This window comes from Pseudomonas anatoliensis (assembly GCF_017976235.1).
Classification (GTDB): domain Bacteria; phylum Pseudomonadota; class Gammaproteobacteria; order Pseudomonadales; family Pseudomonadaceae; genus Aquipseudomonas; species Aquipseudomonas anatoliensis.
The window spans coordinates 173015-230409 of sequence record NZ_JACVHC010000007.1; the positions used below are offsets into that span (position 1 = coordinate 173015).

Annotated in this window: 48 protein-coding genes and 9 tRNA genes (2 of these 57 running past the window's edge); 45 read left to right on the top strand and 12 right to left on the bottom strand. The window is 59.2% G+C overall.

Annotation, left to right across the window (positions count from 1 at the left end; translation table 11 throughout):
- A protein-coding gene (locus tag ICA16_RS22315) for a PAAR domain-containing protein (protein ID WP_150594673.1) crosses the window boundary here: on the bottom strand, positions 1-473 show its 5' portion. It extends 22 nt beyond the left edge of the window; only the first 473 of its 495 coding nucleotides appear in the window; it begins with the start codon at positions 471-473; its stop codon lies beyond the left edge, outside the window.
- Between the two features lie 209 nt (positions 474-682).
- Here ICA16_RS22315 and ICA16_RS22320 point away from each other — a divergent pair, with 209 nt between their 5' ends.
- Positions 683-2209, top strand: a complete 1527-nt coding sequence (locus ICA16_RS22320) for a nucleobase:cation symporter-2 family protein (RefSeq protein WP_150601424.1) — start codon at positions 683-685, stop codon at positions 2207-2209.
- Positions 2210-2414: 205 nt separating this feature from the next.
- Here ICA16_RS22320 and ICA16_RS22325 read toward each other — a convergent pair.
- Positions 2415-2490: transfer RNA gene (locus ICA16_RS22325), tRNA-Asn, on the bottom strand.
- Between the two features lie 219 nt (positions 2491-2709).
- Between ICA16_RS22325 and ICA16_RS22330 the strand changes: the two genes are divergently transcribed.
- Entirely contained in the window at positions 2710-2940 is a 231-nt protein-coding gene (locus ICA16_RS22330) for a hypothetical protein (protein WP_042558588.1), read from the top strand.
- Here the strand turns inward: ICA16_RS22330 and ICA16_RS22335 are convergent.
- Complete coding sequence (locus ICA16_RS22335; protein ID WP_210701600.1) at positions 2937-3137, bottom strand: hypothetical protein; 201 nt, start codon at positions 3135-3137, stop codon at positions 2937-2939. The two genes, ICA16_RS22330 and ICA16_RS22335, sit on opposite strands and share 4 nt — an antisense overlap.
- Before the next feature lie 223 nt (positions 3138-3360).
- The gene (locus tag ICA16_RS22340; protein ID WP_150594675.1) at positions 3361-4557 is read right to left on the bottom strand and encodes an amino acid aminotransferase; all 1197 of its coding nucleotides are present in this window, start codon (positions 4555-4557) and stop codon (positions 3361-3363) included.
- 336 nt (positions 4558-4893) lie between these two features.
- Between ICA16_RS22340 and uvrB the strand changes: the two genes are divergently transcribed.
- The 13 genes from uvrB (at position 4894) to ICA16_RS22405 (ending at position 16656) form a co-directional block, all read left to right on the top strand.
- A complete protein-coding gene (uvrB, locus tag ICA16_RS22345; protein ID WP_210555589.1) occupies positions 4894-6909 on the top strand; it encodes an excinuclease ABC subunit UvrB in 2016 nt (671 codons plus the stop codon).
- A gap of 152 nt (positions 6910-7061) precedes the next feature.
- The gene (gltX, locus tag ICA16_RS22350; RefSeq protein ID WP_210701601.1) at positions 7062-8543 is read left to right on the top strand and encodes a glutamate--tRNA ligase; all 1482 of its coding nucleotides are present in this window, start codon (positions 7062-7064) and stop codon (positions 8541-8543) included.
- 247 nt (positions 8544-8790) lie between these two features.
- Positions 8791-8866: transfer RNA gene (locus tag ICA16_RS22355), tRNA-Ala, on the top strand.
- A 79-nt stretch (positions 8867-8945) separates the two neighbouring features.
- A tRNA-Glu gene (locus ICA16_RS22360) sits at positions 8946-9021 on the top strand.
- Between the two features lie 53 nt (positions 9022-9074).
- Positions 9075-9150: transfer RNA gene (locus ICA16_RS22365), tRNA-Ala, on the top strand.
- An 81-nt stretch (positions 9151-9231) separates the two neighbouring features.
- Positions 9232-9307: transfer RNA gene (locus ICA16_RS22370), tRNA-Glu, on the top strand.
- 182 nt (positions 9308-9489) lie between these two features.
- A complete protein-coding gene (locus ICA16_RS22375) occupies positions 9490-10029 on the top strand; it encodes a TetR/AcrR family transcriptional regulator (RefSeq protein ID WP_210701602.1) in 540 nt (179 codons plus the stop codon).
- A 30-nt stretch (positions 10030-10059) separates the two neighbouring features.
- Positions 10060-10893 (top strand): alpha/beta fold hydrolase, encoded by an 834-nt coding sequence (locus ICA16_RS22380; RefSeq protein WP_210701603.1) that lies wholly within the window; start codon positions 10060-10062, stop codon positions 10891-10893.
- Positions 10894-10940: 47 nt separating this feature from the next.
- Positions 10941-11384: an acyl-CoA thioesterase gene (locus tag ICA16_RS22385; protein WP_210555590.1), complete on the top strand. Its 444-nt coding sequence runs from the start codon at positions 10941-10943 to the stop codon at positions 11382-11384.
- Positions 11385-11544: 160 nt separating this feature from the next.
- The gene (locus ICA16_RS22390) at positions 11545-12504 is read left to right on the top strand and encodes a tRNA dihydrouridine synthase (RefSeq protein ID WP_210555591.1); all 960 of its coding nucleotides are present in this window, start codon (positions 11545-11547) and stop codon (positions 12502-12504) included.
- 121 nt (positions 12505-12625) lie between these two features.
- Positions 12626-13072, top strand: coding sequence for an Hsp20 family protein (locus ICA16_RS22395; protein WP_210701604.1), 447 nt, complete (start codon positions 12626-12628; stop codon positions 13070-13072).
- Positions 13073-13258: 186 nt separating this feature from the next.
- Positions 13259-13954, top strand: coding sequence for a DUF1266 domain-containing protein (locus tag ICA16_RS22400; protein WP_042558598.1), 696 nt, complete (start codon positions 13259-13261; stop codon positions 13952-13954).
- The gene (locus ICA16_RS22405; protein WP_210701605.1) at positions 13951-16656 is read left to right on the top strand and encodes a J domain-containing protein; all 2706 of its coding nucleotides are present in this window, start codon (positions 13951-13953) and stop codon (positions 16654-16656) included. The genes ICA16_RS22400 and ICA16_RS22405 overlap by 4 nt, the downstream gene beginning before the upstream one ends.
- On the opposite strand, the gene ICA16_RS22410 is transcribed toward ICA16_RS22405, so the two are convergent.
- The 3 genes from ICA16_RS22410 to ICA16_RS22420 form a co-directional block, all read right to left on the bottom strand.
- Positions 16653-18344 carry a molecular chaperone HscC gene (locus ICA16_RS22410; RefSeq protein WP_210701606.1) on the bottom strand — a complete coding sequence of 564 codons (1692 nt, stop codon included), beginning with the start codon at positions 18342-18344 and terminating at the stop codon, positions 16653-16655. The two genes, ICA16_RS22405 and ICA16_RS22410, sit on opposite strands and share 4 nt — an antisense overlap.
- Positions 18345-18430: 86 nt before the next feature.
- Positions 18431-21709, bottom strand: coding sequence for a sensor domain-containing protein (locus ICA16_RS22415; protein WP_210701607.1), 3279 nt, complete (start codon positions 21707-21709; stop codon positions 18431-18433).
- A gap of 69 nt (positions 21710-21778) precedes the next feature.
- Entirely contained in the window at positions 21779-22669 is an 891-nt protein-coding gene (locus ICA16_RS22420; protein WP_210701608.1) for a LysR family transcriptional regulator, read from the bottom strand.
- Positions 22670-22817: 148 nt separating this feature from the next.
- On the opposite strand from ICA16_RS22420, the gene leuC reads away from it, so the two are divergent.
- The 23 genes from leuC to ICA16_RS22535 all read left to right on the top strand — a co-directional run bounded on the left by leuC (position 22818) and on the right by ICA16_RS22535 (position 47945).
- Positions 22818-24236, top strand: coding sequence for a 3-isopropylmalate dehydratase large subunit (gene leuC / locus ICA16_RS22425; protein WP_210701610.1), 1419 nt, complete (start codon positions 22818-22820; stop codon positions 24234-24236).
- 11 nt (positions 24237-24247) lie between these two features.
- Positions 24248-24892, top strand: coding sequence for a 3-isopropylmalate dehydratase small subunit (leuD, locus tag ICA16_RS22430; RefSeq protein WP_150594686.1), 645 nt, complete (start codon positions 24248-24250; stop codon positions 24890-24892).
- 112 nt (positions 24893-25004) lie between these two features.
- Positions 25005-25772 (top strand): class I SAM-dependent methyltransferase, encoded by a 768-nt coding sequence (locus ICA16_RS22435; RefSeq protein ID WP_210701611.1) that lies wholly within the window; start codon positions 25005-25007, stop codon positions 25770-25772.
- 54 nt (positions 25773-25826) lie between these two features.
- Positions 25827-26909, top strand: coding sequence for a 3-isopropylmalate dehydrogenase (gene leuB / locus ICA16_RS22440; RefSeq protein ID WP_150616663.1), 1083 nt, complete (start codon positions 25827-25829; stop codon positions 26907-26909).
- 66 nt (positions 26910-26975) lie between these two features.
- Positions 26976-28088 carry an aspartate-semialdehyde dehydrogenase gene (gene asd, locus ICA16_RS22445; protein WP_150601435.1) on the top strand — a complete coding sequence of 371 codons (1113 nt, stop codon included), beginning with the start codon at positions 26976-26978 and terminating at the stop codon, positions 28086-28088.
- Between the two features lie 276 nt (positions 28089-28364).
- Positions 28365-29375, top strand: coding sequence for an aspartate-semialdehyde dehydrogenase (locus ICA16_RS22450; protein ID WP_150601436.1), 1011 nt, complete (start codon positions 28365-28367; stop codon positions 29373-29375).
- Between the two features lie 209 nt (positions 29376-29584).
- A complete protein-coding gene (locus ICA16_RS22455; RefSeq protein ID WP_210701612.1) occupies positions 29585-32236 on the top strand; it encodes a motility hub landmark protein FimV in 2652 nt (883 codons plus the stop codon).
- Positions 32237-32463: 227 nt separating this feature from the next.
- Positions 32464-33288: a tRNA pseudouridine(38-40) synthase TruA gene (truA, locus tag ICA16_RS22460; RefSeq protein ID WP_150601525.1), complete on the top strand. Its 825-nt coding sequence runs from the start codon at positions 32464-32466 to the stop codon at positions 33286-33288.
- Between the two features lie 65 nt (positions 33289-33353).
- Positions 33354-33974 (top strand): phosphoribosylanthranilate isomerase, encoded by a 621-nt coding sequence (locus ICA16_RS22465; protein ID WP_042558611.1) that lies wholly within the window; start codon positions 33354-33356, stop codon positions 33972-33974.
- A 200-nt stretch (positions 33975-34174) separates the two neighbouring features.
- Positions 34175-35095, top strand: coding sequence for an acetyl-CoA carboxylase, carboxyltransferase subunit beta (gene accD, locus ICA16_RS22470; RefSeq protein ID WP_042558612.1), 921 nt, complete (start codon positions 34175-34177; stop codon positions 35093-35095).
- Entirely contained in the window at positions 35092-36399 is a 1308-nt protein-coding gene (folC, locus tag ICA16_RS22475; protein ID WP_210555598.1) for a bifunctional tetrahydrofolate synthase/dihydrofolate synthase, read from the top strand. Before accD ends, folC begins: the two co-directional genes overlap by 4 nt.
- Positions 36383-37033: an SPOR domain-containing protein gene (locus ICA16_RS22480; RefSeq protein WP_150616660.1), complete on the top strand. Its 651-nt coding sequence runs from the start codon at positions 36383-36385 to the stop codon at positions 37031-37033. Before folC ends, ICA16_RS22480 begins: the two co-directional genes overlap by 17 nt.
- A 98-nt stretch (positions 37034-37131) precedes the next feature.
- Positions 37132-37692 carry a CvpA family protein gene (locus ICA16_RS22485; protein ID WP_042558615.1) on the top strand — a complete coding sequence of 187 codons (561 nt, stop codon included), beginning with the start codon at positions 37132-37134 and terminating at the stop codon, positions 37690-37692.
- Positions 37693-37733: 41 nt separating this feature from the next.
- A complete protein-coding gene (purF, locus tag ICA16_RS22490; protein WP_150616659.1) occupies positions 37734-39239 on the top strand; it encodes an amidophosphoribosyltransferase in 1506 nt (501 codons plus the stop codon).
- 80 nt (positions 39240-39319) lie between these two features.
- Entirely contained in the window at positions 39320-40531 is a 1212-nt protein-coding gene (locus ICA16_RS22495; RefSeq protein ID WP_042558617.1) for an O-succinylhomoserine sulfhydrylase, read from the top strand.
- On the top strand, positions 40528-41304 hold the full coding sequence (locus ICA16_RS22500) for an SDR family oxidoreductase (protein ID WP_150616657.1): 777 nt from the start codon (positions 40528-40530) through the stop codon (positions 41302-41304). Before ICA16_RS22495 ends, ICA16_RS22500 begins: the two co-directional genes overlap by 4 nt.
- Before the next feature lie 168 nt (positions 41305-41472).
- A tRNA-Val gene (locus tag ICA16_RS22505) sits at positions 41473-41548 on the top strand.
- A 55-nt stretch (positions 41549-41603) separates the two neighbouring features.
- Positions 41604-41680 (top strand) — tRNA-Asp (locus tag ICA16_RS22510).
- Positions 41681-41774: 94 nt separating this feature from the next.
- Positions 41775-41851 (top strand) — tRNA-Asp (locus tag ICA16_RS22515).
- A 519-nt stretch (positions 41852-42370) separates the two neighbouring features.
- Positions 42371-45202 (top strand): xanthine dehydrogenase family protein molybdopterin-binding subunit, encoded by a 2832-nt coding sequence (locus ICA16_RS22520; RefSeq protein WP_210701613.1) that lies wholly within the window; start codon positions 42371-42373, stop codon positions 45200-45202.
- The gene (locus tag ICA16_RS22525; RefSeq protein ID WP_042558620.1) at positions 45195-45734 is read left to right on the top strand and encodes a (2Fe-2S)-binding protein; all 540 of its coding nucleotides are present in this window, start codon (positions 45195-45197) and stop codon (positions 45732-45734) included. The genes ICA16_RS22520 and ICA16_RS22525 overlap by 8 nt, the downstream gene beginning before the upstream one ends.
- Before the next feature lie 2 nt (positions 45735-45736).
- Positions 45737-46972, top strand: coding sequence for a c-type cytochrome (locus tag ICA16_RS22530; RefSeq protein WP_210555600.1), 1236 nt, complete (start codon positions 45737-45739; stop codon positions 46970-46972).
- A gap of 1 nt (position 46973) precedes the next feature.
- Positions 46974-47945, top strand: a complete 972-nt coding sequence (locus ICA16_RS22535; RefSeq protein WP_210701614.1) for an XdhC family protein — start codon at positions 46974-46976, stop codon at positions 47943-47945.
- A 201-nt stretch (positions 47946-48146) separates the two neighbouring features.
- On the opposite strand, the gene ICA16_RS22540 is transcribed toward ICA16_RS22535, so the two are convergent.
- The gene (locus ICA16_RS22540) at positions 48147-49430 is read right to left on the bottom strand and encodes an NAD(P)/FAD-dependent oxidoreductase (RefSeq protein ID WP_210701615.1); all 1284 of its coding nucleotides are present in this window, start codon (positions 49428-49430) and stop codon (positions 48147-48149) included.
- Positions 49431-49613: 183 nt separating this feature from the next.
- Here ICA16_RS22540 and ICA16_RS22545 point away from each other — a divergent pair.
- Positions 49614-49690, top strand: a tRNA-Val gene (locus tag ICA16_RS22545).
- A gap of 521 nt (positions 49691-50211) precedes the next feature.
- A complete protein-coding gene (locus ICA16_RS22550; protein WP_210701616.1) occupies positions 50212-50667 on the top strand; it encodes a DUF2214 family protein in 456 nt (151 codons plus the stop codon).
- A gap of 222 nt (positions 50668-50889) precedes the next feature.
- Here the strand turns inward: ICA16_RS22550 and csrA are convergent, their stop codons facing one another.
- Complete coding sequence (gene csrA / locus ICA16_RS22555) at positions 50890-51084, bottom strand: carbon storage regulator CsrA (protein ID WP_003179932.1); 195 nt, start codon at positions 51082-51084, stop codon at positions 50890-50892.
- A 250-nt stretch (positions 51085-51334) separates the two neighbouring features.
- Between csrA and ICA16_RS22560 the strand changes: the two genes are divergently transcribed.
- Both ICA16_RS22560 and ICA16_RS22565 read left to right on the top strand, forming a co-directional pair.
- Positions 51335-51703: an SPOR domain-containing protein gene (locus ICA16_RS22560; protein WP_150601448.1), complete on the top strand. Its 369-nt coding sequence runs from the start codon at positions 51335-51337 to the stop codon at positions 51701-51703.
- Positions 51704-51789: 86 nt separating this feature from the next.
- Positions 51790-52701, top strand: a complete 912-nt coding sequence (locus ICA16_RS22565; protein ID WP_210701617.1) for a siderophore-interacting protein — start codon at positions 51790-51792, stop codon at positions 52699-52701.
- A gap of 51 nt (positions 52702-52752) precedes the next feature.
- Here ICA16_RS22565 and ICA16_RS22570 read toward each other — a convergent pair whose 3' ends face one another.
- The 3 genes from ICA16_RS22570 to ICA16_RS22580 all read right to left on the bottom strand — a co-directional run bounded on the left by ICA16_RS22570 (position 52753) and on the right by ICA16_RS22580 (position 55003).
- Positions 52753-53442: an endonuclease gene (locus tag ICA16_RS22570; RefSeq protein WP_150616650.1), complete on the bottom strand. Its 690-nt coding sequence runs from the start codon at positions 53440-53442 to the stop codon at positions 52753-52755.
- A gap of 4 nt (positions 53443-53446) precedes the next feature.
- Positions 53447-53716 (bottom strand): DUF1654 domain-containing protein, encoded by a 270-nt coding sequence (locus ICA16_RS22575; protein WP_412071374.1) that lies wholly within the window; start codon positions 53714-53716, stop codon positions 53447-53449.
- A gap of 198 nt (positions 53717-53914) precedes the next feature.
- Entirely contained in the window at positions 53915-55003 is a 1089-nt protein-coding gene (locus ICA16_RS22580) for an asparaginase (RefSeq protein WP_210701618.1), read from the bottom strand.
- A 348-nt stretch (positions 55004-55351) separates the two neighbouring features.
- Between ICA16_RS22580 and ICA16_RS22585 the strand changes: the two genes are divergently transcribed.
- The 3 genes from ICA16_RS22585 to ICA16_RS22595 form a co-directional block, all read left to right on the top strand.
- Positions 55352-55798 carry a hypothetical protein gene (locus ICA16_RS22585; RefSeq protein ID WP_150616647.1) on the top strand — a complete coding sequence of 149 codons (447 nt, stop codon included), beginning with the start codon at positions 55352-55354 and terminating at the stop codon, positions 55796-55798.
- 201 nt (positions 55799-55999) lie between these two features.
- Positions 56000-56956 (top strand): sugar ABC transporter substrate-binding protein, encoded by a 957-nt coding sequence (locus ICA16_RS22590; RefSeq protein ID WP_210701620.1) that lies wholly within the window; start codon positions 56000-56002, stop codon positions 56954-56956.
- A 55-nt stretch (positions 56957-57011) separates the two neighbouring features.
- Positions 57012-57395, top strand: the start of a protein-coding gene (locus ICA16_RS22595; RefSeq protein ID WP_210701622.1) for a sugar ABC transporter ATP-binding protein. The gene runs 1170 nt beyond the window's last position; only the first 384 of its 1554 coding nucleotides appear in the window; the start codon lies at positions 57012-57014; the stop codon falls past the right edge of the window.

The following is a 57395-nucleotide window of genomic DNA, read 5'->3' on the forward strand; positions in this document are numbered from 1 at the left end:
AGATGCAACAGTTCGGTTGCCCTGGTGGAAACGCGTTGGGTCAGCCCCCGTTCATTGGTGACTCCGCGGAAAATCTTGCCTGAGGCGGTGGTGATTTTATAAGCGAAGTCCGGCACAGGCTCGCCGTCGGCGTCCGACAGGGTGAATTGCTCGTCGAAGCCGAGGTTGATCGGGGGGACTGGGCTGACCGCTGCGCCACCGCCACTTTGGCCAATGATGACTGTGCCGGAGCCGCCGACAATGACATCGCCGTGAGTGCCAAGGCTGCCTTGCGTAGCGGCATTTTTTCCGTTGATGAAGACCGTTGCCGAAATATTGCCACTGATTGTGCTGCCGCAAGAGGCAGGATCTCCGAGGCGCGCGGCTGGCAATCCATCGAAAAAAACGTCGGGCGAGCCGGCAGCGATTTTCTGTGCGGCATGCCCTGGGCAGTTTGTGGCGTCTGTAGCGCGTGCGGCTGGTTTTCCACTCATGCTGAATTCCTTATCTGATCCCGGAAAGGGTTTCCGTTAATCCCTACGGCATGCCGCCGATCCTGCCACGCGCCGAGGTTGAGCTCAATAGCTCTTCGCGGTACCGGTTTCGGACAACTCGAGATGATTTTTTGTATACAAAGCGATAGACACTTGTCGCGACTTTTGAATACAGTGTGCGCATAACAAAAACCAGGGAACCCCCCACCATGAAAACGCCCCATGTTTCACACCAACGGCCCGAGGACGAAAACCTCGGGGTCGGCGCGAATATGGCTTACGGCCTGCAACATGTTCTGACCATGTATGGCGGTATCGTCGCGGTGCCACTGATCATCGGTCAGGCGGCCGGGCTGTCGCCCGCAGACATTGGTTTGTTGATTGCTGCTTCATTGTTTGCGGGGGGGCTGGCGACACTGCTGCAAACCCTGGGTCTACCGTTTTTCGGCTGTCAGTTGCCGCTGGTACAGGGTGTGTCGTTCTCCGGCGTTGCGACCATGGTCGCGATCGTCAGCAGTGGCGGGGAGGGTGGCTTCCAGTCGGTGCTTGGCGCGGTGATTGCGGCGTCACTGATCGGCTTGCTGATCACCCCGGTGTTCTCGCGCATTACCAAGTTCTTCCCGCCGCTGGTGACCGGCATTGTGATCACCACCATCGGCCTCACGCTGATGCCGGTGGCCGCGCGCTGGGCCATGGGCGGCAATAGCCACGCGCCGGACTTCGGCAGCATGCAAAACATTGGCCTGGCGGCGGTCACGCTGGTACTGGTTTTGCTGCTGAGCAAGGTCGGCAGCTCGACCATCTCGCGCTTGTCGATCCTGTTGGCCATGGTGATCGGCACGGTGCTGGCGGTGTTCCTCGGTATGGCGGACTTCTCCAGTGTCACCACCGGCCCGATGTTCGGCTTCCCGACGCCGTTCCATTTCGGCATGCCGACCTTCCACTTCGCAGCGATCCTGTCGATGTGCATCGTGGTCATGGTGACGCTTGTGGAAACCTCGGCGGACATTCTTGCGGTCGGTGAAATCATCGGCACCAAGGTCGACTCCAAGCGTCTGGGCAATGGTCTGCGCGCGGACATGCTGTCGAGCATGTTTGCGCCGATCTTCGGCTCGTTTACCCAAAGTGCCTTCGCCCAGAACGTCGGGCTGGTGGCGGTGACCGGGATCAAGAGTCGTTTCGTGGTCGCCACCGGTGGTCTGTTTCTGGTGGTCCTCGGCCTGCTGCCATTCATGGGCCGAGTGATCGCGGCAGTGCCGACTTCGGTACTCGGCGGCGCAGGTATTGTGTTGTTTGGCACCGTCGCCGCGAGTGGTATCCGTACGTTGTCGAAGGTTGATTACCGCAACAACGTCAATCTGATCATCGTCGCGACCTCAATTGGTTTCGGCATGATCCCGATTGCTGCGCCGAGCTTCTACGATCAATTCCCGAGCTGGTTCGCGACCATTTTCCACTCGGGCATCAGCTCGTCGGCGATCATGGCGATCCTGCTCAACCTGGCGTTCAACCACTTCACAACCGGTAACTCTGACCAGCAGTCGGTGTTTGCGGTAGCGGAGGAGCGAACTCTGCGCTATCGCGATCTGGCGGCGCTGCGTGAGGGTGACTACTTCTGCGACGGCAAACTGCATGACTGCGATGGCAAGGAAGTGCCGGTGATCGAAGTGGATGCAGATCACGACCATGGTCACGGTGCCCCGAAGGTGCAGGTGAAGAGCAGCGAACATGTTTGATCGCTGATCGAATAAAAAGGCCGATCTGTTGGAAGACAGATCGGCCTTTTCGTTTTCGTGGAGATCAAAAGATCGCAGCCTTCGGCAGCTCCTGCAGGGGGAATGCATTTCAAACTGTAGGAGCTGCCGAAGGCTGCGATCTTTTGATCTTTTCGAGCGCCCACAAAAAAGCCCCTGAACCTTTCGATTCAGGGGCTTTGCTATTTGGCTCCACAACCTGGACTCGAACCAGGGACCCAGTGATTAACAGTCACTTGCTCTACCAACTGAGCTATTGCGGAATTGGTGCGTATGTTACTGATTCAAAAAGAGAAGTCAAGCGTCAGTTGTTGAATTGTGCAATTCGTCAGGACGGACGGTGGTTTATCGGCGATTGGCGGTTACCAGAATCGCCTCAGGGGTCTACCATGGCCGCCCGGAAGTGGTCACACGCGCTACCGGCCATTCGCCGAAAAGGTACGCGCCATGAATCACACATCACTGCACATCGAGGTGCTCGCATGACCACCGCTCAAATCAGCCTGCCAAAAGGCGTCGGCCCGCACGCCGAAAAACTCTTCGATGCAATCACCCAGGCCAGCACCGCTGAAGAATTGAACCGCGCTGGCGGCAAGGCCGAGGGTTTTGTCCTCGGCCTGGAAACTGCCAAGGCCATCAAAAGCCAGATCGCCGAATCGCTGTACGTTGTCTATGACGATGCCGCCAGCCAGCGTGCGAGCGAACTGGCTTAACTGCCGAAGGTGATGGTGCCCATCATCAGCTTGGCGTAAGCCGCGGTGGTCGCCAGTTGCACCAGCCACAAGACCAGACCGCCGAGAAACACCCCGGCCGCCACTTGCAGCACCAGGCTTTTTTCGCGTTTGGCCGGGGCGCGGGGGATGAAGTCATCCAGATCGTCACGGTCGGCGCGCAGGTTGTCGTTTTTCATGGGTTTCTCGCAGAATTCTGAGGTGTTCACAAACCCTGTAGGAGTGAGCCTGCTCGCGATAGCGGTGTGTCAAGCAATGAAGCTGCAACTGACAAAGCGCTATCGCGAGCAGGCTCACTCCTGCAGTTTGGATTTGTGTGCAGTTTAGAGGGTGTGAACCCTTTTCCGGCACAAATAAAAACGGGAAGCCCGAAGGCTTCCCGTTTTTCATCACAATGCGAAATCAGATGACCTGAACAATCGCATCCGTTACAGCCTTGATGTTGCTCTGGTTCAGCGCAGCCACGCAGATGCGGCCGGTGTCCAGGGCGTAGATGCCGAACTCGTTGCGCAGGCGATGAACCTGTTCAGTGGTCAGGCCGGAGTAGGAGAACATGCCACGCTGACGGCCGACGAAGCTGAAGTCGCGCTGCGGTGCTTTTTCTGCCAGCAGGCTGACCATTTGCTCGCGCATGCCGCGAATACGCAAGCGCATTTCCGCCAATTCCGCTTCCCACTGCGCGCGCAGTTCCGGGCTGTTCAACACGGCGGCGACGATGCTTGCACCGTGGGTCGGCGGGTTGGAGTAGTTGGTGCGGATCACGCGTTTGACTTGCGACAGCACGCGTGCGCTTTCTTCTTTCGACTCGCTGATGATCGACAGGGCGCCAACGCGCTCGCCGTACAGCGAGAACGACTTGGAGAACGAGCTCGAAACGAAGAAGGTCAGGCCCGATTCTGCGAACAGGCGCACAGCCGCGGCGTCTTCGTCGATGCCGTCACCGAAGCCCTGGTAAGCCATGTCGAGGAACGGCACGTGACCTTTGGCCTTGACCACTTCCAGCACGTTGTTCCAGTCCGCCGGGGTCAGGTCGACACCGGTCGGGTTGTGGCAGCAGGCGTGCAGGATAACGATCGAGCCGTTCGGCAGGGCGTTGAGGTCTTCGAGCATGCCGGCACGGTTCACATCGTGGGTGGCAGCATCGTAGTAACGGTAGTTCTGCACCGGGAAACCAGCGGTTTCGAACAGCGCGCGGTGGTTTTCCCAGCTCGGGTCGCTGATCGCCACAACAGCGTTGGGCAGCAGTTGCTTGAGGAAGTCGGCACCGATTTTCAGTGCGCCGGTCCCGCCGACGGCCTGAGTGGTGATGACGCGACCGGCGCTGATCAGCGGCGAGTCGTTACCGAACAGCAGCTTTTGCACGGCCTGGTCGTAGGCAGCGATGCCATCGATCGGCAGGTAACCGCGCGAAGCGTGTTGAGCGACGCGAATCGTTTCGGCTTCGATAACGGCGCGCAGAAGTGGAATTCGCCCCTCTTCGTTGCAGTAAACACCTACGCCCAGGTTGACCTTGGTGGTCCGGGTATCGGCGTTGAATGCTTCGTTGAGGCCCAGGATTGGATCGCGGGGTGCCATTTCGACAGCGGAGAACAGGCTCATTTTTGCGGCGGCTCTGAATGGGGAGTGGAGGGACGTGTCGCGCTCCAGCCGGATGCACTAGAGCGGTGCACAAACGGGGAGCTAGTATAGAGGCCATCACCGAGCAATGGCGACAGGCGATTCGGCTTTTAGAGTAAGTTTTTCCGATTATTTCTTGACCGTTAGTCGATTGAGCGTGTCAGAGTTTTTACCGGATGTAGGACGTTTGCCTTGAAAGCCAAGGCAATCGCCACCACATTCAGCACAATCCAGCTTTTTCTTGCGCGACATCGGTCGTTTGCGGTCGTCCCCGTGGTGTTCCGCTTTGCTCGGAACCCCGCGATCCCAGAGGTGTGTATGTCCGAATTCCAGCTAGTCACCCGCTTTGAGCCCGCCGGCGATCAGCCGGAAGCCATCCGCCAGTTGGTTGAGGGCATCGAGGCCGGGTTGGCGCACCAGACGCTGCTCGGTGTGACCGGCTCGGGCAAGACCTTCAGCATCGCCAATGTCATCGCGCAAATTCAGCGCCCGACCCTGGTGCTGGCGCCGAACAAGACCCTGGCCGCGCAGTTGTACGGTGAGTTCAAGGCGTTTTTCCCGAACAACTCGGTCGAGTATTTTGTTTCCTACTACGACTATTACCAGCCCGAAGCGTATGTGCCGTCGTCCGACACCTTCATCGAGAAGGATGCGTCGATCAACGACCACATTGAACAGATGCGCCTTTCCGCGACTAAAGCGCTGCTGGAGCGCAAGGACTCGATCATCGTTACCACGGTGTCGTGCATCTATGGTCTGGGTAGCCCGGAAACCTATTTGAAGATGGTGTTGCACGTCGATCGCGGCGACAAGCTCGATCAGCGTGCGCTGCTGCGGCGTTTGGCTGACCTGCAATACACCCGCAATGATATGGACTTTGCTCGCGCGACCTTTCGCGTACGCGGTGATGTGATCGACATCTACCCGGCGGAATCGGATCTTGAGGCGATCCGCATCGAATTGTTCGATGACGAGGTCGAGAGTATTTCCGCGTTCGATCCGCTGACCGGCGAAGTCATCCGCAAGATGCCGCGCTTCACGTTTTACCCGAAAAGCCACTACGTGACGCCGCGCGAAACCCTGCTTGGCGCCATCGAGGGCATCAAGGTCGAGTTGCAGGAGCGTCTCGAATACCTGCGCAGCAACAACAAACTGGTGGAAGCCCAGCGTCTGGAGCAGCGCACTCGTTTCGATCTGGAGATGATTCTTGAGCTGGGCTACTGCAACGGCATCGAAAACTACTCGCGCTATCTCTCGGGTCGCGACTCCGGTCAGGCGCCGCCGACCTTGTTCGACTACCTGCCGGCCGACGCCTTGCTGGTGATCGACGAATCCCACGTCAGCGTGCCGCAGGTCGGCGCGATGTATAAAGGTGACCGCTCGCGTAAGGAAACCTTGGTTGAATACGGTTTTCGTCTGCCATCGGCACTGGACAACCGGCCAATGCGTTTCGACGAATTCGAAGGCATCAGCCCGCAAACGATTTTCGTCTCGGCCACGCCGGGCAATTACGAGGCGGAACACGCCGGTCGCGTTGTCGAGCAACTGGTGCGTCCGACCGGCTTGGTGGATCCGCAAATCGAAATCCGTCCGGCGTTGACTCAGGTTGATGATCTGCTCTCGGAAATCACCAAGCGTGTGGCGCTGGAGGAGCGGGTGTTGGTCACCACGCTGACCAAGCGCATGTCGGAGGATTTGACCGATTACCTCGCCGATCACGGCGTTCGCGTGCGTTATCTGCACTCGGATATCGACACCGTCGAGCGGGTTGAAATCATCCGTGACCTGCGCCTGGGCACTTTTGATGTGCTGGTCGGGATCAACCTGTTGCGTGAAGGCCTGGACATGCCGGAAGTGTCGCTGGTAGCGATCCTCGATGCGGACAAGGAAGGCTTCCTGCGCTCCGAGCGCTCGCTGATTCAGACCATCGGCCGTGCGGCGCGTAATCTCAATGGCCGGGCAATTCTCTACGCCGACCGCATTACCGGTTCGATGGAGCGCGCGATTGGCGAAACCGAACGCCGTCGCGACAAGCAGATCGCTTTCAACCTGGCCAATGGCATCACGCCTAAAGGCGTATTCAAGGACGTTGCCGACATCATGGAAGGCGCCACGGTGCCTGGCTCGCGCAGCAAGAAGCGCAAGGGCATGGCCAAGGCCGCCGAAGAAAGCGCCAAGTACGAGGCCGAATTGCGCTCGCCAAGCGAGATCACCAAGCGAATTCGGGCGCTGGAAGAGAAGATGTATCAGCTTGCCCGGGACCTGGAGTTTGAAGCGGCGGCGCAGATGCGTGATGAAATTGCCAAGCTGCGCGAGCGTCTTCTGGCTGTTTGATTGTGCGGTGAATTATCCGGCCTCATCGCGGCCAGCGGGCCTGACAGACACAAACCTGGCTTAAATACCGTGCCCGCTGGAGCGGGGCGGGTGTCGCCTGTTACCATTCGCCGCTTATTGATCTTTGCTTTTCATTCTTTTCGAGACATGCCATGACCACCGTCCGCACTCGCATCGCGCCATCGCCTACCGGCGATCCCCATGTAGGTACCGCTTACATCGCATTGTTCAACTACTGCTTTGCCAAGCAGCATGGCGGTGAGTTCATCCTGCGGATCGAAGACACCGATCAGTTGCGTTCGACGCGCGAGTCCGAACAGCAGATCTTCGACGCCCTGCGCTGGCTCGGCATCGAGTGGAGCGAAGGCCCGGACGTCGGCGGCCCGCACGGCCCGTATCGTCAGAGCGAGCGTGGCGATATCTACCAGAAATATTGCCAGCAACTGGTTGAGCTGGGTCACGCTTTCCCGTGCTTCTGCACGGCAGAGGAGCTGGACCAGATGCGCGCCGAGCAACAGGCGCGTGGCGAAACTCCACGTTACGACGGCCGCGCGCTGCTGCTGTCCAAAGAAGAAGTTGCCGCACGTCTGGCCGCTGGCGAGCCCCACGTGATCCGCATGAAAGTGCCGAGCGAAGGCGTCTGCGTGGTCCCGGACATGCTGCGTGGTGATGTCGAGATCCCGTGGGACCGCATGGACATGCAAGTGCTGATGAAGACCGACGGCCTGCCGACGTATTTCCTCGCCAACGTGGTCGACGATCACTTGATGGGCATCACCCACGTACTGCGCGGCGAAGAATGGCTGCCGTCGGCGCCGAAACTGATCCTGCTTTACGAGTACTTCGGCTGGGAACAACCGGAGCTGTGCTACATGCCGCTGCTGCGTAATCCGGACAAGAGCAAGCTGTCCAAGCGCAAGAACCCGACCTCGGTGACTTTCTACGAGCGCATGGGCTTCATGCCGGAAGCGATGCTCAACTACCTGGGCCGCATGGGCTGGTCGATGCCAGACGAGCGCGAGAAGTTCTCGCTGCAGGAAATGGTCGACAACTTCGACCTCAAGCGTGTGTCCCTCGGCGGGCCGATCTTCGACATCGAGAAACTGTCGTGGCTCAACGGCCAGTGGCTGCGTGATCTGCCGGTGGAAGAGTTCGCCAGCCGCTTGCAGACCTGGGCGCTGAACCCGGAATACATGATGAAGATCGCTCCGCACGTGCAGGGCCGTGTTGAAACCTTCAGCCAGGTCGCACCGTTGGCCGGGTTCTTCTTCGCCGGTGGCGTTAATCCGGATGCCAAGCTGTTTGAATCGAAAAAGCTCTCGGGCGATCAGGTTCGCCAGTTGATGCAGTTGATTCTGTGGAAGCTGGAAAGCCTGCGTCAGTGGGAGAAGGACAGCATCACTGCGACGATTCAGGCCGTGGTTGAGTCGCTGGAGCTGAAACTGCGTGATGCGATGCCGTTGATGTTCGCGGCAATCACCGGGCAGGCGAGTTCGGTGTCGGTGCTCGATGCGATGGAAATCCTCGGGCCGGACCTGACCCGCTTCCGTCTGCGTCAGGCGATCGACCTGCTGGGCGGCGTTTCGAAGAAAGAAAACAAAGAGTGGGAAAAACTGCTGGACGCCATCGCCTGATCCCCTGTAGGGGCTGCGGCACAATGCGATCTTTTGACGTTGGTTTGTAAAAACAGAATCAAAAGATCGCGGCCTTCGGCAGCTCCTACAGTCTGCGTAGGTTGTAAACCTCCCGAATTTACGGGGGGAGGGCGGTAAGTGATTGTTATGTCGGCAAAAAACTTTGAAATATTTTAAAAATAAGTTTGACAGCCCTCCGAAGCGCCATTAAGATTCGCCCCGTCCTCAGCGATGACATCAACGATGAGGGGCTTTAGCTCAGCTGGGAGAGCGCCTGCATGGCATGCAGGAGGTCAGCGGTTCGATCCCGCTAAGCTCCACCAATTTACACTTCAAGGTCTGGCCACACCGGCCTTGAAGCGATCAACACTCAGCGTTGATCAGTTGTATAGAAGGGTTTGCGTCCCCTTCGTCTAGTGGCCTAGGACACCGCCCTTTCACGGCGGTAACAGGGGTTCGAGTCCCCTAGGGGACGCCAGTTTTACAGAAGTGATGTTGCAAAATGTCACTCCGCCGCGAGGCGAAAAATCCGGGGCTTTAGCTCAGCTGGGAGAGCGCCTGCATGGCATGCAGGAGGTCAGCGGTTCGATCCCGCTAAGCTCCACCAATTTTACAAGTTCAAGGTCTGGCCACACCGGCCTTGAATCGATCAGATCTCAGCACTGATCAGTTGTATAGAAGGGTTTGTGTCCCCTTCGTCTAGTGGCCTAGGACACCGCCCTTTCACGGCGGTAACAGGGGTTCGAGTCCCCTAGGGGACGCCACGATTACCCGCTCTGCGGGATTTTATAAGGGTCATTCAATTATTGAATGGCCCTTTTGTTTGTCTGGCGTTTGGCCAACTCTCCTTTTTCCTTACACTGTGCTTCAGACCAGCGGTCATATCCTTGACTTGCAGAATATTATTATGCGAATAATATTCTAGTCGTAATATTCGGAGGCAACGATGAACGATAAAAAAGCTCAAACCCGCGAACGCATCCTCAAGGCTGCCAGCGCCGCACTGATCCAGCGCGGCCCGGCAGACCCAAGCGTGGGCGAAGTGATGGGCGCAGCCGGCCTGACCGTCGGTGGCTTCTATGCGCACTTCGAAAGCAAGGACGCGATGATGCTCGAAGCGTTCAAGCAGTTGCTGGGTCGGCGGCGCGACCTGATTGCCGACATGGACACCGAATTGACTGGCGAAGAGCGCCGCGCGCTGGTCGCTGCGTTCTACCTGTCGCGCAAGCACCGCGATTCCAGCGAATCGGCCTGTCCGATTCCTGCCTCCATTGGCGAATTGGGCCGTTTGCCGGAGTCGTTCCGCATCGCGCTGAACGAACACTTGGAATTGATGGTTGCGCAGTTGGCGTCCAGCCCTGAGGACACCGACAAAGCTTTGGCCGACGTGGCCTTGATGGTGGGTGGTCTGGCACTCGCAAGAGCGCTCGGCCCCGGAGACTTATCCGATCGATTGCTGCGCGCTGCCAAGTCGGCGGTGCGTTGACCTGAAGGCAGCACGCCTGAGGAGAGAGCGATGAACACGTTGAAGTGGGTTCGTGGCGTTAATGGCACCTTGGGCTGGATTGCACCGCAACGGGTGGCGAGCAAAATGCGCCTGGCGTTCATGACGCCGCGCGCGCTGCCGCTGCGCGATTGGGAGTTGCCGCTGCTGGCCAATTCCGAACGGATCACTTTGCGCTTCGGCCTCTCCGCACTACGTTGGGGGCACGGTCCGACCGTGTTGCTGATGCACGGTTGGGAGGGGCGACCCACTCAATTTGCTGCACTGATCACCGCGCTGGTCGACGCTGGTTATACGGTAGTTGCGCTCGACGGCCCGGCCCACGGTCGGTCGCCGGGGCGTGAGGCCAATGTTGTGTTGTTTGCCCGCGCCATGCTTGAAGCTGCAGCCGAACTGCCACCCTTGCAAGCTGTTATCGGTCACTCCATGGGCGGCGCCAGTGCGATGCTTGCCGTGCAATTGGGCCTGCGTACCGAAACCCTCGTCAGCATCGCCGCCCCCGCTCGCATTCTTGGCGTGCTGCGCGGTTTTGCCCGCTACGTGGGAATGCCGCCCAGAGCGCGTTCCGCCTTCATTCGCCAGGTTGAGCAAGATGTCGGCATGCGTGCCGCCACCCTCGACGTCGCGCACTATCAACTGGATATGCCCGGGCTGATCGTGCATGCCGAGGATGACAATTTTGTCTCGGTCAAGGAATCGCAATTGATCCACGAATCCTGGTTCGACAGCCGCTTGTTGCGCCTCGAAAACGGTGGTCATCAACGCGTGCTGGCCGACCCTCGGGTGATTGATGGTGTGTTATCACTGCTGACCGGCCGCAGCCTTCAGGCGCGCCAATCGGCGTGAGCATCCGTTACACTGCCCCGGTTGAATAATCTGACCGGGAGTGGGGCATGGGCTGGGATCGGGCGACGCCGTTTACCATTGATCTGCAAGTGGGCGCCGAGGACATCGACGGGCTGGGGCACGCCAACAACGCGGTGTACGTGACCTGGCTCGAACGCTGCGCCTGGCGCCACTCGCAGCGTCTGGGGCTGGATCTGGTCGAGTACCGGCGGCTGGATCGCGCGATGGCCGTGGTGCGCCACGAGATCGATTACCTGGCGGCGGCCTATGAAGGCGACGAGCTGCAATTGGCGACCTGGATCGTCGATTGGGATCAACGCCTGAAAATGACCCGGCATTTCCAGCTGATCCGCCCAAGCGACCAGACCACGCTGCTGCGCGCCCAGACCACATTCGTCTGCATCGAGCTGTCCACCGGCAAGCCCAAGCGCATGCCGGCGGAGTTCATCGAAGGCTATGGCCCGGCGATCCAAACCCCAGAATCAGCGTAAATCCCTGTAGGAGCTGCCGAAGGCTGCGATCTTTTGATGTTGGTTTTTAAAGACAGCATCAAAAGATCGCGGCCTTCGGCAGCTCCTACAGGTGGTCGTGGGTTTAACCTGCGCAATCCAGTAAACTGCCGCACGTTTTTCCTCAAGTAGTGTTTTCCCCATGCAAATTGCTCTGGCGCCCATGGAGGGGTTGGTCGACGACATCCTTCGCGACGTGCTGACCCGTGTTGGCGGCATCGACTGGTGCGTGACCGAATTTATTCGCGTCAATGACCAGTTGCTCACCCCAGCCTACTTTCACAAGTTCGGCCCGGAACTGCTCAACGGTGCCCGCACCGCGTCCGGTGTGCCGTTGCGTGTTCAGCTGTTGGGTTCTGACCCGGTGTGTCTGGCGGAAAACGCTGCGTTGGCTTGCGAACTCGGCTCCGAAGTGATCGACCTCAACTTCGGCTGCCCGGCCAAAACAGTCAATAAATCCCGTGGCGGTGCGGTGCTGCTTAAAGAGCCCGAGTTGCTCAATCAGATCGTCGAGCACGTGCGTCGCGCCGTACCTGCGCACATTCCCGTCACGGCCAAGATGCGTCTGGGCTTCGACAGCCCGGATGGCTCGCTGGTCTGTGCCACGGCGCTGGCCGAAGGCGGTGCCGAGCACATCGTGGTTCACGCCCGGACCAAAATGGACGGTTACAAACCGCCCGCGCACTGGGAATGGATCCCGCGCGTACAGGAAGTGGTCAAGGTGCCGGTGTTCGCCAACGGTGATATCTGGAGCGTCGAGGACTGGCGTCGTTGCCGCGAAATCAGCGGCGTGGAAGACATCATGCTCGGTCGTGGTCTGGTTTCGCGCCCGGACCTGGCCAGGCAAATCGCCGCTGCACGCGCCGGTGAAGAAGTGGTCGAGATGACCTGGGCCGAGCTGCTGCCTCTGATCCAGGATTTCTGGCTGCAAGCCAAAGCGCAGATGACCGCGCGTCAATCGCCGGGCCGTTTGAAGCAGTGGCTGGCCATGTTGACGCGCAATTACCCTGAAGCGACCGAGCTGTTTACCGTGCTGCGCCGTGAGACGGAACCGGATCACGTCTCGCGTTTGTTGGGTTTGCCAGTCGCCGAAGTGGCCTGAAAAAAATCTGCAAATACTCTCTTGAAATCAAATCAGCGGTCCCTATCTAAGCGTTACGCGATGCCGAATTCGGGTCGCGGAGATAAAAAACCTTGCTGATTGTTTTCAGGAGATTTGAACCATGAGTACTGCATTTTCCCTCGCGCCACTGTTCCGTTCCTCGGTGGGTTTCGACCGCTTCAACGACCTGTTCGAAACGGCCCTGCGCAACGAGCCAGGCAGCAGCTATCCACCCTACAACGTGGAAAAACACGGTGACGATCAATACCGCATCGTCGTAGCCGCGGCCGGTTTCCAGGAAGAAGACCTGGAGCTGCAAGTCGAGAAGGGCGTGTTGACCATCAGTGGCGGCAAGCGTGATGCCAACGAAGGCGTGACGTTCCTGCATCAGGGCATTGCCCAGCGTGCTTTCAAGCTGTCCTTCCGTCTGGCCGATCACATCGAGATCAAGGCTGCCGATCTGAGCAACGGTCTGCTGAGCATCGACCTGTTGCGGGTGATCCCGGAAGAAGCGAAGGCCAAACGCATCCCGATCAACGGGACGCAAAAACCGGTTCTGCAGCACTGATTCACGCGCAGACACACAAGCGTCTGAACAAGCGTTGAGCCGCTGAACGAAGGTCCCGATACGTCGGGGCCTTTTTTGTGCGCGCTGCAAAAGTGTTCGCAACGTTTGCCGCTATTACCACGGCTCTTTACAATCTGCGCAGTTTTGCCGACCCCATTTCTCGGCGGTCGGCCTGGAGCCTTTTTCATGGATGAGATTCAACAGCGTTGGCTGTGCGCCCTGTCTGCACCGATGGCGGCGCTCAATCCTGGAGCCGGGTACGACGATCCGGCTTTCTGCGACGACAACTACATCGATCTTAAAGACAGCTGGGGCATCGACAACCGGCAGCAGTTGTTCGACATGATCGAGCGTATGGCCGATGACGGCCATGCCACGCACCTCGAAGCGGCTTATCGGGCGTGGCAGCGTTGTCTGCCGGGTGAGTGGCAGGCATTGCTTGAGCGCCTCGAACCGCGAGAGCGCATCCTGCATGAGTTTGCCAGTCGCACGTTTGGCAGTTGCGGGCCGGGTGGGATCTTGTCCTGGGACTACGGGCGGATGGGGTTTCTCTTGCGTTGCGCCGTGCGCAACCAGTGGATCGATCTGGTAGAAAGCAATTGGTTGCATGGTCGTCTGGCCGTCAGAGCGCAATACCATTACGGCAGCTGGATGGCTTACTTCAATGGCTTCCTTGTCGGCCGTTCCTTCTGGTGTTGCTTAAGTAAAAGTGACGATGAGCTGGCGTTTGAACTGGATCGACAAGGGCAGAGTTCGCATAACCTGCTGATTGCCCGTGGGCTCGACCGGAACATCCCGCAGTTCCTCGCGGACTTGCCTTGGCAGATGGCGCTTGATCTGTCGCAACGTCCCGAATCGCTCAAGGAGTTCGACTGGTCATGAGTTGCTGGATCCGCTTGGGCATCGAGCCCACCACCGACGAAACCCTCATTCGCAACGCCTACCGCACACGCCTGCCGGAACATCACCCGGAGACCGATCCCGAAGGTTTTCAGGCGCTGCGCATGGCCTACGAAAAAGCGCTGCGTCTGGCGCGCGAAGGCGATGAAGAAGAACCCGAAGAATTCGAGGAATACGCAGAGACGGAACAGACAATCATCGAGGTGCCGCAGGCCTTCGTGGATTTCTGCGAGTTGCTTGACGATCCTCTACGGCGCTTCGACTTTGCAGCGTGGCAGGCGTTTATCCGAGGGCTGGATCAACTGCCGCTCGAGTCTCTCGATGACCTCAGTTGGGGCTTGTACCATCGGCTGGCTGATGCCGGGCCGCTGTCCTATCGTTGCGCGAACCTGTTGGCCGAGCGCATGGCCTGGGACCAGCAGTTGCTGGATCTGTCGTTCGACGACGCAGAGCGTGTCGAAGCATTTCTGCAACGGATCAAGGCGGGTGATCCGTTCGATACGGATCTGATGAGCGCCTGGTCAGAAGCCGCACAGACCGAATCTTTGTGGTACGCGCGCAGTCTGGATTTCATCTTCGCCCAGCGTCCGCTCGATGAGTTCGCCGACTTTGCCAGTCGGCACACCTGCCTGCCGTTGCCGAACGATGAAATGTACCTCAAGCGGCTTGTGACGCAGTTCACTCAGGCGGGCATGGGTGGTGCAGGGTGGCTGCAGTGTTGCGAAGAGCAGCAGGGCAAACATCCTGAGGATGTCGATTGGCTCTACCTGCTCGCCTGTCAAAGCACTCTACTGGGCCTGGACGATCAGGCGTGGCCGTGCTGGATCCGGCTCTGGCAGGAGCATCGTCATCCGAAGGCTGAAAGCCACTTGATGGCAATGTGCGCAGAACGTCAGCCAGACTTTCTGCCGCTGCTGATTCAGGCATTTGATCGAGCGCAGGTGTTCAGTGACTGGTCCCGCGAGCTCGACCATGTCAGTCAGCAATATGGCAGCCCTTCACAAAGACCGGAAACCCTGGCGCGATGGCTGGGGATTGGCGGCCTCGAACTTCAGGGCCTGGCCAAGGCCTTCGTCGACTGGCGCATGGCCGACGATGAACTGCCGTTGCTGGCACTGTTGCTTGGCAACCATGACGACCCAAGGTTGCAGCGCCTCTATCGACATGCCTGGGCACTGCATCGCGGTGACGTGCCGCTGTTACAGCAAATGCTCGACGAACCGTTTTCGGTGGATGCCCTTGATGCGTTGGTGCTGAGCGGATTCAAGCAACAGGCCGAGCAACATGTGCGTTGGTTGACGCAAGCACCGATCCCGTTGGCGATGAGTGCCTACACCGATGCGAACGCGGTTTTGCCACAACTGCCCGAAGCCCTGAAAGAAGGTTTTGCGCACAGCCTCTGCCGACTCTGGTTACGCAGATTGCGTCCTTACAGTCGCACCGCGCTTGAGCGCATTGCCGAAGATTTCAAACTGAACGATGCGCGCGCCACCCTCGATTTGTCAGAGCTGGCGCTGCTGCTGCAACTGAGTCAGGGCGATGTAGAGTTGCCGTCGCCGGGGGCGGCTGAGGCGCTGTGGCAATGGCACGCTCAAACGCTGTTTCTGTTGGTGTTGCTGGGGCAAGCCGAGCGTTGGTTGCCATTGATCGACGTGCGACTGCTGGAGCAACTGCCTTACAACCCGGCCCATCCGCTCAGCCGGTTGCAGCCGTTGTTGCAGCGCTTGTTGCGTGAACAGGGTAACTGTGAGGGCTTGCTTGGCCTGCTGCAAACGGCGGACCCGGTGCATGCGCTGCTGGCCCGGCAAATGTGCGGTGTGCAGGAAGCGCTCGCCAGCCTGCGACTGTTGAGCAACGACCGCCTGTTCGAATGCATGCGCAGCGATTTGAGTGCATTTGACGACGATCTGCTGGGGCGGATGCTGTTGACGGCCGTGCTCTATCACTGCGGATTGTTCGACGCCAAACAGCGGCGCTTCCTGCTCGACAGAATGACCGAAGTCGTCAATCCCCAGGATTGGTTCGACGGTTTCCGCCACAGTCTGATCAAAGGCGAGCCAACGCGCCCACCACGCGAGGCTCTGGAAGACGAGGGCGTTAACGACATCGATGGGTTTTACCTGGCGCTCGACGTGCTCAAGGACCTGGTGCTTTACGGCAATGCCGGCGTGCCGCGCCAGAAAACCCTGGTGCGCCTGCAACGCGCCAAGGACGATACGCAGAACGGGCTCGGTTTACGGTTTGCCTTCAGCGCATTGCTGTCGTGGTCGGAGCGCTTGTTGTTGGCCAAGGCCGACACACGTCCAGTTGCCGCCACGGCGTTCTGGCGTCTGGGCACACGGCTGGGGCGTGAGGCATTTATCGGGCAAGTGATCGGTATCGTGTTGCTGACGCCGCTGCTGGCATTGTTCAGCGGCTCAATGACTTCGGCCTTCGTTGTGTTGGCCGTGGCGCTGCTGCTGTTGCTCAGCGCCATGCTGCGGCGCCTGCACGACATGGGCCGAGGCGTCGCGACCTTTCTGGTGCTCGCGGGGCTGACACCGGTTTTGCCGTTTCTGCCGCTGGTGCTGTTCGGTTTTCCTGGCGAGAAGCTGCCCAATCGCTACGGCGTGCCACCGGAGAGTTTCCGTGAGGATCCTTTGTCCGGTGGGTTGCAGGCAGCGTTGCGCCGGCTCATTGGCTAGAGGTGCAACTCATCCAGCGCGCTGTTGAGCTGTGAGCGGTGGCTGGCGATCTCTGACGATTGCTGGCCGCCGAGCACGGTGGTGAAGCTGTGCAGCCATTCGGCAATGCGCTCGCGTTCCGTCCCCAGGCTCTGCATCCATGCGCGCTCCAGACGTGCCAGCAGCGTGCGGTTGGGTAATGCATCGCGCGGGTGAACCTTGAGCGCGGCGAGCCGCTCATGACTGTTTTGTCGGGCTTGTTCATCAAGTCCGGTGGGGCTGCGGTCGATGCTGTGACTGTACCGTGCACCTGTTTCCAGCAGGGTGACGTCAACTTCGAGCAAGCCATTGATGTCGTAGCTGAAACGCACATCCAGTTGCTGGATGTGCTCGGTGGGCATCAGCGTGACATCGAAAGCGTCGATAAGAATGTTGTCGCGTACCCATGGACGTTCGCCCTGATACACCGCAATGCGGATTTTTTCCTGCCGCGGATGCGTCGTGTAATAGCGCTCCACCCGGGACGTTGGAATGATGGTGTTGCGCTCGATGATGGGCGAGAAGGCGCCTTCGATCCCCTTGCCGCGCATGGTCTCGATACCCAATGTGTAAGGGCAGACGTCCGTCAGGATCAGCTCTTCCACCGCACCGTCGCGCGCCTTGCACGCCGCTTGCGTCGCCGCGCCGAGCGCGACAATGGTGTCGGGATCCAGATGACGATAAGGCAGGCGCCCGAACAGCGTGGCGACCATCTGCTGCACCGCCGGCATTCGCGTGGCACCGCCCACTAATACCAGGCTGTCGAGATCACGCGGCTTGAGCCGGGCATCGCGCAGGGCTTGTTCGATCGGTGCGCGCAAACGGCCGAGCAGTGGCTCCCAGATCTTCACCGCAGCGGCTTCATCCAGCGACCATTCAAATGTCTTGTCGGCGTGGCGCCAGCTCAAAAGCTGCGTGCCTTCACCGAGTTTGCACTTGAGCTGCTCCAGCGCATCACCCAGGCTGGCCATGCCTTGCGCATCGACCATTGACGGGGTCAATTGCCAGGCCTTGAGGCAGGCCTGCAACAGCGCGGCGGTGAAGTCTTCGCCGCCGAGGAAGTTGTCGCCGGTGGACGCATGCACTTCGATCAGCGGCAGCGCATATTCCAGCACCGTGACATCGAAGGTGCCGCCGCCCAGATCGAAAATCAGCGTGCGTTCGAACTTCTGCTCATGCAGCCCATAGGCCATGGCGGCAGCGGTCGGCTCGTTGATCAGGCGCGTCACGGACAAACCAGCCAGCTCGGCGGCAAACAGCGTGCGTTTGCGTTGTTCGTCACTGAAATACGCCGGTACGGAAATCACTGCCTCGGATACCGGGTGGCCGAGAAAGGCTTCGGCGTCCTGCTTGAGTGAGCCGAGCACCAGTGCCGACAATTCTTCGGGGCTGAATTGACGACTGCCGAGTTCAATCTGCTTGTCGCTGCCCATGAAACGCTTGAAAGCAGCGGCGCTGCGTTCCGGGTGCGTAGTCAGTCGGGCGCGCGCGGCTTTGCCGACCAGAATCGTGTCGTCTTCATCGAGGCTGACCACCGATGGAGTCAGCACGTCGCCGAGGGCGTTGGGAATCAACCGGGCCTGACCGTCCTGCCAGACGGCGATAAGACTGTTGGTGGTGCCAAGGTCGATGCCCAGCAGGGCCGGGCGGGGGAGGGTTGCATCCTGCATGATTGATCTCGAAACGGCGCAAAAAACGCGACCCTACAGGTTGCCGCCAACACTGGCAATTGTTGGCCTGGTGCAAGCTGAGCGCGTTATGCCAGCAGCTTTTTCAAGCCCTCCAGCGGCAATGGCCGACTGTGCAGATAACCCTGATACAAATGGCAACCCAGGCCCTGCAAAAACGCAAGCTGCTCCGGGGTTTCCACGCCTTCGGCAATCACTTCGAGTTCCAGGCTGCGAGCCATCGCGACGATGGCGCGGATGATCTCTGCGTTGTTCGGGTCAGTGGTCGCATCGCGGATGAACGACTGGTCGATTTTCAACGTATCAACCGGCAAGCGCTTGAGGTAAGTCAGCGATGAATAACCGGTACCAAAGTCGTCCATGGCGAAACTCACACCGAGCTTTTTCAGGCGGCGCATCTTGCTGATGGTGTCCTCCAGGTTCTGGATGACGATGCCTTCGGTGATCTCCAGTTTCAGCAGCGAGCACGGCAGGCCGTGGCTGACCATGCTGTGTTCGATACGCTCGACGAAGTCGTTCTGGCGGAACTGTCGCGGACTGATGTTGACGCACAAGCTGAAATTGAGCGGGTCGACCAGTTTCAGGGCGATCAATTGTTTGAACGCCGCACAGGCTTCATCGAGTATCCATGTGCCGACTTCCAGAATCAGACCGCTGTCTTCCAGAACCTTGATGAACTCGGTCGGTGACTGTGCGCCGAGTTTCGGGTGGTTCCAGCGCACCAAGGCTTCGGCGCCGATGATGCGGTTGTCCTGCGCGTCGATTTGCGGCTGGAAATGCACCCTGAATTCGCCGCGCGACAGCGCCAGGCGCAAGTCGGTCTCCATGCGCAGGCGTTCGCTGGCCGCTTTCTGCATGGTGTTGTGATACATCTGCGTGGTGTTGCGCCCGGAATCCTTGGCTCGGTACAGGGCAATGTCGGCACGCTTGAGCAGGTCGGTCGGGGTCGAGCCGTGATCCGGAATCAGCGCCACGCCAATGCTCGGTGTCACTTGCAGGCGCTGGCCGTCGAGGAACATCGGCTCCGACAGCAGTTCACGCAGGGTGTCGGCCAGTTCGCGTACCTGCAAGCTGACTTCATTGCGCGTGCCCTCCAGGCCGCTGAGCAACACCACGAATTCATCGCCGCCCAGGCGCGCCACCGTATCCTCCATGCGCACGCTGGCTTCGAGCCGCGCCGTGATGATCTTCAGCACCGTGTCACCGACCGGATGGCCGAGTGAATCATTGATGTGCTTGAAGTGATCGAGATCGAGAAACAGCAAGGCGCCGCGCAGGTTGTGGCGTTTGAGCAGGGCGATCTGCTGGCTCAGCCGATCCATCAACAACGCACGGTTGGGCAGGTTGGTCAGCGGATCGTGGTAAGCCAAATGACGGATTTGCGCTTCAGCGTTTTTCAACAGACTGACGTCTCGTGCGGTCAGCAGCAGGCAAGCCGTTTCATTCAGGGTGATCGGCTCCACCGAGACTTCCACCGTGAGGATTTCCCCGCGCTTGTTGCGCCCGAGCATTTCCTGGTGGTGCACGCGGCCCTTGATCTGCAGTTCGGCGAGCAGGGCCGAACGCTGTTTTTCCTCGGCCCAGATACCGACCTGATGCACGGTTTTGCCCACCACTTCATCGGCGCGATAGCCGGTGAGGCGACAGAAACCGTCGTTGACCTCCAGATAGCGGCCGGTGTCGCGCTCGGTGATGGTGATGGCGTCGGGGCTGGAGTGAAACGCCTTGGCGAACTTCTCTTCGCTGGCCTTGAGCGCGGCTTCCGAGCGTTGCTGCTGGGTGATGTCGCGCAATGTGGTGACGATGCACGGTTGATCGCCGACGCTGATCTGCCGACTGGAAATCACGCAGGTCAACGACTGGCCGTCCTTGTGCTGGACGATGATCGCGACGTTGCTCAGGCCTTGTTCGCGGATCACCCGTTCGATGCGTTGCAGACTTTTCGCCGACGCGTCCCACAGGCCGATGTCTTCGGCGGTGCGGCCGATTACGTCGGCGGCGCTCCAGCCAAAGGTCTGGGTGAAACTGTTGTTGATTTCGATGAACTCGCCGCTGTCCTGACGGGTGACGCAGATCGGGTCGGGGCTGACCTGGAACAGCGTGGCGAATTTCTCTTCCGAGGCCACCAGACGTTGTTCGCGTTCGACCTGATCGGTGATGTCGAGCAAAGTGCCGGCCATGCGCAACGGCGCGCCATTGTCGTCGCGATAGAGGCGGGCGCGACTTTCCAGATAACGTGAGCTGCCGTCCGGCAATTGCACGCGATACGTCAGTTGGTAATTGCCCGCAGGGCCTTCGCGCAGACTGCGATAGGCGTCGCGCATGCTGTCGCGCTCCTCGCCGGGCACACCTTCGAAAAACTCATCGAAGGATTCATGGAAGGGTTTCGGGTCGAGTCCGTGCAATTGCGCGGCGCGCGCCGAGCCATAGAGCATGCCGCTGGGAATGTGCCAGTCCCAGGTGCCGAGCTGGGCTGAGTCCAGTGCCAGGTCGAGGCGTTCCTGACTGTCTTTCAAGGCGTGTTCCGCAGCTTTGCGCTCGGTGGTGTCGAGGAACGTGCTCAGCAGATAAGGCTGGCCTTCAAGTTCGACCTTTTGCGCGCTGAGGATGCCGTCATGGATCTGCCCGTTGCTGGCGCGAAACTGCACTTCCATGCTGATCAATTCGCCCTTGGCCTTGGTCTTCTTGACCAGTTCGCCGCGCTGCTCAGGGTTTACCCACAAGCCCAGTTCCAGGGTGGTGCGGCCAATCGCGCTTTGCACCGGCCAGCCGAACAGGCTTTCGAAATACTGGTTGGCTTCGCTGATCAGGCCGTCTTCCTGGCGGGTCAGCAGGACCATGTTCGGGCACAGATGAAACAGCGTGGCGAAACGTTTCTCCGAACTGCTCAGGGCTTGTTCGCGTTGCCGCTGGTGGGTGATTTCGCGAATCACCCCGATCATTCGGGGGCGGCCGTTTTTGTCTGGCAGCAGGCTGCCGTTGATCTCCAGCCAATGCAGGCTGCCGTCGGGCCAGCGGATGCGGTGATGCATCGCCTGTTCCAGCGGGGCGCCGGCAATCACCGCGTGGAAGGCACGGACGGTTTTCGCCCGGTCTTCGGGCGGCAGCAAGTCGAGGTATTCGAGATCTGCCGGCAGCGGCTGGCGCGGATCGAAGCCGAACAATGCCTGCGTGCCCCGTGACCAACTGATCTGACCGCGCTCGATGTCCCAATACCAGGCGCCGAGCCGTGCGCCGTTGAGCGCTGCGAGCAATTGCGGCGCGCTCTCCCAGCTCTGCTCGGAATGTCGCGGGTCAATCGCTTGAATGCGCGGCATCGGCGGAATTCGGTCAACAGATTTCGGCATCGTTAACAGGCCTTGAGCGGGTGGTGGCATTTAGGCACAGAGACAGCGGCACTATAGGATTAGCACAAGTTAGCCCTGAGTCCCTGGCAGATCGATTTGTGCATCCAGCAAGGTCATAAACGCTCTTGCTGCATTCGATAGCGTCCGTTCGGTGTGCACGATATAGCCTAGCTGGCGACTGAGCTGTATGCCCGGCAATGCGATGCTTGCCACCTGTTCATCAAGCATGGTGCGCGGAAGTACGCTCCACGCCAGGCCGATGGAGACCATCATCTTGATGGTTTCCAGATAGTTGGTGCTCATCGCGATGTTCGGCGTCAGCCCTTGGGCCTCGAACAAACGTTGGACAATATGGTGTGTGAATGTGTTGCCGCCGGGGAAAACCGCCGGATGGCCGGCAATGTCCGCCAGACTGACGGCGCCGTTGCTGATCAGCGAATGCTCCGGGGCGACCACGAAATCCAGCGGGTCATCCCACACCGGCGTGGCTTTGACCAGCGTGTGCGGCTCGGGGGCAAGGGTGATGACCGCCAGTTCTGCACGGCCGTGGAGTATTTCTTCGTAGGCCACTTCCGAATCGAGAAACTGAATATCCAGCGCGACCTGGGGGTAGCAGCGGGTGAACTCCCTTAATAGCGGCGGCAAGCGGTGCAGGCCAATGTGGTGACTGGTGGCCAATGTGAGACGGCCGCTGACTTCGCCGGTCAGGTTGGTTAGTGCGCGGCGGGTGTCGTCCAGCACATTGAGAATCTGATAAGCGCGCGGCAGCAGGGCGCGGCCGGCCTCGGTCAGGCCGACTTCGCGCCCCAGTCGATCGAACAGGCGCACCTTGAGTTGCTGCTCCAGACCGGCGATACGCTTGCTGATAGCCGGTTGCGTCAGGTGCAGCCGCTCACCGGCGCCGGAGAAACTGCCGGTCTCGGCGATGGCGATAAAAGCATTGAGGTTAGCCAGATCCATGGTGGTATTCCAGTTGGTTATCCAAAGCATAAAAAATATGAATTTGAGTTATTTAATCTAACCCCATAGGATCGACCTCACAAGCCAAAGGGTTATTGAATCTCTCAAATACCCAGGGCATAGAAACAAGCTGATGAGGAACCGTCTGATGGCCGGCAAAACGCTCTACGACAAGCTCTGGGATTCGCATTTGGTCAAGCAGCGCGACGATGGCTCTGCGCTGATCTACATCGATCGTCACATCATTCACGAAGTGACTTCGCCGCAAGCCTTTGAAGGTCTGCGTCTGGCCGGGCGCAAGCCTTGGCGCATCGATGCCAACATTGCGACCCCGGACCACAACGTACCGACGACCCCGGAGCGCAAGGGTGGCATCGAAGCCATTGCCGACCAGGTCTCGCGTTTGCAGGTCCAGACCCTCGATGACAACTGTGATGAATACGGCATCGTCGAGTTCAAGATGAACGACGTCCGCCAAGGCATCGTCCACGTGATCAGCCCGGAGCAGGGCGCGACCTTGCCGGGCATGACCGTGGTCTGCGGTGACTCGCACACCTCGACCCACGGCGCGTTCGGCGCGTTGGCTCACGGTATCGGCACTTCCGAGGTCGAGCACGTGCTGGCCACTCAGTGCCTGGTCGCCAAGAAAATGAAAAACATGCTGGTGTCCGTCGAAGGCCAATTGCCGTTCGGCGTGACCGCCAAGGACATCGTCCTCGCGGTGATCGGCAAGATCGGCACCGCCGGCGGTAACGGCCATGCCATCGAATTCGCCGGCAGCGCGATTCGCGATTTGTCCGTCGAAGGCCGCATGACCATCTGCAACATGTCCATCGAAGCCGGCGCCCGCGTGGGTTTGGTGGCGGCGGATCAAAAGACTGTCGATTACGTCAAGGGCCGTCCGTTCGCACCGAAAGGCGCCGAGTGGGAGATGGCGGTCGAGTCCTGGAAAGACCTGGTGTCCGACGCCGACGCCAAATTCGACACGGTTGTCGAACTCGACGCCGCGCAGATCAAGCCGCAAGTCAGCTGGGGCACTTCGCCGGAAATGGTCCTGGCCGTTGATCAGAACGTGCCGGACCCGGCTAAAGAGATGGATCTGGTCAAACGCGACTCGATCGTCCGCGCCCTGAAATACATGGGTTTGACCGCCAATCAGGCGATCACCGACATTCAACTCGATCGCGTATTCATTGGTTCCTGCACCAACTCGCGGATCGAAGATTTGCGCGCCGCCGCAGTGATTGCCAAGGGTCGCAAGGTGGCTTCGACCATCAAGCAAGCCATCGTCGTGCCGGGCTCGGGTCTGGTGAAGGCGCAGGCCGAGTCTGAAGGTCTGGACAAGATTTTCCTCGAAGCCGGTTTTGAATGGCGTGAACCCGGTTGCTCAATGTGTCTGGCGATGAACCCGGACCGTTTGGAGTCCGGCGAACATTGCGCCTCGACCTCCAACCGTAACTTCGAAGGCCGTCAGGGCGCCGGTGGCCGCACCCACCTCGTCAGCCCGGCCATGGCTGCTGCGGCGGCGGTGAACGGTCGTTTCATCGACGTTCGTGAATTGATTTAAAGGAGCGCAGCATGAAAGCTTTTACCCAGCACACTGGTCTTGTCGCGCCTCTGGATCGTGCCAATGTCGACACCGACCAGATCATTCCGAAGCAGTTCTTGAAGTCGATCAAGCGCACCGGTTTCGGCCCGAACCTGTTCGATGAGTGGCGTTACCTTGATGTTGGCCAGCCGTATCAGGACAACTCCAAGCGCCCGTTGAACAAGGACTTCGTGCTCAACGCCGAGCGTTATCAGGGCGCCAGCGTATTGTTGGCCCGCGAGAACTTCGGTTGCGGCTCCAGCCGTGAACATGCGCCATGGGCGCTGGAAGAGTACGGTTTTCGCAGCATCATCGCGCCGAGCTACGCCGACATCTTCTTCAACAACAGCTTCAAGAACGGCTTGCTGCCGATCATCTTGAGCGACGCTGAAGTCGATGAATTGTTCAAGCAGGTCGAGGCTGAGCCGGGCTATCAATTGCAGGTCGATCTGCAAGCGCAAACCGTGACGCGTCCGGATGGCAAGGTTTACCACTTTGAGATCGATGCGTTCCGCAAGCATTGCCTGCTTAACGGTCTGGACGATATCGGCCTGACCTTGCAGGACCACGAAGCGATTGCGACGTTTGAAGCGAAGCATCGCGTGAGCCAGCCGTGGTTGTTCCGCGACGCGTGATTTGAGGTGACACCGAAAAGATCGCAGCCTTCGGCAGCTCCTACATGGAGCGCCGTACACCTGTAGGAGCTGCCGAAGGCTGCGATCTTTTGATCTTGAAAAGGAGGTTCCCATGACCAGCTCCGCCCAGCACAGTCAGGTTGTACAAAAGCAATTCGGTGAACAGGCCGCCGCCTACCTGAGCAGCGCCGTTCATGCGCAAGGCACTGAATTCGCCTTGCTACAGGCTGAACTGACAGGGCAGGGCGAAGCGCGGTTGCTGGACCTGGGGTGTGGCGCCGGCCATGTGAGTTTTCACGTGGCGCCGCTGGTCAAGGAAGTGGTCGCCTACGACCTGTCGCAGCAAATGCTCGACGTCGTGGCTGCTGCTGCCTTGGATCGCGGCATGAGCAATATCTCCACGGTCAACGGGGCCGCCGAGCATCTGCCGTTTGCCGATGGCGAATTCGATTTCGTCTTCAGCCGTTATTCGGCGCATCACTGGAGCGATCTCGGTGTGGCCCTGCGCGAAGTACGTCGGGTGCTGAAGCCGGGTGGTGTGGCGGCGTTCGTGGATGTGTTGTCGCCGGGTAGCCCGTTGTTCGACACTTACCTGCAAAGCGTCGAAGTGCTGCGCGACACCAGTCACGTGCGCGATTATTCTGCCGGCGAGTGGTTGCGGCAGGTTAGCGAGGCGGGGTTGCATGCGCGTAGCACTGCGCGGCAGCGTCTGCGCCTGGATTACAGCAGTTGGGTCGAGCGCATGCGCACACCTGAAGTGATGCGCGCCGCGATCCGTCAGTTGCAGCAGTCGATGGGCAACGAAGTACGCGAATATTTTGAGATTGAAGCCGATGGCTCGTTCAGTACAGATGTGATCGTACTGATGGCCGAACGATAAGAATTTTCCGGGGGCGCCAGTTGAGGGCGCACCGACTGAAGACACGAGGAAAGCATGAGCAAGCAGATTCTGATTCTCCCAGGCGACGGTATTGGTCCGGAAATCATGGCCGAAGCGGTCAAGGTGCTGGAATTGGCCAACGACAAGTACAGCCTGGGTTTCGAGCTGAGCCATGACGTGATCGGTGGCGCGGCCATCGACAAGCACGGCGTGCCACTGGCCGACGAAACCCTCGACCGTGCCCGCGCTGCCGATGCCGTCCTGCTGGGCGCTGTCGGTGGCCCGAAATGGGACACCATCGAGCGTGACATCCGCCCTGAGCGCGGTCTGCTGAAAATCCGTGCGCAACTGGGCCTTTTCGGCAACCTGCGTCCGGCGATCCTGTACCCGCAACTGGCCGACGCGTCGAGCCTGAAGCCGGAAATCGTTGCCGGTCTGGACATCCTGATCGTCCGTGAGCTGACCGGCGGCATCTACTTCGGCGCGCCACGCGGCACCCGCACGCTGGAAAACGGCGAGCGTCAGGCCTACGACACCCTGCCATACAGCGAAAGCGAGATCCGCCGCATCGCCCGCGTCGGTTTCGACATGGCCATGGTGCGTGGCAAGAAGCTGTGCTCGGTCGACAAGGCCAACGTGCTGGCCTCCAGCCAACTGTGGCGTGAAGTGGTCGAGCAGGTCGCCAAGGATTACCCGGAAGTCGAACTGAGCCACATGTACGTCGACAACGCGGCCATGCAACTGGTGCGCGCACCGAAGCAGTTCGACGTGATCGTCACCGACAATCTGTTCGGCGATATCCTCTCCGACGAAGCGTCGATGCTTACCGGTTCCATCGGCATGCTGCCGTCGGCCTCGCTCGACTCCAACAACAAGGGCATGTACGAGCCTTGCCACGGTTCGGCGCCGGACATTGCTGGCAAAGGCATCGCCAACCCGTTGGCGACCATTTTGTCGGTGTCGATGATGCTGCGTTACAGCTTCAATCTGCATGACGCGGCCGATGCCATCGAGAAAGCTGTCAGCGTGGTTCTGGATCAAGGCCTGCGTACCGGCGACATCTATTCGGCCGGTTGCAACAAAGTCGGTACGCAGGAAATGGGCGACGCAGTAGTCGCCGCGCTGCGGAATCTGTAATCTCTCGGGCCCGCTGCGAAATTCAATACAAAGCAGCGGCCCACTTTTCAAGAAGGTGTAGTTGCGATGAAACGTGTAGGTCTGATCGGTTGGCGCGGTATGGTCGGTTCCGTGCTCATGCAGCGGATGCTGGAAGAGCAGGATTTCGATCTTATCGAGCCGGTGTTTTTCACCACTTCCAATGTCGGTGGCCAAGGCCCGTCCGTGGGCAAGGATATTGCCCCGCTCAAGGACGCTTACAGCATTGAAGAGCTGAAGACCCTCGACGTGATCCTGACCTGCCAGGGCGGCGACTACACCAGCGAAGTGTTCCCCAAGCTGCGCGAAGCCGGCTGGCAGGGTTACTGGATCGACGCGGCTTCCAGCCTGCGCATGAACGATGACGCGGTCATCATTCTTGATCCGGTCAACCGCAAGGTCATCGACCAGCAGCTCGATGCGGGCACCAAGAACTACATCGGCGGCAATTGCACCGTCAGCCTGATGCTGATGGGGCTGGGCGGTCTGTTCGAAGCCGGTCTGGTCGAGTGGATGAGCGCCATGACTTATCAGGCTGCCTCCGGTGGCGGCGCGCAGCATATGCGTGAACTGATCAAGCAAATGGGTGTGACCCACGGCGCTGTTGCCGAGCAACTGGCTGACCCTGCCAGTGCGATCCTGGATATCGACCGTCGTGTGGCTGAGGCCATGCGCAGCGAAGCGTACCCGACCGAACACTTCGGCGTACCGCTGGCTGGCAGCCTGATCCCGTGGATCGACAAGGAACTGCCGAACGGCCAGAGCCGCGAAGAGTGGAAGGCCCAGGCCGAGACCAACAAGATTCTCGGTCGCTTCAAGAGCCCTATCCCGGTCGACGGCATCTGCGTGCGCATTGGCGCCATGCGTTGCCACAGCCAGGCGCTGACCATCAAGCTGAACAAAGACGTACCGATCGCCGACATCGAAGGGCTGATCAGCCAGCACAACCCTTGGGTCAAACTGGTACCGAACCAGCGCGAGATCAGCATGCAGGAGCTGAGCCCGACCAAGGTCACCGGCACCCTGAATGTGCCGGTCGGTCGACTGCGCAAGCTGAACATGGGCACCCAGTATCTGGGCGCTTTCACCGTCGGCGACCAACTGCTGTGGGGCGCGGCCGAACCGCTGCGTCGCATGCTGCGGATTTTGCTTGAGCGTTGATCGTTTGAAGTCATAAAAGAACCCGTGCCTTGTGAGAGGTGCGGGTTTTTTTATGCCTGAAATTTCTTGAGTGTCAGGTCTGGCCTCATCGTGAGCAGGCTCACTCCTACAGTGGGCGGTGGTGAACGCAAGTTTTCTGTTCCACACCAATCATTGTAGGAGTGAGCCTGCTCGCGATGAGGCCTGAACAGTCTCCGCAAACCTCCGGCAGAAATTGCCTGTGCGCCAGTCACCCGGTAAAGTGCCGCTCCCCCCGTTTCGCCAGAGGCTCGCACCATGACCCAGACCCTTGATATTGCCGTGATCGGCGCCACCGGTACTGTCGGCGAAACCCTCGTACAGATTCTTGAAGAACGTAATTTCCCGGTCGGCAACCTGCATCTGCTGGCCAGCAGCGAATCCGCCGGCAGCTCGGTGCTGTTCCGCAACAAGAACGTGCGCGTGCGTGAGGTCGACGAGTTCGATTTCAGCAAGGTCAAACTGGTGTTCTTCGCTGCCGGTCCAGCCATCACCCTGAGCTACGCCGCCCGCGTTCACGCCGCCGGTTGCTCGCTGATCGACCTGTCCGGCGCCTTGCCGGCAGATCAGGCGCCGCAAGTGGTGCCCGAAGCCAATGCTGCTGTGCTCGCCGGCTTGAAAGCGCCGTTCCAAGTCAGCAGCCCGAGTCCGTCGGCGACCACTCTTGCCGTAGTGCTCGCGCCGTTGCTCGATCTGATTGATCTGCAATACGTCAACGTCACCGCCAATCTGGCTGTTTCTGCCCAGGGTCGTGAAGCCGTCGCCGAGCTGGCACGCCAGACCGCCGAGCTGCTGAACATGCGCCCGTTGGAGCCAAAGTTTTTCGATCGGCAGATGGCGTTCAACCTGCTGGCTCAGGTCGGCACGCCTGACGCGCAGGGCCATACGCTACTGGAAAAACGCCTGGTGCGTGAGTTGCGTCAGGTGCTGGCGCAGCCTTTATTAAAGATTTCCGCAAGTTGCGTTCAAGCCCCGGTGTTTTTTGGCGATAGCCTTAGCGTGACCTTGCAGTCAGCGCAGGCCGTCGACCTGAAAAAGGTCAATGCCGCGCTGGAAGCTGCGTCGGGCATTGAACTGGTCGATGCCGGTGATTACCCGACGGCGGTCGGTGACGCGGTGGGGCAGGACGTGGTCTATGTCGGTCGTGTTCGCAGTGGTGTCGATGACCCGGCGGAACTTAATCTGTGGCTGACGTCAGATAACGTGCGCAAAGGCGCAGCACTCAATGCTGTGCAGGTTGCCGAGTTGTTGATAAAAGACCTGCTGTAAAAGATACTTGGCAACAATTTGTCGACTGATTCTAGCTGGGCGCTATGCTTGGCCGAAGCAGTTGATAACGAGTCACCCTCCGGGACTTTCCGGGGCATCAAAGAAATGATCGCGCGCGGCAGTCTGTCGTCGTCGCGCGCAATGCCTTACGGCAGCGGTATTCAACATCTTCTCGCTGGCCGAGGAACGTTCAAACAAAGGATGAGGCTATGGTTCAAGTTCGCAAACTGGTGTTAGCAATAGCGGCCGCCTCGGCGCTGTCCTCCGGTATGGCGCATGCCCTCGGGCTCGGGGAGCTGACCCTGAAGTCGACCCTGAACCAGCCGCTGGTGGCTGAAATCGAGCTGCTCGACGTCAAGGATCTCACCGCTGCCGAAGTGGTGCCGAGCCTGGCCTCGCCGGAAGACTTCGCCAAGGCCGGCGTCGACCGCCAGGCCTTCCTCAATGATCTGACGTTCACGCCAGTGCTTAACGCCAGTGGCAAAAGCGTGCTGCGGGTGACCTCGAGCAAGCCACTGTCGGAACCGATGGTGAAATTCCTCGTCCAGGTGATGTGGCCGAACGGCCGCTTGTTGCGCGATTACAGCGTGCTGCTGGACCCGTCGAAGTTTTCGCCGCAGACCGCTGACGCCGCTGCGCAACCGGCGCCGTCGCAAACCATCACGGCGCCGACCACCGGCGCCACGCACTCGACGCAATACACCACCACCCCGCGCGACACCCTGTGGGAAATCGCGGCGAAGGCCCGTACCGGCGGCTCGGTGCAGCAGACCATGCTGGCCATTCAGGCGTTGAACCCGGATGCGTTTATCGGCGGCAACATCAACCGCCTGAAAGTCGGCCAGGTCCTGCGTCTGCCGGATTCGGTGCAAAGCACTGCGCTGCCACAGTCGGCGGCCATCGCTGAAGTCGCGGCGCAAAACGAAGCCTGGCGTCAGGGCCGTCGTTATGTGGCCAAGCCTGGCACCGGTCAGCAGCAACTTGATGCGACCAACCGTGGTCGCGGCAATACTGGCGCTGCGCCTGACGCGCAAGACAACCTGAGCCTGGTTTCCGCTGAAAGCGCCAAGGCCCGCGGCAAAGGCCCGGCGGGCGACGCCAAGGCCCTGAGCGACAAGCTCGCGGTCACTCAAGAAAGCCTCGACACGACCCGTCGTGACAACGAGGAACTGAAAAGCCGCATGACCGATCTGCAAAGTCAGCTCGACAAGCTGCAACGTCTGATCGAGTTGAAAAACAATCAACTGGCGAAGATGCAGGCCGAAGGGCCGGGTGCTGCGCCAGGCGCCAATCCGGCGGTGCCTGCGATCACTGCCGAGTTGGCCGCCACACCGCCAGCGACACCGGCAGAAGCAGCGCCGACGCCGGAGTCGGCCATTGCACCACCGGCCGAGACGCCAGTTGAGCCAGTGGTCGAGCCGGTGGTCGAAACCACACCTGCCGCTGATGACGAAAAAACCTTCAACGAGCTGCTGACCAATCCGATCTTGCTGGGTCTGGTCGGTGGCGGTGCCGTGGTCTTGCTGTTGTTGCTGTTGCTACTGGCCCGTCGCCGCAAAGCTCAGCAGGAAGCCGAGAAGCATGTGCGCATGGCGCGCGCTCTGGCTGAGGAACAAGAGTTCTCCGCCGAGCACGATCTGCCGGAAAGCAGCTTCGAAGGTCTGGAAACCCCGGCCGCGAGCGTCAAGCTCAACACGCCGGCTCCAGCGCCTACGCCTGCGCCAGTAGTCGCCCCGATTGTGGCGCCAATCGTGATGGCCGAGCCAATCGCCGCACCGCTGGTTGCCCCGGCAGGCGAGCGCTCCGATGATGTCCTCGACAAGGCTCAATCGCACATTAACGCCGGACGTCTGAATCAGGCTGCTGCGTTGCTGGAAGAGGGCATCAGTCTTGAGCCGCAGCGCAGTGATCTGCGTCTGAAGCTGATGGAAGTCTATGGTCAGCAGGGCGATCGCGATGCTTTCGTAGGTCAGGAGCGTCAGTTGGTAGCCAATGGCGACAACTTCGCCAAGGTCGAAGAGCTGAAAAGCCGTTTCCCGGCCATGGCCGTAGCGGTCGCCGGTGGTTTGGCAGCCGCCGCCATCGCTGCCGAGCTGGACGCCCAGTACGTCAAGGAATTGCTGCTGGATGAGCCAGAAGCGCCTGAGCCATCGCCAGTTGCGGACGATCTGGACAGCGCGTTCGACCTGAGTCTGGACGATCTCGACAACATCACTCCGGTTGAGCCGGCGCCAATCGTTGAGCCCGAAGCGCCGGTCGAACTGGACGAGTTCCCGTCGGACGACGATCTGAGCTTTGAATCGGTGCTGAAAGAGCAGACCGACACCAAAGAGAATCTCGATGATCTCTCGGATTTCGACCTGGATCTGGACCTTGGCGCTGAGCCGGCTCCTGCTCCGGCACCGTTGGCCGATGATGACTTCCTGCTGGATCTGGATGACGGCGTGAAGGATCTGTCGCCGGTAGAGCCACCCGTCGTCGCCGATGTGCCGCAGGATGATCTGGAGCTGCCAGCCGATTTCGACCTGTCGCTGGCTGACGAGATGGACTCCAATCCGGCGGCCGAGCCTGATGCATTTGCCGCCGAACTGGATGACGTCAACGCCGAGCTGGATCGCCTGTCGCAGAGCATTGCCGAGCCGACGTTCACCGAGGCCGATGCGGCGCTGGGTGATGATCTGGGTGAAGACGATTTCGACTTCCTCGCGGGCACCGACGAAGCAGCCACCAAACTTGATCTGGCGCAGGCCTACATCGACATGGGTGACAGCGACGGCGCGCGCGACATCCTCAACGAAGTGTTGACCGAGGGTGATGAGAAGCAGCGCGGCGAAGCCAAGGAAATGCTCTCGAGCCTGTAAATCAGGTTCAGCGGTAAAGAACACGGCAGCCCATGAGGCTGCCGTTTTTGTTTGGCGCATTGGATCAAAAGATCGCAGCCTTCGGCAGCTCCTACAGGAAAACGCCGATTCTTGTGTAGGAGCTGCCGAAGGCTGCGATCTTTTGATCTTGAGGCCTTATAATGCCCGCCTTTGCAAAAACAGCAGGCTGTCCCACCTTGGCAAACATAGATAACCCGGTCGCCGAAATGGCCCCCGACGGCTTTTACCGCGTGGCGCTGGGCGTTGAATACAAAGGCTCGCGCTACAGCGGCTGGCAGCGTCAGTTAACCGGTGTGGCGACGGTGCAGGAAGCGCTTGAAAAAGCCTTGTCGAAAGTCGCCAACGCGCCCGTTTCCTTGCAGTGCGCCGGGCGTACCGATGCGGGTGTGCATGCCTGCGGACAAGTGGTGCATTTCGACACTCAGGTCGATCGCTCGCTGAAGGCCTGGGTGATGGGCGCCAACATCAACCTGCCTCACGACATCAGTGTCAGTTGGGCGCGGGTGATGCCGGCGAATTTCCATGCGCGGTTCAAGGCCATCGCCCGGCGCTATCGTTATGTGATCTACAACGATCAGATTCGCCCGGCCCATCTCAATGAAGAAATCACCTGGAACCACCGCCCGCTGGACGCCGAGCGCATGGCTGAGGCCGCGCAGTATCTGATTGGCACCCACGATTTCAGTGCGTTCCGTGCCGGCCAGTGCCAGGCGAAATCGCCAATCAAGAAGATGCATCACCTGCGCGTGACCCGTCACGGCAAGATGATCGTGCTCGACATCCGCGCCAACGCATTCCTTCACCACATGGTGCGCAACATCGCCGGCGTGCTGATGACCATCGGTGCTGGCGAGCGGCCGGTCGAGTGGATGAAAGAAGTGCTGGAAAGTCGCGAGCGCCGGTCTGGCGGCGTGACAGCGCATCCCTACGGGTTGTATCTGGTGCAAGTCGAGTACCACGACGAATTTCCGCTGCCCGAGCGTTTTATCGGTCCGCATTTCCTTACGGGGTTCTCCGAACTTGACGGCTGACGCCCTCGAGCGCTTTTGTTACCATCCGGGACTTTCCCGGATTCTGCCTCGGAGTTTTTCTCGATATGTCAGCCGTTCGCAGCAAGATCTGCGGGATTACCCGCATAGAAGATGCGTTGGCCGCCGTCGAAGCCGGGGCTGATGCGATCGGATTCGTGTTTTACGCCAAAAGTCCGCGCGCAGTCTCGGTCCAGCAAGCGCGGGAAATCATCAAGGCCTTGCCGCCGTTTGTGACCACCGTGGGTCTGTTCGTCAATGCCAGCCGCTGCGAGTTGGGGGAAATTCTCGATGCCGTGCCGCTGGATCTGCTGCAGTTCCATGGTGACGAGACCGCCGAAGAGTGCGAGGGCTGGCACCGTCCTTACATCAAGGCGCTGCGGGTCAAGGCCGGCGATGACATCGCCGCGGCTGTCGATGCCTACCCAAGCGCCAGTGGCGTGTTGCTCGATACCTACGTCGAAGGCGTGCCGGGCGGAACCGGCGAGGCGTTCGACTGGTCATTGATTCCGCAAGGTTTGAGCAAGCCGCTGATTCTGGCGGGTGGTTTGACCCCGGAAAACGTCGCAGGCGCCGTGGCTCGGGTAAAACCCTATGCAGTAGATGTCAGCGGTGGGGTCGAGGCGAGCAAGGGCATCAAGGATCACGCAAAAGTTCAGGCGTTCATCGGCGCCGTCAGGGGCATTTAGGCCTGTGCATGATGTGACGGCTGGCACACTGCCGCCGTCCACAGCTTGGTACAAAAGAGGCTGAGGGTTTTTGGGTTGTACGAAGGTCAGTTTTACTGACCCGGCCATCCTTGATCATCGCCACACATGAATTTAGCTGAAGGGCATACGCGGGGCTGCGAACCAGAGCGTTCGAGCCGCCGGTACTGGAGAAAGAAAGCATGAGCAACTGGTTAGTAGACAAACTGATCCCTTCGATCATGCGTTCGGAGGTCAAGAAGAGCTCGGTGCCTGAAGGTCTGTGGCACAAATGCCCGTCCTGTGAGGCTGTGCTGTATCGTCCGGAGCTGGAAAAGACCCTGGACGTTTGCCCAAAGTGCAACCACCACATGCGCATCGGCGCACGTGCGCGCATCGACATCTTCCTCGATGCCGAAGGTCGCAACGAACTGGGCGCCGATCTGGAGCCGGTTGACCGTCTGAAATTCCGTGACGGCAAGAAGTACAAGGATCGCCTGACCGCTGCACAGAAGCAGACCGGCGAAAAAGACGCGTTGATTTCCGTCAGCGGCACCCTGCTGGGCATGCCGGTAGTGGTTTCGGCGTTTGAATTCAGCTTCATGGGCGGTTCCATGGGCGCCATCGTCGGTGAGCGTTTCGTACGCGCTGCCAACTACGCGCTGGAAAACCGCTGCCCGATGATCTGCTTCGCCGCTTCCGGTGGTGCGCGCATGCAGGAAGCCCTGATCTCGCTGATGCAGATGGCCAAGACCTCGGCCGTGCTGGCGCGTCTGCGCGAAGAAGGCATTCCGTTCATCTCGGTGCTGACCGATCCGGTTTACGGTGGTGTTTCCGCCAGTCTGGCAATGCTCGGCGACGTGATTGTTGGCGAACCTAAAGCCCTGATCGGCTTCGCCGGTCCGCGCGTTATCGAGCAAACCGTGCGCGAGAAACTGCCGGAAGGCTTCCAGCGTAGCGAATTCCTGCTGGAGCACGGTGCGATCGACATGATCATTCATCGTCAGGAGCTGCGTCCGCGTCTGGGTAACCTGCTGGCACAAATGACGGGTAAGCCAACGCCGACATTCGTTGCTGCGCCAATCGAGCCGATCGTCGTTCCGCCGGTGCCTGCCAACATATGACCGAGCGCACCCTTGGCGAGTGGCTCGCCTACCTTGAGCAGTTGCATCCGTCGGCCATCGACATGGGTCTGGAGCGTTCGCAACAGGTAGCGTCCCGCATGGGGCTGGGCCAGCCGGCGCCTCGGGTGATCACGGTCACCGGCACCAACGGCAAGGGTTCGACGTGCGCTTTCGTGGCTTCATTGCTGCGGGCGCAGGGCCTGAGCGTTGGTGTCTATAATTCTCCGCACCTGCTGCGTTACAACGAGCGGGTGCAGCTCAATGGCGTCGAAGCCACTGACGCACAGCTGTGCGAAGCCTTCGCTGCGGTCGAGGCCGGGCGTGGCGAAACCTCCCTGACTTACTTCGAAATGGGCACCTTGGCGGCGTTTTGGCTGTTTCAACAGTCAGGGCTCGACGCTGTGGTGCTGGAAGTCGGTCTGGGCGGGCGTCTGGACACGGTCAACGTGGTGGATGCCGATATCGCGCTGGTTACCAGCATTGGTGTCGATCACGCCGATTATCTGGGTGATACCCGCGAATCCGTAGCCTTCGAGAAGGCCGGCATCTTCCGTCAGGGCAAGCCTGCACTGTGTGGCGATTTGAATCCTCCGCAACCGTTGCTCGACAAGGCGCGTGAGCTGGCGTGCCCGTTCTTCCTGCGTGGGCGCGATTTCGATCTCGGCATCACTGATCAGAACTGGCAGTGGCGCGGTACCGATGCGCAGGGCCGGGTTGTCGAGCTGCATGATTTGCCGCTGCTCGATCTGCCGATGGAAAACGCCGCGCTGGCGTTGCAGGCGTATCTGCTGCTCGGTTTGCCGTGGAATGCACAGCAGATTGTGGCGGCCTTGCGGGCGACGCGAGTTGTCGGGCGTCTGGATCGCCGTTCGTTCGAATGGAATGGCAAGCGCCTGAATCTGTTGCTGGATGTTGGTCATAACCCGCACGCGGCGGAGTATCTGGCTCGACGTCTGGCCTCGCGGCCTCCGGTCGGCAAGCGTCTGGCGGTGTTCGGTCTGCTGGCGGACAAGGATCTGGATGGTGTTATCGGCGAATTGAATGCTAGTGTCGAGCACTGGGCCGTGGCGCCCTTGGATTCGCCGCGCGCACGTCCGGTTGCAGAATTACACGCGGCATTGCAGAACCTTGGCGCGTCGGTCACGTCTTACGACAGTGTTGCCGCCGCACTTGAAGGGCAGTGCGCAGTCGCAACCAGCGACGATGAGATTCTGTTGTTCGGATCATTTTATTGTGTCGCCGAGGCCCTTGAATGGTTGGCCCGGCGCTCCACGGAGGAAGCGGCAAATGGCTTTGCTGGATAAAGCGTACAAACAGCGCATGGTCGGTGCCCTGGTGCTGGTGGCGCTGGCGGTGATTTTCCTGCCAATGCTGTTTTCCCGTCAGGACGAACAGCGTCAGGTGACCGTAGAGGCCCCGGCTGCTCCGCATGCGCCTGCCGTGCCGCAGGTGCAGTTGGAACCGGTCGCCGTTCCCGAGCCGCAAGCCTTGCCGCAAGAGCCCGTGCCAAGCGATGACGAAATCGCCGAGCAAGTCGCGCCTTCTGCGCCGATCGCCCCGGCACCTGTTGTGCCGGCCCAGATCGCCAAGCCTGCCGCGCCGCCGCCGGTGTCCAAGCCGATTCCTGCGCCTGCCCAGCCGATCGCTTCAGCGACAACCAAGCCTGATACCACTCAGAGCCGCGTCGACGCCAATGGTCTGTCGGTCAGCTGGTCGGTGCAACTGGCCAGCCTGTCGAGCCGCGCCAGCGCCGAGAGTCTGCAGAAAACGCTGCGCAGCCAGGGCTACAACGCTTACATCCGTTCAGCCGATGGCAAGAATCGGGTGTTCGTCGGTCCGCTGATCGAGCGCGCCGAAGCCGATCGTCTGCGTGATCTTTTGAGCCGTCAGCAGAACCTCAAGGGTTTTGTCGTGCGCTTCCAGCCCGAGCGTGGCTAGGATCTATCGATTCGATTGAAATGCACTGAAAATCGCAGCTTACCGACAGCCATGCGCTCTGCTAAAATGCGCCGCCTTATCCGTCTGTAGGCTGCACTGTGCCATTTACCTGGGTTGACTGGGCGATCGTTGCAATCATCGCCATCTCCGCATTGATCAGTTTGAGCCGCGGCTTCGTCAAAGAAGCATTATCGCTGGTGACCTGGATCATCGCAGGAGTCGTCGCCTGGATGTTCGGTGGTTCATTGTCCGAGTACCTCGCCGGATACATCGAAACCCCATCGGCTCGCGTGATCGCGGGCTGTGCCATCATGTTTGTCGCCACGCTGATCGTGGGCGCAATGATCAATTATCTTATCGGCGAGTTGGTTCGCGTCACCGGGTTGTCCGGGACCGACCGCTTCCTGGGAATGGCCTTCGGCGCGGCGCGTGGCGTGCTGCTGGTGGTCGTCGCAGTCGGGCTGTTGAGCCTGGGGCCGGTACAGCAGGACGGGTGGTGGAAAGAATCTCAGCTCGTGCCAAAATTTCTATTGGTCGCCGACTGGTCCAAAAACCTGATTCTCGGGTGGAGCAGTCAGTGGCTTGCCAGCGGAATCAGCGTACCCGCTGAAATTCCGTTCAAGGAGCAGCTCTTGCCGTCGGCCAAAACGCCGCAGTGAGTGTTGTTCAGTTCAGATCCATTAAGTAGGGGTTGCGTCGCATGTGTGGCATCGTCGGTATCGTCGGTAAGTCGAACGTCAATCAGGCGCTGTATGACGCGCTAACCGTGCTCCAGCACCGCGGCCAGGACGCTGCCGGTATCGTGACCAGCCATGATGGCCGGTTGTTCTTGCGCAAGGACAATGGCCTGGTGCGTGACGTGTTCCATCAGCGTCACATGCAGCGCCTGGTCGGCCATATGGGTATCGGCCACGTCCGTTATCCAACCGCGGGTAGCTCGACTTCGGCCGAAGCCCAGCCGTTCTACGTCAACTCGCCTTACGGCATTACGCTGGCGCACAACGGTAACCTGACCAACGTTGAACAGTTGGCCAAAGAGATTTACGAATCCGACCTGCGTCACGTCAACACCAGTTCCGACTCGGAAGTGCTGCTCAACGTGTTCGCCCACGAGCTGGCCCAGCGCGGCAAGCTGCAACCGACCGAAGAAGACGTGTTTGCTGCCGTGACCGACGTGCACAACCGTTGCGTCGGCGGTTACGCGGTAGTGGCCATGGTGACCGGTTACGGCATCGTCGGTTTCCGTGACCCGCACGGCATCCGCCCGATCGTGTTCGGCCAGCGTCACACCGACGAAGGCGTCGAGTACATGATCGCCTCGGAAAGTGTTTCCCTGGACGTGCTCGGTTTCACCCTGATTCGCGACCTGGCACCGGGCGAAGCGGTCTACATCACTGAAGAGGGCAAGTTGCACACCCGTCAGTGCGCGACCAACCCGTCCCTGACCCCGTGCATCTTCGAACACGTCTACCTGGCGCGTCCGGATTCGATCATCGACGGTGTTTCGGTGTACAAGGCTCGCCTGCGCATGGGTGAGAAGCTGGCCGAGAAGATCCTGCGCGAGCGTCCAGAGCACGACATCGACGTGGTCATCCCGATTCCGGACACCAGTCGCACCGCTGCGCTGGAGCTGGCTAATCACTTGGGCGTGAAATTCCGCGAAGGTTTCGTCAAGAACCGTTACATCGGCCGCACCTTCATCATGCCGGGCCAGGCTGCCCGCAAGAAATCGGTACGCCAGAAGCTCAACGCCATCGAGCTGGAATTCCGCGGCAAGAACGTGATGCTGGTCGATGACTCGATCGTGCGCGGCACCACCTGCAAGCAGATCATCCAGATGGCCCGTGAAGCCGGCGCGAAAAACGTCTACTTCTGCTCGGCCGCTCCTGCGGTGCGCTTCCCTAACGTCTACGGCATCGACATGCCAAGCGCCCATGAACTGATCGCCCACAACCGTTCGACTCAGGACGTGGCTGATCTGATCGGTGCTGACTGGCTGATCTATCAGGACTTGCCTGACTTGATCGAAGCGGTCGGCGGCGGCAAGATCAAGATCGAAAACTTCGACTGCGCAGTGTTCGACGGCAAGTACGTCACCGGTGACGTCGATGAGGCGTACCTGGACAAGATCGAACAGGCTCGCAATGATCTCTCGAAGGTCAAGACCCAGGCGGTCAGTGCGATCATCGATCTGTATAACAACTGAGTTTCTACCGGCCCTGAGGGGCCGGTTTTGTATCTGGCAAAAGACTTTTTATTTATCGAGAACAGGCAAGGAGTGACAGCATGAGTCAGGAATGGGATGCCGGTCGTTTGGATAGCGACCTCGAAGGCGTAGCGTTCGATACCCTGGCCGTACGTGCCGGTCAGCACCGTACGCCGGAAGGCGAACACGGTGATCCGATGTTCTTCACCTCAAGCTACGTGTTCCGCACTGCCGCCGACGCAGCAGCACGGTTTGCCGGCGAAGTGCCAGGCAACGTTTACTCGCGCTACACCAACCCGACGGTTCGCGCGTTCGAAGAGCGCATTGCTGCGCTGGAAAGCGCCGAGCAAGCTGTTGCGACGGCGACCGGTATGGCCGCGATCATGGCGGTGGTGATGAGCCTGTGCAGTGCTGGCGATCACGTGCTGGTCTCGCGTAGCGTGTTTGGCTCGACCATCAGCCTGTTCGAAAAGTACTTCAAGCGTTTCGGCATCGAAGTCGACTATGTGCCGCTGGCAGAGTTGCCGGCGTGGGATGCGGCAATCAAGCCGAACACCAAACTGCTGTTCGTCGAGTCGCCATCCAATCCGCTGGCTGAGCTGGTCGATATCACTGCGCTGGCTGAAATCGCCCACGCCAAAGGCGCGATGTTGGTAGTCGACAACTGCTTCTGCACGCCTGCGTTGCAGCAGCCGCTGAAGCTCGGTGCGGACATCGTCGTGCACTCGGCGACCAAGTTTATCGATGGTCAGGGCCGTTGCATGGGCGGCGTGGTTGCCGGTCGCAGCGAGCAGATGAAGGAAGTCGTCGGTTTCTTGCGTACCGCCGGGCCAACGTTGAGCCCGTTCAACGCGTGGATCTTCCTCAAAGGTCTGGAAACCCTGAACCTGCGGATGAAGGCGCACTGCGCCAACGCCCAGCAACTCGCCGAATGGCTGGAGCAACAGGACGGTATCGAGAAGGTGCATTACGCCGGTCTCAAGAGCCATCCGCAGCATGAGCTTGCCCAGCGTCAGCAGAAGGGCTTTGGTGCGGTGGTGAGTTTTGAGGTCAAGGGCGGCAAAGAGGGCGCGTGGCGCTTTATCGATGCCACCCGGTTGATTTCGATCACCGCCAACCTCGGCGATAGCAAAACCACCATCACCCACCCGAGCACCACTTCCCACGGTCGTCTGGCGCCGCAGGAGCGTGAAGCGGCGGGTATTCGTGACAGTCTGATTCGCGTTGCGGTCGGTCTGGAAGACGTGGCTGATCTGCAAGCCGATCTGGCGCGCGGTCTGGCGGCGCTGTGATCGAGTTGTCCACTGCGAAAGCGGGTACCCATGGCCGCGTTGCACTGGTCACGGGCGCCGCGCGCGGCATTGGTCTGGGCATCGCTGCGTGGCTGATCAGCGAGGGCTGGCAAGTGGTGCTGACCGATCTGGATCGTGCGCGCGGTTCGAAAGTGGCGAAGGTGCTGGGCGAGCACGCCTGGTTCATCGCCATGGACGTTGCGGATGAAGGTCAGGTGGCACTGGGCGTGGCTGAAGTACTGGGGCAGTTTGGGCGTCTCGATGCGCTGGTGTGCAACGCGGCGGTGGCTGATCCCCACAACATCACCCTGGAAAGCCTTGATCTGGCCTACTGGAATCGGGTGCTGGCAGTGAATCTCAGCGGGCCGATGCTACTGGCCAAGCATTGCGCGCCGTATCTGCGGGCGCACAATGGCTCGATCGTCAATCTGGCGTCGACCCGTGCCGGACAGTCCGAACCTGATACCGAGGCGTACGCGGCGAGCAAGGGCGGTTTGTTGGCCCTCACTCACGCGCTGGCCATCAGCCTCGGGCCGGAGATTCGGGTCAACGCCGTCAGCCCGGGCTGGATTGATGCGCGGGACCCGTTTGCACGCCGTGCCGAGCCGTTGGCCGATACCGATCACGCTCAGCATCCGGCGGGCAGGGTAGGCACGGTTGAAGATGTCGCGGCGATGGTCGCGTGGCTGCTGTCGAGGAATGCCGGGTTCGTCACCGGGCAGGAATTCGTCGTTGACGGCGGCATGACCAAGAAGATGATCTACAGCGAGTAGGGTGCGAAGCTGCGATCTCTGTGGGAGTGAGCCTGCTCGCGATAGCGGTCTTGCGGTTGATGGCTTCTTCAGGAATGACTCGATTTTGTCTTTTTCAGAAAAACTTCAATCCTGCTATTGACTTAGGTTCGCTACCTGCGTAAATTTCGCGGCCTCGGAGATGCAAACGGGTGATTAGCTCAGCTGGGAGAGCGTCTGCCTTACAAGCAGAATGTCGGCGGTTCGATCCCGTCATCACCCACCACTTCCGGGTAGCTTGCGAAAGCAAGAGGGTAGGCTGAAAGTGCCTGCACCGACGCGCAGCGGTAGTTCAGTCGGTTAGAATACCGGCCTGTCACGCCGGGGGTCGCGGGTTCGAGTCCCGTCCGCTGCGCCATATTTAACGAGTCAGACGCTGTCTGGTTCGCGATTGAAAAGCACCGAAGCTTTCAATCAAAACGAGTTACTTGAGCGAAAGCTCAAAGCGATACGCAGCGGTAGTTCAGTCGGTTAGAATACCGGCCTGTCACGCCGGGGGTCGCGGGTTCGAGTCCCGTCCGCTGCGCCATATCTGCCTCAAGGCCCACTGAACGTCTTGAAGCACCGAAAGCAACCATTGGTTGATTCGGAATCGATAGCAAAGACCCTGGTCGAAAGACCGGGGTTTTTTGTGTCTGAAATTTGACCTTCCTCTTTCCTCTCTCCTATTTACGTCCCTGCACGATACCCCTGTAGGAGCTGCGGCACGCTGCGATCTTTTGATTTTGATTATTAAAAAACCAGATCAAAAGATCGCAGCCTCGTTTCACTCGACAGCTCCTACAGAGTTTTGTATTCGCAAAGATCTTGCGCGCAGAGTTTTCTATCGGCTTGCTGCGGTGCCACGTCGCATTGATTTTTTGATTCTTTAGTCAGAATTATGTAACTGGTTGTTTGCTGCGAGCCAAGAAACCTTTAAAGTTAACCTTTCGGTCAGCTTTGCACTGTCAACACAGCTCTTTGCTTCGCCAGAAAGAGCTTCTGCAAGACTCGAGATTCCCAGTAGATAACCAGAAGGGCGGACAAATAACCGTCCAGAGGATGATCCATGTCCAACCGTGAAATATCCCGGCGCTCATTCCTTCAGGGCGGGCTGGTAGCGGGAGTGAGCGTCACGCTCACGCCGCTCAGCAGTCAGGCGCTGGCTGCCTTGATGGAAAACAGCGTCACCGTGCCGTCCGAGAAGTGGCTCGGCAACAACGGTAAGGCGCGTCAGCGTAACGATGCACTGTCCAAGGTCTGCGGCAGTAAAGTGTTCGCCCGTGACATCCGTTCCAAGGACATGCCGGGCTGGCCTGAACAGCAAGGCCACGCCATGCTGCTGAAAACCATCAAGGCTGATCGCATCTATGCCGGCTACGACCTGTCGTGGCTTGGCGCAGACTTGCAGCCGGATCGCATCGTTACCGCTGCTGACCTGGACAAGGACGGCATCGTCTTTCCGGAAGAGCACGCTCCGGATCCGCTGTTGCCGGAAGGCAAAGTGCCGATGTTCATCGGGCACCCGGTGGCAATCCTGATCTGGAACGATTTCGAGCGTTTCCGTCAGGCCAAGAACCAGCTCAAATTCAATGACAAGGCGATTCGTTACGGTGCTCAAGTGCCGTTCTACGAGCGTGACCCCTACGGCAGCTTCCGTTATGTGCGCGTCGGCGGCCCGACCTCGGCTGATGAAGACGAATTCGCCAGCCTCAAGGATTCGATCCTGTTCCCGATGCTGAAAAACCGCCGCCCGGTGTGGAATGCATCGCCGAATTTGCATGGCAACCTGACCGAGCGCGGATTGTTCTACGCCGATCGCATGAAGAAAGAGATCGACACGCCGCCGGACAACTGGCTGGTGTTCGATGAGCGCTACAAGACTCCGTCGATTGAGCCGGCCGCCATGGAGCCGGACAACGGCAACGGCTGGTATGACCCGAAGACCAAAACCCTGCACTTTGTCGTTGCGACCCAGTGCCCGCTGGAAACGGCGACCGATACCGCGAAAATGATCGCGCCGTCGCGCTTCGGCCTGGCCAATCTGAACATGCACCCGGGTTACACCGTGGGTTACGGCTCCAAAGACCACAACATCTTCGTTTACTACGCGGCCCTCGCTGCGCTGTACGGCGCCGGTGTGCCTGTGCGTCTGGCCAACGACCGTTACGAGCAGTTCCAGAGTGGCATCAAGCGTCACCCGTTCGACATCCGCTACCAATTGGCCGTGGACAAGAACGATTACAGCTTCAAGATTTTCCGCTCCGAAATGAGCGTCGACGGCGGTGGTCGGATCAACTACAGCCCGTCGGTAGCCGCAGTGGGTGCCACGGCAGCACAGTCGATCTACTACATGCCGCAGAATGACCTGCAAGTCACCGCCTATCACTCGCGCGGTGTTGAGGCGGGTTCGATGCGCGGCTACGGCACCCTGCAAAGCATGGCGGCGACCGAAATGATGGTCGACGAAATCGCCAATCGCCTGGGCGTCGACGCGATCGATCTGCGTCGCAAGAACGCTCTGCGTTCCGGCATGAAAAACACCCAGGGTGCGATCCCGGCCGGCGCGCTGCGATTGCACGAGATTCTCGACAAGGCCTCGGTGCACGAAGTCTGGAAAAACCGCGACGCGATCAAAAAGCAGCGCGAAGCGGCAGATCCGGATAACTGGTATGGCGTTGGTTTTGCCATTTGCCAGAAAGACTTCGGCACCGGTTCCGAAGCGCCGATGGCCAGCATCGAATTCACGGCCGACGGTCGCATTACCCTGCGCCACATCGGCATCGAAATCGGCACCGGCATGTCCACTTCGCAAGCCTTGGTCGTCGCCGATTTCCTTGGTAGCCCGGCGCACGAAGTGAAGACTGGCGAAACCGAATGGAAGGAAATGCAGCTGATCACCAGCGGTAACCCTTACATCATGAGCCAGGCCGAGCAAGACAACCTGCTGCGCAACCCGCGCTGGGTGGGCAAATTGGCCTCGGCGTCGTCCGCGACTAACTCCGCTTACTACTTCAGCCATGCCACCCGTGAAGCGGCGCGTGTGTTGTTCAATCACGGTCTGTGGCCGGCGGCGCTGGAGATCTGGCGTCAGGGCCCTTATGGCGGCCAGGCCAACCCTTACGTGGTGCGACGTGAAGACGCGCATTGGGTCGATGGCAAACTGACCGCCAACGGCATGCAGCCGCTGAGCTTTGAAGAGCTGGCCAAACGCGCGCACGAGCGCGGCTTGGTCACAGCAGCGACAGTCCACGGTTTCAACCGCTGGAGCTGGGCCGAGGCTGAATACAGCATCGACGGCGTGAAAGAGCGTCTGCCGCTGGACGGTCTGGCGGTGAGGTATGGCGACGGCGCACCGAAGGCCAAGCAAGCGTTGATGAGTACTGCGGGTTTCCACTTGCTGGATCGTCAGAACATCAACTATCCGGTGACCCAACTGAACAACGCTGCCGTGACGTACTACAGCCCGGTCGCCACGCTGGTCGAGTTGAAGGTCAACAAAGGTTCGCTGGAAGTCGAAGTGCTCAATCACCATTCGTGGGTCGAGTGCGGGCGCGTGCTGGTCGAAGAACTGGTCAAGGGCCAGCTCGAAGGTGGTATCGCCATGGGTATCGGCCACGCATTGATGGAAGAAATGCCGCTGTACGAAGGTGGGCCGGGGGAGGGTGACTGGAACTTCAACCGTTACCGCTTGCCAATGGCGCGTCACGTTGCGGTGTGGAAACAGACGGCGGAAATTCTGCCGCCGCTGTCGCCAAGCGATCCGTCCAAAGGCATCGCCGAAGTGGTGATGATCCCGGTAGTCGGTGCCATCGGTAACGCCGTGGCGCACGCCATCGGTAAACGTGTTCGCGATCTGCCAATCACTGCTGCGCGCATCAAGGAGGCCCTCAATGGCTAACCGTCCGCTTCAACTGACCCTCAATGGTCAATCCGTCGGCCCGGTGGACATCCCTGATGACCTGCCGATGATCGACTACCTGCACGAATACAAGAATCTCACCGGCTCGCGCCTGGGCTGTGGTCAGGGTATCTGCCACGCCTGCGTCGTGATCGTCGACAACCCGGACGGCACCAGCGAAGAAGTGCGCACCTGCATCACCGGCGCGCATTACTTCGAAGGCAAGAAAGTCCGCACCATCGAAAGCCACGCCAAGCGTGACGAAGATGGTCAGGTCACTGAGCTGAATCCGATCCAGCAGCGTTTCGTCGACGAGTTCGCCTTCCAGTGCAGCTACTGCGCACCGGGCTTCGTCAATGCCGCGACCGTGCTGGTGGAAAAGCTGCAACGCCAGCCGATCGTCAAAAGCCAACTGGAACAAGTCATCGAGGACAGCCTCGGCCATCACATCTGTCGTTGCACCGGGTACGTGCGTTACTACAACGCTACCCGCAATGTGCTGACCGATCTCGGCCTGGTCAAGGAGGGTTAAGCATGAAGCTTTTATTGACCCGCCTGACCCTGACGGTCGGGCTGGCTGCGCCGCTGTTGTTGGCGCACGCTGATGATCAGGTCAAGCGCGGCGAGTATCTCGCCCGCGCTGCCGACTGCGTGGCCTGCCACACAGCGCCGGGTGGTGCGCCGTATGCGGGTGGTCTGCCGATCGTCTCGCCGTTCGGCACGATCTACGGCACCAACATAACGCCGAGCAAAGAGCACGGCATCGGTTTGTACAACGATGACGAGTTCTTCGCTGCATTGACCGCAGGCAAGCGCCGCGACGGTGCGAATCTGTATCCAGCGATGCCGTACACCTCCTATCACCTGGTGCCGCGGGAAGATTCGGACGCGATCCATGCGTATCTGAAAACTGTTGCACCGATCGAGCGTGCGGCACCGGTCACCAGCCTGAGCTTTCCGTTCAACGTGCGTCTGGGCCTGATGGGCTGGAACATGATGTACGGTAAAGACGTGAAGCTGGATTCGGGCGAAGGCAAAAGCGAAGCGTGGAAGCGCGGCCAATACATGGTCGACGTTCTTGGCCACTGCGGCGAATGCCATACGCCACGCGGCCTGCCGGGCGCGATGCAGATGGACAAACGCATGACCGGCGGCATCCTCAACGGTTATCTGGCACCGAGCCTGTTGGCCACCGATCTGGCTGCTCGCGGCTGGAATCATCAGGATCTGAGCACATTCCTCAAGCACGGCATGAGTGCGCAGGGCACGATGTTCAACGAGATGTTCCCGGTGTTCCACAACAGCACTCAGGGCCTGACCGATACCGATCTGGCGGCGATGGCCACGTTCCTGCTCGGTGATCAGCCGCCGGCAGCCAAAGCGCTGGTCGAAGTGCCAGTGGACAAACTCAGCGCGAGCGCCCAGCGTGGCCGTCAGGATTACTTGAACGTCTGCGCCGGATGTCACGCGGTCGGTGGCGAGGGCAAACCGCATATCGCGGTGGCCATGCGCGGCAACACCACGCTGCGTCTGGAAGATCCACGCAACTTGTTGCGCGTGATCGAAGATGGTATCGGCGAACAGAAGTTCTCCGGTTTCGAGCACATGCAACCGATGCCGGGTTTTGCCGACAAGCTCAGTCCTGAGCAGTTGACCGATCTGCTGAACTACCTGCGCCAAGGTTGGGGCGGTCAATCCGCCGAGCTGGCAGTGAGCGACGTGCAGAAGCTGCAAGCCGACGCCCCGACCATCGAGCACAAGGCGCACTGACATGCAGCATCTCGATCTGCAAGTGGTGCGACGTGCGCTGGAGTGGTCGGTGGCGGGGCAGCGCATCTGGCTTTGCACCGTGCTGACCACCTACGGCTCGGCACCGCGTGCGCCGGGTTCACTGCTGGCGGTGAATGATGGTGGACAGTGGATCGGGTCGCTGTCCGGCGGTTGCGTCGAGGAAGATTTTCTCGAACGCGTCGCCGAAGGTGCGTTTCTCGATGCGGTCAACGTTGTGCGTTACGGCGAAGGTGACGATCCGCGCTCGCGGGTCAGCCTGCCCTGCGGTGGCATTCTCGATGTGCTGGTAGAGAAATTTGACGCCGACTGCGACGTCCAGGCGCATCTGCGCGAATTGGAGTCGGCGCTGCTCGGTCAGCGTCGATTGATTCGCGAGGTCGATCTGGCCAGCGGTGCGCGCAGTCTGTTCGCTGATCGCGAGCAGGGTGCGCGTATCGAGCGGGAGATTGATCGGGTGCGGATCCGCATCGGTGCGGCGCAGCGTCTGTTACTCGCCGGATATTCCAGCGTGGCGCAGGCCTGCGCCGAGTTTGCGGTCGGCCTCGGTTTCGAAGTGATCCTCTGCGATCCGCGCGATGAAGTGCTCGAAGGTGTGGTGCTCAATGGCGTGGAGATTCGGCGGCAACTGCCGTCGGTGTTCATTGCCGATGGAGGCTGCCATCGCGATACCGCGGTCGTGGCGTTGACCCATGATCCGCGCATCGACGATCTGGCGATGATGGAGGCGGTGCGGACCGAAGCGTTCTACATTGGCGTGATGGGCTCGCTGCAGACTTCGCAGAAACGCTTCGAGCGTTTGCGTCGGATTGGCGGGCTGGGGGAGGGCGAGTTGGCGCGGATTCATGCGCCGATCGGTCTAAACCTGGGCAGCAAGACGCCGGCGGAAATTGCGTTGGCGGTGCTGGCGGATATCTTGCGCATACGCAGTGGGATTGCTCGGGATCAGCTCTGATACGGATTTTTAGATCCATCTGTGGTGAACGGATCTGTGGTCGGAGGGGGTATCTGGGGGTTAGGGGATTTATCTGTGGCGAGGGGATTTATCCCCGATGGGGCGCGAAGCGGCCCTGCTTTTGAAAAGCAGGGGACTGCTGCGCAATCCATCGGGGATAAATCCTCTCGCCACAAATGCTTCTGTGGTCAGAAAACCTGATCAGAACCCATATCTGTCGCGCAACCCGTAATACCAGGCCCCCAGCGCCGCAAACGGCGTACGCAGCAGTTGCCCGCCCGGGAACGGATAGTGCGGCAGATCAGCAAACGCATCAAAACGCTCCGCCTGACCACGCAACGCCTCGGCCAACACTTTGCCGGCCAGATGCGTATACGTCACACCATGACCACTGCAACCCTGCGAGTAATAGATGTTGTCGCCCAAGCGTCCAACCTGCGGCAAACGCGACAGGGTCAGCAGGAAGTTTCCGGTCCAGGCGTAATCAATCTTCACATCCTTGAGCTGCGGAAAGGCCTTGAGCATTTTCGGGCGGATGATCGCTTCGATGTTCGCCGGATCCCGTGCGCCATATACCACGCCGCCGCCGAAGATCAGGCGCTTGTCGCCCGTCAGGCGGTAGTAGTCGAGAAGGTAATTGCAGTCTTCGACACAGTAATCCTGTGGCAGCAGGGTTCTCGCCAGTTCATCGCCCAGCGGTTCAGTGGTGATTACCTGAGTGCCGCACGGCATCGATTTGGCCGCCAGTTCCGGCACCAGATTGCCGAGGTAGGCGTTACCGGCGACGATGATGAACTTCGCTCTGACCTTGCCTTGCGGCGTGTGCACAACCGGGTTGGCGCCGCGCTCGATCCGCACGGCGGGCGATTGCTCATAGATAGCGCCGCCCAGCGATTCGACCGCTGCTGCTTCGCCTAGCGCCAGGTTTAGCGGATGAATATGGCCGCCACTCATGTCGAGCATGCCGCCGACGTACTGATCGCAGGCCACGACCTCGCGAATACGACGTTGATCGAGCAGTTCAAGCTGCGTATGGCCGAAGCGTTCCCACAGACGCTTTTGCGATTCCAGGTGGCCCATCTGCTTGGCTGACAGCGCCGCGAACACGCCGCCGTCCTTCAAATCGCACTGTATGTTGTACTTGGCGACGCGCTCGCGAATGATCCGGCTGCCTTCGAAGGCCATGTGGCCAAGCAGTTGCGCTTGCTGCGGGCCGACGGTGCGTTCGATCACATCAATGTCGCGGCTGTAGCTATTAACAATCTGGCCGCCGTTGCGCCCTGAAGCGCCGAAACCGACTTTGGCGGCTTCCAGCACGGTCACGCGAAAACCGTTCTCCAGCAGAAAAAGGGCGGAGGACAACCCGGTATACCCGGCACCAATCACGCAGACATCCGTCTCCACATCATCCTGCAAGGCTGGACGTGCCGGTACGGCATTCGCCGACGCCGCGTAATAAGACTCTGGGTAAAGGGTGTACGCCATCCTGCAGCCTCTGTTTAATATATTTTACGAGTGCGCCGATCCTACCCGAGTTGAAAAACCTCCGCCAGCCACGGAAAAATCTGTGTCGCTGGGTGGAAATTAAATATTTTGCATATTCATAGGGTTAGGTGAAAAAAAGGTGTTGACACCCCTCCGGAATTCCGTAGAATGCCGCCTCACAGCAGGCACGTAGCTCAGTTGGTTAGAGCACCACCTTGACATGGTGGGGGTCGTTGGTTCGAGTCCAATCGCGCCTACCAAACAAAATCCGCTCTGCTGGGCGGTCTAGAAGGGCTCACCGAAAGGTGGGCCCTTTTTTGTTGTCTGGGGTTTGCAAACCCTTTGCAAAATCCTCGCTTCAGAACACCAACTCGACACTCACCTCGACGTACGCTTACCTTCTCTTTCCAGATTGATGAGACGGCTTCAGCGCTAGCGCATATAGCCAGTCATTCCGTCGCGTCAAACTCTCATTCCTTAAAAATAGTGTGGATATTGAATGAGTTACGAGTTTTTTTAACCGACCGGTTATCGAAAAAATATTGTCGCTGAAGCGATTAATCAGTAATATCCGCTCCGCGTTCACCACCACGGTTTATGCATTTTTAATCCCAAGCTTCCATCAGCTGCTTGGGATTTTTTTTGCCTGCGATTTGGCTTTTGCAGCACTTCTCTATCGCGTTCCTCGGCGTCACCACTGGCGATGTGGCACGAGCGAATCTCCATTTTTTCGACTACTACTGACTGGCCGATTTTCAACTCTCTATAAAGGAGTGTGTCGATGCTGGGTCATTGGTTTCTCGCGGCTATTCATCTACTGGCTTTTGCCTTGGGCTTTTGGGCGGTACTGACGCGTGGAGCGGCGTTCGGTCGTTTGGCGGCCGGTGCGGGGGAGGTCAGGCGCGTGTTGCTCGCCGATAATCTGTGGGGCATCTCTGCGTTGATTCTGTTGATAACGGGCGGGATGCGTGCCTTTGGCGGGTATGAGAAGGGCACTGACTATTACCTTCACCAGCCACTGTTCCATTTGAAGATGACACTGTTTGTGCTCATTCTGCTGATAGAGCTCGCGCCGATGATCACATTGGTCAAATGGCGCATTGCGTCAGCCCGCGGTGCGGCACTCGATACCGGGCGTGCAAAGTTGTACGCGCGAATCAGTCATGTCGAGGCGTTGTTGCTGATGCTGATGGTGGTTGCCGCCACCGGCATGGCGCGTGGCGTGACATTCGCTTAGGAGGGCGAATTCCCTGTGCTCTATCGGAATCGTCCGACAGCCAGCCTTTGGAATGGCCGGTAATATCGAGCGGTAACAAGGGATGGGGAGAATGAATCGGAAGGGGATGGGTGTGTCAGGCGCCGTGCCCAACAGAGTGGGAAGCGGGTGGCAATACGGCGCGTGTATCTCTAGCCAGTCATTGTGCTGGGCAAACGAACTGGCTACTGACTGCGATGCGGATCAGGGTGTCTGTGGTTTGTCCGGAGCGGTCAGACCAGCCTGAATGCGCTGGTAGATCTCTTCACGGTGCACCGCAACGTTCTTCGGAGCGTTGATGCCAATTCGTACTTGCTGGCCGCTAACGCCCAGGATGGTGATGGTGATGTCATCGCCAATGTTTATGCTTTCACCGACTTTGCGGGTGAGTATCAGCATGGTCTTCTCCTTGATTGCTTTGTAGGGCACCTGATTCAGACAGTGCAGAGGTCGGTGGTACGTATAGATTAGTGCGAAGTCTCACGGTTTGGGTGCCTCTTTCTGACGCGCAGATGCGGCATTAATTCCCAGGGCGTAACTATACAGAGGCTGCAATCATCAATCTCGTTGTTTCGTGCCCATTTTGCGGGGCTCGCGAAGTATTTATGAATGGTAAGATCGCCGCTTTGAGATTTCCGAGGAAACCGTTGTGCGCAAATTGGTCTGGATGGTCGCGGCACTGGCATTGGCAGGATGTGGTGAAGGCAAGAGTGTAGACGCGCAAAAGCCGAAAACGGCGGTCGCGGCTGCTCCTGCGGTGGCCTCCGCTCCGCAGTGGGATCTCGAGGTGCGCGGCGAAACGCCTCAGGCTGTCAGTGATCTGAGCGGCTGGCTGATCGAGCATGCGTTTGTTCCAACGGTAATCAAGGACAGCAGCGGTAAAGCGCGGATTCTGATTGGCCCGTTCAACACCAAGGCAGAGGCTGAAGCTCGTCAGGTGCAGGTCGATGCAGCATTGGTAAAGGCCAAAAAACAGAATATTGAATCGGTGGTGATCGAGCATCCGATCCAACCGTAAATTTTGCTTTCAGCGGAGCAGCCTAAAGGGCGTCGGATGCGATTCGTCTTATACGAGTCACTTACGATTTCTTGAAGGAGCTCCGCATGGCCTCCGCCAATCCCTACAAGCTCTTCAGTGCTGTGCTGCAGCGTAAAACCCTGTTGAGTCCGCACTTGATGCGGATCACCTTCGCTGACCCTGAAATTGCCAACATGGCCACTTGGGCACCCGATCAGCGGGTCAAACTTTTTTTCCCTGCCGCAGATGGCTCTCCTGCAAACCTTGCGCAGGAGGAAGGTTGGTACGCGCGTTTCCGTTCGATGTTGGCGAGCCGCCGCCCGGCGATGCGTACTTACACGATTCGTCATCTGCGTACCGAACAAGGTGAGGTCGACATTGATTTCGTCTTGCACGGTGAAACAGGACCGGCTTCGCGCTGGGCGTTGCGAGCGCAGCCGGGCGAGTCGATGCAGATCCTTGCGCCTGACAACCGTTTTTCTGCGAAGGAAGCCGGAGGGTTCGAGTGGCGGCCGCCGAAGGCTCTCAAGCAAGTATTGCTGGTTGCCGACTCGACGGCGTTGCCGGCAGTCATGGGCATTCTTGATGAGTTGGCCGCCCTTGCCGAACCACCCCAGACGCAAGCTTTCTTCGAAGTCGACAGTGCACAAGACATGCTTCCAGTGCCCGACTGGCCGGGGCTTACAGTGCAATGGTTGATCCGTCAGCAGGCAGGTGCGACCGTCGCCGGGACGCTGATGGTTGAGGCGGTGCGGCAGGCGACCTTGCCAATTCATGCTTCGTCAGCGAACCAGGCCATCGAACTCGCCGAAGTCGATATCGATGAAGACATTCTTTGGGAAATCGCCAATACGGCCGAAGAAGGATTTTACGGCTGGATCGCCGGCGAAAGTGCGGCCGTCATGAGCTTGCGCAAGTACCTGATCAAGGACTGCGGGATCCCTCGTGAATCGCTCAACCTGATGGGGTATTGGCGCTACAACAAATCTGGCAGCTAGCCACAAAAAAAGGCCTCGAACATAACGTTCGAGGCCTTTTTTGTGCTGCGATCAACCGCAGGCTTTCAGGTTTATCGGGCCGACAAATTCATTGCCGCGCCCCATTACGCACGCCACGCTCTGATTGCGCTGGCGTTCCCAGTCTTGCACCGGGTAGGTCTTGTCCCACGCCTCATATAACTGCCGATCCTGTTTCGACAGACGCAAGCCGTATTGCTTGCTCATGTAGAAATAGGTGCGGGCAATCATGCCGCGAATTGAAGGTCGGGGCATGACCTTCTTGGCCTTGAAGTCGACCTGGGTCAGGCAAGAACCGTACTGACCGGATTGCACTGGCAGCCAGCCGTAGCTGAAATTGCTGCGATCGCCATTGACCTCGCCAATGCTCGGTACCAGGTTATGCAGGTCGGCTTCGGCCTTCTGGTAGGTTGGATCGTAGCGTGTGCAGTTCTTGCGTCCGCCTTCCTGCCAGCATTGGCGCTGATGGCCAAACTGCCAGGCGGGCACGATGTGCTCCCATTCGATACGTGACGCGCGCTTGGCATTTTTGCGCGGTACATAACCGCAAGCTTTCAAATCAACTCTGTTGCCAGTGTATTTGCAGCCGCAATAGAACTCGGTGGACTGCGGTGCGTACAGTTTCCAGGCGACCTTCTTGGCTTCAGAAAATGTGCGAGGTGCGCCCGCTTGGGCGCCCATGGCGATGAACAGCAGGAGCAAAGCAAAACAGCGGACAATCATTGAATCAATCTTCCTTCGGCACAACCCAAAAAATCTGCACGCCACCATCGTCGCGGTAGGCGAGGGTAACGTTGTCGTTCTCGTCGATTTCCTCGAGCAGGCGCTCCCAGTCATCCATCGGCTCGTCCGGCAGGCGGAAGATCAGTGCGGCTTTGGCTTTCTGTGCGGTGGGGGAATTGATGATTTTTTGAACGCGCATACCCATGCGTTCATAAGCGTCAGGAGCATCAGGGGAGGTGGCCACGAGGTTATCCTTATTAAGCTGTACGCACATACAGTATTTAACTGTAAGCATTTTCGCAACTGCTTAAAATTCAAGAAAATCCTCTGACAGCGCTTTTCCTGTTTTGGTGTAGGACGAGTCGAAATTTTTCTAGGGAGATGCGCGGGGATTTGTAGGCGACGCACCACCTGCGAATCAGGCGGGTGGTGCGAGGATTGCCCCATCAAGAGTTGATCGGGCGAGGGTCAATCAGTATTCCCAGAACATCCGTTGCAGCTCTTTGCTGTCGTTGGTTTTGGTCAGTGCGACCATCGCCAGGATGCGGGCTTTTTGCGGGTTCAGGTCGTGAGCGACAACCCAGTCGTACTTGTCGTCAGGTTGTTCGGCATTGCGCAGAACGAAGCCGCCAGCGTTGACGTGGGATGAGCGGATGATTTGCACGCCTTCTTTACGCAGGGCTTGCAGTGAAGGGACTACGCGCGAGGACACCGAGCCGTTACCCGTGCCTGCGTGGATGATGGCTTTTGCACCGGATTGGGCGAGTGCCTTGTAGGCGGTATCGCTCACGTTGCCGTAGGAATAGGCGATTTCTACGTCAGGCAGGCTCTTGATGTTCTTGATGTCGAACTCGGAGTCCATGGTGTGACGCTTGGCTGGCAAGCGGAACCAGTAGGATTTGCCTTCAACCACCATGCCCAGTGGGCCCCAGGCACTTTTAAAGGCCTCGGTCTTGATGTTGATCGTTTTGCTCACGTCACGACCGGACTGGATTTCATCGTTCATGGTCACCAGAACGCCCTTGCCGCGAGCTTCTTGGCTGCTGGCCACTGCTACGGCGTTGTACAGGTTGAGCATGCCATCAGCGGACATGGCGGTACCCGGACGCATCGAGCCGACGACGATAATTGGCTTGTCGGTTTTCTCTACCAGGTTAAGAAAGTAAGCAGTTTCTTCCAGCGTGTCGGTGCCGTGGGTGATGACGATGCCGTCGACATCTTTGCTGTCAGCCAGCTCGGCGACGCGGCGGCCCAATTGCAGCAGATTGTCGTTAGTGATGCTTTCCGAGGCGATCTGCATGACTTGTTCGCCACGCACGTTAGCCAGTTTGCTCAATTCGGGAATGCCGGCAATCAATTGCTCGACGCCGACTTTGGCCGCTTGATAAGTGGCGCTGTTAGCTGCACTGGCACCGGCCCCGGCAATGGTGCCGCCGGTAGCGAGAACCACGACGTTGGCGAGTTTGGTCTGGGTTTCGACTTCTTTTGCCTGAAGGGCAGTCGGCAGGAGCAGGAGGAGGGCCAAGGCGCCCGGAACGAAGGTGTTGAAAGCAGATTTCATTATTTTTCTCTCTAGTAGTGAGACAGTGCTGATGCAGGTTCATCTAGATGCGCCCCGAGCCGATCTGGATGCCGGGGTACGGTGAAGGGAGCAGGATCTGTACCAGCCGTACTATGCGTCAGAGAAATGTTTAACCTGATGATTTACATCAATATTTTTTGATTCTAAAAATAGCGTCTGGCTTCGGATATCCGGTTTTCCGAACAATGTGAGCTTTCATGTTCGGCTCTCCGAAAAGGACTACTGCTTCTGTCGAACGAATCGGGTTGCCGTTTCTGGAATGGGTGCTAAAGAAACCTTCGCGCTGGCCGATGCGTGTTCAGGAAAACTAATATTTAGGGAGTTCTCATGTCACTGACGATAGGTTTATCAAATCCCGCCGCTGTCACCATCGGCGGCAAAACCGCTGCGACGATCAATGCATTGAGTGAAGCGGAGGCGGACGCTTCAGCTGAGGCGCTGGGCACTGAGAAAGAAACGAGCAATCAGGTCCGAACCGGTGGTCCCGCGCAGGAAGACAGCAAAGCTGAAAGCGGCGACAACCTGAGTATCACGGTCAAAATGCTGCTGAAGCGGATGCAGGAATTGCAGAAGCAACTCCAGGAACAGCAGCAGCAACTGGCTGCGGCACAAGCTCAGAGCTATCCGACTCCGGAGGCCAAATCCCAGGCGGTCATGTCCATTCAGGGGCAGATCGCGCAAACCAGCGGCGCGATGGCGGAAGTAGCGGGCGCGTTGGTCAAGGAAATGTCCAAGAGTTCCACCAGTGGCAATCTGGTCAGCACCACGGCATAAGCAGCGAAGGGGCGAGTCGAATGATTCGTCCTACAATAATTGGCGATTTCCGATTATTGACAAATCGCGGCGAGGTTCGCATAGTTCGATCTACGCAAACGTTTGCGCGGCTTCGATGGGGTAGTACTCCATCGTTGGAAGCGCTATAGCTGACGCCAGCGCAAGCGTTGCTCACAATAATCATAAGATCGGAGTGAACCCATGAAGCTGCCATTCGCTGGACGTCTTCTTGCTGTCGCTATGCTGGCTGCCACAGCCGCTGCATTACCCGTCTCTTCGGCGTTCGCCGAATCTGCTGAAAAACCCAAAGTCGCACTGGTCATGAAATCTCTGGCCAACGAATTCTTCCTGACCATGGAAGATGGCGCCAAGGCCTACCAGAAAGAACACTCTGCCGATTTCGACCTGATCTCCAACGGCATCAAGGACGAAACCGACACTGCAGGCCAGACGCGCATCGTCGAGCAAATGATTCTGGCGAAGGTCAATGCTTTGGTCATCGCGCCTTCTGACTCCAAGGCCATGGTGCCGGTGATCAAGAAAGCCGTCGATGCCGGTATTACCGTGATCAACATCGACAACCAGCTCGATCCGCAAATCGTCAAAAGCAAAAACATCAGCGTGCCATTCGTAGGCCCGGACAACCGCAAAGGTGCGCGTCTGGTTGGTGAATATCTGGCCAAACAGCTGAAGGCCGGTGACGAAGTCGGCATCATTGAAGGCGTGTCCACGACGACCAACGCCCAGCAACGTACCGCTGGCTTCAAGGATGCGATGGAGGCGGCGCAGATCAAGGTGGTTTCCCTGCAGTCCGGTGACTGGGAGATCGATAAAGGCAACAAGGTTGCCGCGTCGATTCTCAGTGAGTACCCGGATGTCAAAGCGTTGCTGGCCGGTAACGACAGCATGGCAGTCGGTGCCGTTTCCGCCGTGCGTGCTGCGGGCAAGGCAGGCAAGGTGCAGGTTGTCGGCTACGACAACATCAATGCCATCAAGCCAATGTTGAAGGACGGTCGCGTACTGGCGACTGCCGATCAAGATGCCGCCAAACAAGCTGTGTTCGGTATCGAGACCGCGCTGAAAATCATCAAGGGCGAGAAGGTCGACAGCGGTACCAATGGCGTGATTGAAACGCCGGTCGAACTGGTCACCAAGTAAGTCCTCTGGCGATACAACGGCGCTCGTCCGCCCGGGCGAGCGCATGGAGATTTTTATGTCAGTTTCCGCTCCGAACGCTGTCCTCTCGGTCAGCGGTATCGGTAAGACCTATGCGCAACCGGTGCTCACAGGCATCGATTTGACGCTGATGCGCGGTGAAGTACTGGCGCTGACCGGCGAGAATGGCGCCGGTAAAAGCACCCTGTCGAAGATCATTGGTGGCCTGGTTACCCCGACCACGGGGCAGATGCAGTTCCAGGGCAAAGACTATCGCCCGGGCAGCCGTACCCAGGCTGAAGATCTCGGCGTGCGCATGGTCATGCAAGAACTCAATCTGTTGCCGACATTGTCGGTAGCGGAGAACCTGTTTCTCGACAACCTGCCGAGCAACGGCGGCTGGATCAGCCGCAAGCAATTGCGTAAGGCAGCCATCGAAGCC

Excerpts from the sequence above, each read along its gene's own strand:
- ICA16_RS22320 (WP_150601424.1), top strand. The coding sequence starts at position 683 with ATGAAAACGCCCCATGTTTCACACCAACGGCCCGAGGACGAAAACCTC.
- ICA16_RS22330 (WP_042558588.1), top strand. The coding sequence starts at position 2,710 with ATGACCACCGCTCAAATCAGCCTGCCAAAAGGCGTCGGCCCGCACGCC.
- ICA16_RS22335 (WP_210701600.1), bottom strand. The coding sequence starts at position 3,137 with ATGAAAAACGACAACCTGCGCGCCGACCGTGACGATCTGGATGACTTC.
- ICA16_RS22340 (WP_150594675.1), bottom strand. The coding sequence starts at position 4,557 with ATGAGCCTGTTCTCCGCTGTCGAAATGGCACCCCGCGATCCAATCCTG.
- uvrB (WP_210555589.1), top strand. The coding sequence starts at position 4,894 with ATGTCCGAATTCCAGCTAGTCACCCGCTTTGAGCCCGCCGGCGATCAG.
- gltX (WP_210701601.1), top strand. The coding sequence starts at position 7,062 with ATGACCACCGTCCGCACTCGCATCGCGCCATCGCCTACCGGCGATCCC.
- ICA16_RS22375 (WP_210701602.1), top strand. The coding sequence starts at position 9,490 with ATGAACGATAAAAAAGCTCAAACCCGCGAACGCATCCTCAAGGCTGCC.
- ICA16_RS22380 (WP_210701603.1), top strand. The coding sequence starts at position 10,060 with ATGAACACGTTGAAGTGGGTTCGTGGCGTTAATGGCACCTTGGGCTGG.
- ICA16_RS22385 (WP_210555590.1), top strand. The coding sequence starts at position 10,941 with ATGGGCTGGGATCGGGCGACGCCGTTTACCATTGATCTGCAAGTGGGC.
- ICA16_RS22390 (WP_210555591.1), top strand. The coding sequence starts at position 11,545 with ATGCAAATTGCTCTGGCGCCCATGGAGGGGTTGGTCGACGACATCCTT.
- ICA16_RS22395 (WP_210701604.1), top strand. The coding sequence starts at position 12,626 with ATGAGTACTGCATTTTCCCTCGCGCCACTGTTCCGTTCCTCGGTGGGT.
- ICA16_RS22400 (WP_042558598.1), top strand. The coding sequence starts at position 13,259 with ATGGATGAGATTCAACAGCGTTGGCTGTGCGCCCTGTCTGCACCGATG.
- ICA16_RS22405 (WP_210701605.1), top strand. The coding sequence starts at position 13,951 with ATGAGTTGCTGGATCCGCTTGGGCATCGAGCCCACCACCGACGAAACC.
- ICA16_RS22410 (WP_210701606.1), bottom strand. The coding sequence starts at position 18,344 with ATGCAGGATGCAACCCTCCCCCGCCCGGCCCTGCTGGGCATCGACCTT.
- ICA16_RS22415 (WP_210701607.1), bottom strand. The coding sequence starts at position 21,709 with ATGCCGAAATCTGTTGACCGAATTCCGCCGATGCCGCGCATTCAAGCG.
- ICA16_RS22420 (WP_210701608.1), bottom strand. The coding sequence starts at position 22,669 with ATGGATCTGGCTAACCTCAATGCTTTTATCGCCATCGCCGAGACCGGC.
- leuC (WP_210701610.1), top strand. The coding sequence starts at position 22,818 with ATGGCCGGCAAAACGCTCTACGACAAGCTCTGGGATTCGCATTTGGTC.
- leuD (WP_150594686.1), top strand. The coding sequence starts at position 24,248 with ATGAAAGCTTTTACCCAGCACACTGGTCTTGTCGCGCCTCTGGATCGT.
- ICA16_RS22435 (WP_210701611.1), top strand. The coding sequence starts at position 25,005 with ATGACCAGCTCCGCCCAGCACAGTCAGGTTGTACAAAAGCAATTCGGT.
- leuB (WP_150616663.1), top strand. The coding sequence starts at position 25,827 with ATGAGCAAGCAGATTCTGATTCTCCCAGGCGACGGTATTGGTCCGGAA.
- asd (WP_150601435.1), top strand. The coding sequence starts at position 26,976 with ATGAAACGTGTAGGTCTGATCGGTTGGCGCGGTATGGTCGGTTCCGTG.
- ICA16_RS22450 (WP_150601436.1), top strand. The coding sequence starts at position 28,365 with ATGACCCAGACCCTTGATATTGCCGTGATCGGCGCCACCGGTACTGTC.
- ICA16_RS22455 (WP_210701612.1), top strand. The coding sequence starts at position 29,585 with ATGGTTCAAGTTCGCAAACTGGTGTTAGCAATAGCGGCCGCCTCGGCG.
- truA (WP_150601525.1), top strand. The coding sequence starts at position 32,464 with ATGGCCCCCGACGGCTTTTACCGCGTGGCGCTGGGCGTTGAATACAAA.
- ICA16_RS22465 (WP_042558611.1), top strand. The coding sequence starts at position 33,354 with ATGTCAGCCGTTCGCAGCAAGATCTGCGGGATTACCCGCATAGAAGAT.
- accD (WP_042558612.1), top strand. The coding sequence starts at position 34,175 with ATGAGCAACTGGTTAGTAGACAAACTGATCCCTTCGATCATGCGTTCG.
- folC (WP_210555598.1), top strand. The coding sequence starts at position 35,092 with ATGACCGAGCGCACCCTTGGCGAGTGGCTCGCCTACCTTGAGCAGTTG.
- ICA16_RS22480 (WP_150616660.1), top strand. The coding sequence starts at position 36,383 with ATGGCTTTGCTGGATAAAGCGTACAAACAGCGCATGGTCGGTGCCCTG.
- purF (WP_150616659.1), top strand. The coding sequence starts at position 37,734 with ATGTGTGGCATCGTCGGTATCGTCGGTAAGTCGAACGTCAATCAGGCG.
- ICA16_RS22495 (WP_042558617.1), top strand. The coding sequence starts at position 39,320 with ATGAGTCAGGAATGGGATGCCGGTCGTTTGGATAGCGACCTCGAAGGC.
- ICA16_RS22520 (WP_210701613.1), top strand. The coding sequence starts at position 42,371 with ATGTCCAACCGTGAAATATCCCGGCGCTCATTCCTTCAGGGCGGGCTG.
- ICA16_RS22525 (WP_042558620.1), top strand. The coding sequence starts at position 45,195 with ATGGCTAACCGTCCGCTTCAACTGACCCTCAATGGTCAATCCGTCGGC.
- ICA16_RS22530 (WP_210555600.1), top strand. The coding sequence starts at position 45,737 with ATGAAGCTTTTATTGACCCGCCTGACCCTGACGGTCGGGCTGGCTGCG.
- ICA16_RS22535 (WP_210701614.1), top strand. The coding sequence starts at position 46,974 with ATGCAGCATCTCGATCTGCAAGTGGTGCGACGTGCGCTGGAGTGGTCG.
- ICA16_RS22540 (WP_210701615.1), bottom strand. The coding sequence starts at position 49,430 with ATGGCGTACACCCTTTACCCAGAGTCTTATTACGCGGCGTCGGCGAAT.
- ICA16_RS22550 (WP_210701616.1), top strand. The coding sequence starts at position 50,212 with ATGCTGGGTCATTGGTTTCTCGCGGCTATTCATCTACTGGCTTTTGCC.
- csrA (WP_003179932.1), bottom strand. The coding sequence starts at position 51,084 with ATGCTGATACTCACCCGCAAAGTCGGTGAAAGCATAAACATTGGCGAT.
- ICA16_RS22565 (WP_210701617.1), top strand. The coding sequence starts at position 51,790 with ATGGCCTCCGCCAATCCCTACAAGCTCTTCAGTGCTGTGCTGCAGCGT.
- ICA16_RS22570 (WP_150616650.1), bottom strand. The coding sequence starts at position 53,442 with ATGATTGTCCGCTGTTTTGCTTTGCTCCTGCTGTTCATCGCCATGGGC.
- ICA16_RS22575 (WP_412071374.1), bottom strand. The coding sequence starts at position 53,716 with ATGTGCGTACAGCTTAATAAGGATAACCTCGTGGCCACCTCCCCTGAT.
- ICA16_RS22580 (WP_210701618.1), bottom strand. The coding sequence starts at position 55,003 with ATGAAATCTGCTTTCAACACCTTCGTTCCGGGCGCCTTGGCCCTCCTC.
- ICA16_RS22585 (WP_150616647.1), top strand. The coding sequence starts at position 55,352 with ATGTCACTGACGATAGGTTTATCAAATCCCGCCGCTGTCACCATCGGC.
- ICA16_RS22590 (WP_210701620.1), top strand. The coding sequence starts at position 56,000 with ATGAAGCTGCCATTCGCTGGACGTCTTCTTGCTGTCGCTATGCTGGCT.